Source organism: Alkaliflexus imshenetskii DSM 15055 (assembly GCF_000517065.1).
Classification (GTDB): Bacteria; Bacteroidota; Bacteroidia; order Bacteroidales; family Marinilabiliaceae; genus Alkaliflexus; species Alkaliflexus imshenetskii.
Window position 1 is genome coordinate 169,076 of record NZ_KI912105.1, and the last position, 57,671, is coordinate 226,746.

Annotated in this window: 51 protein-coding genes (1 of these 51 cut by a window edge); 26 read left to right on the plus strand and 25 right to left on the minus strand. The window is 41.5% G+C overall.

Annotated elements, in window-relative coordinates; genetic code table 11:
• On the minus strand, positions 1-979 hold a 979-nt coding region (locus ALKIM_RS17095), incomplete at its 3' end, for a fasciclin domain-containing protein (protein WP_052345172.1).
• A 237-nt stretch (positions 980-1,216) separates the two neighbouring features.
• Between ALKIM_RS17095 and ALKIM_RS0100750 the strand changes: the two genes are divergently transcribed.
• Positions 1,217-3,673: an AMP-binding protein gene (locus ALKIM_RS0100750; protein WP_026473002.1), complete on the plus strand. Its 2,457-nt coding sequence runs from the start codon at positions 1,217-1,219 to the stop codon at positions 3,671-3,673.
• Between the two features lie 39 nt (positions 3,674-3,712).
• On the opposite strand, the gene ALKIM_RS0100755 is transcribed toward ALKIM_RS0100750, so the two are convergent.
• Positions 3,713-4,153 carry a DUF1761 domain-containing protein gene (locus ALKIM_RS0100755; RefSeq protein WP_026473003.1) on the minus strand — a complete coding sequence of 147 codons (441 nt, stop codon included), beginning with the start codon at positions 4,151-4,153 and terminating at the stop codon, positions 3,713-3,715.
• Between the two features lie 217 nt (positions 4,154-4,370).
• Between ALKIM_RS0100755 and ALKIM_RS0100760 the strand changes: the two genes are divergently transcribed.
• The 10 genes from ALKIM_RS0100760 (at position 4,371) to ALKIM_RS17110 (ending at position 13,055) form a co-directional block, all read left to right on the plus strand.
• Positions 4,371-5,057, plus strand: coding sequence for a DUF554 domain-containing protein (locus ALKIM_RS0100760; protein ID WP_026473004.1), 687 nt, complete (start codon positions 4,371-4,373; stop codon positions 5,055-5,057).
• A 15-nt stretch (positions 5,058-5,072) separates the two neighbouring features.
• Positions 5,073-6,500 carry a RapZ C-terminal domain-containing protein gene (locus tag ALKIM_RS0100765; RefSeq protein WP_026473005.1) on the plus strand — a complete coding sequence of 476 codons (1,428 nt, stop codon included), beginning with the start codon at positions 5,073-5,075 and terminating at the stop codon, positions 6,498-6,500.
• A 178-nt stretch (positions 6,501-6,678) separates the two neighbouring features.
• Positions 6,679-9,054: a hydrogen gas-evolving membrane-bound hydrogenase subunit E gene (mbhE, locus tag ALKIM_RS17100; protein WP_052345175.1), complete on the plus strand. Its 2,376-nt coding sequence runs from the start codon at positions 6,679-6,681 to the stop codon at positions 9,052-9,054.
• Positions 9,055-9,091: 37 nt separating this feature from the next.
• Positions 9,092-9,520: an MnhB domain-containing protein gene (locus ALKIM_RS0100775; protein WP_026473006.1), complete on the plus strand. Its 429-nt coding sequence runs from the start codon at positions 9,092-9,094 to the stop codon at positions 9,518-9,520.
• Positions 9,508-9,861 carry a sodium:proton antiporter gene (locus ALKIM_RS0100780; RefSeq protein ID WP_026473007.1) on the plus strand — a complete coding sequence of 118 codons (354 nt, stop codon included), beginning with the start codon at positions 9,508-9,510 and terminating at the stop codon, positions 9,859-9,861. Before ALKIM_RS0100775 ends, ALKIM_RS0100780 begins: the two co-directional genes overlap by 13 nt.
• The gene (locus ALKIM_RS0100785) at positions 9,858-11,348 is read left to right on the plus strand and encodes a proton-conducting transporter transmembrane domain-containing protein (RefSeq protein ID WP_026473008.1); all 1,491 of its coding nucleotides are present in this window, start codon (positions 9,858-9,860) and stop codon (positions 11,346-11,348) included. Before ALKIM_RS0100780 ends, ALKIM_RS0100785 begins: the two co-directional genes overlap by 4 nt.
• A 26-nt stretch (positions 11,349-11,374) precedes the next feature.
• Entirely contained in the window at positions 11,375-11,692 is a 318-nt protein-coding gene (locus tag ALKIM_RS0100790; RefSeq protein WP_026473009.1) for a Na+/H+ antiporter subunit E, read from the plus strand.
• Positions 11,693-11,702: 10 nt separating this feature from the next.
• Positions 11,703-11,990, plus strand: a complete 288-nt coding sequence (locus ALKIM_RS0100795) for a monovalent cation/H+ antiporter complex subunit F (RefSeq protein ID WP_026473010.1) — start codon at positions 11,703-11,705, stop codon at positions 11,988-11,990.
• Positions 11,983-12,303, plus strand: coding sequence for a cation:proton antiporter (locus ALKIM_RS17105; RefSeq protein WP_044117657.1), 321 nt, complete (start codon positions 11,983-11,985; stop codon positions 12,301-12,303). The genes ALKIM_RS0100795 and ALKIM_RS17105 overlap by 8 nt, the downstream gene beginning before the upstream one ends.
• Positions 12,304-12,311: 8 nt before the next feature.
• Entirely contained in the window at positions 12,312-13,055 is a 744-nt protein-coding gene (locus ALKIM_RS17110) for a sugar phosphate nucleotidyltransferase (RefSeq protein ID WP_162148778.1), read from the plus strand.
• A 51-nt stretch (positions 13,056-13,106) separates the two neighbouring features.
• Here the strand turns inward: ALKIM_RS17110 and ALKIM_RS0100810 are convergent, their stop codons facing one another.
• The 4 genes from ALKIM_RS0100810 to ALKIM_RS0100825 form a co-directional block, all read right to left on the minus strand.
• On the minus strand, positions 13,107-13,301 hold the full coding sequence (locus ALKIM_RS0100810) for a hypothetical protein (protein ID WP_026473011.1): 195 nt from the start codon (positions 13,299-13,301) through the stop codon (positions 13,107-13,109).
• 244 nt (positions 13,302-13,545) lie between these two features.
• On the minus strand, positions 13,546-15,198 hold the full coding sequence (locus tag ALKIM_RS0100815; RefSeq protein ID WP_235714350.1) for an acyl-CoA dehydrogenase family protein: 1,653 nt from the start codon (positions 15,196-15,198) through the stop codon (positions 13,546-13,548).
• Positions 15,199-15,321: 123 nt separating this feature from the next.
• Positions 15,322-16,341 (minus strand): electron transfer flavoprotein subunit alpha/FixB family protein, encoded by a 1,020-nt coding sequence (locus ALKIM_RS0100820; protein ID WP_026473013.1) that lies wholly within the window; start codon positions 16,339-16,341, stop codon positions 15,322-15,324.
• A gap of 126 nt (positions 16,342-16,467) precedes the next feature.
• Complete coding sequence (locus ALKIM_RS0100825) at positions 16,468-17,340, minus strand: electron transfer flavoprotein subunit beta/FixA family protein (protein ID WP_026473014.1); 873 nt, start codon at positions 17,338-17,340, stop codon at positions 16,468-16,470.
• An 846-nt stretch (positions 17,341-18,186) separates the two neighbouring features.
• Between ALKIM_RS0100825 and ALKIM_RS0100835 the strand changes: the two genes are divergently transcribed.
• Positions 18,187-18,576, plus strand: coding sequence for a methionine-R-sulfoxide reductase (locus ALKIM_RS0100835; protein WP_052345629.1), 390 nt, complete (start codon positions 18,187-18,189; stop codon positions 18,574-18,576).
• 12 nt (positions 18,577-18,588) lie between these two features.
• Here the strand turns inward: ALKIM_RS0100835 and ALKIM_RS0100840 are convergent, their stop codons facing one another.
• On the minus strand, positions 18,589-18,933 hold the full coding sequence (locus ALKIM_RS0100840; RefSeq protein ID WP_157363680.1) for a T9SS type A sorting domain-containing protein: 345 nt from the start codon (positions 18,931-18,933) through the stop codon (positions 18,589-18,591).
• 131 nt (positions 18,934-19,064) lie between these two features.
• Between ALKIM_RS0100840 and ALKIM_RS0100845 the strand changes: the two genes are divergently transcribed.
• The gene (locus ALKIM_RS0100845; RefSeq protein ID WP_026473017.1) at positions 19,065-19,793 is read left to right on the plus strand and encodes a (Fe-S)-binding protein; all 729 of its coding nucleotides are present in this window, start codon (positions 19,065-19,067) and stop codon (positions 19,791-19,793) included.
• On the opposite strand, the gene ALKIM_RS17120 is transcribed toward ALKIM_RS0100845, so the two are convergent.
• The 3 genes from ALKIM_RS17120 to purB all read right to left on the minus strand — a co-directional run bounded on the left by ALKIM_RS17120 (position 19,784) and on the right by purB (position 23,746).
• Positions 19,784-20,458 (minus strand): hypothetical protein, encoded by a 675-nt coding sequence (locus ALKIM_RS17120; RefSeq protein ID WP_052345182.1) that lies wholly within the window; start codon positions 20,456-20,458, stop codon positions 19,784-19,786. The genes ALKIM_RS0100845 and ALKIM_RS17120 overlap by 10 nt on opposite strands.
• An 84-nt stretch (positions 20,459-20,542) precedes the next feature.
• Positions 20,543-22,369 carry an ABC transporter ATP-binding protein gene (locus ALKIM_RS0100855; RefSeq protein ID WP_026473018.1) on the minus strand — a complete coding sequence of 609 codons (1,827 nt, stop codon included), beginning with the start codon at positions 22,367-22,369 and terminating at the stop codon, positions 20,543-20,545.
• 21 nt (positions 22,370-22,390) lie between these two features.
• A complete protein-coding gene (gene purB, locus ALKIM_RS0100860) occupies positions 22,391-23,746 on the minus strand; it encodes an adenylosuccinate lyase (RefSeq protein ID WP_026473019.1) in 1,356 nt (451 codons plus the stop codon).
• 154 nt (positions 23,747-23,900) lie between these two features.
• Between purB and ALKIM_RS0100865 the strand changes: the two genes are divergently transcribed.
• The 5 genes from ALKIM_RS0100865 (at position 23,901) to ALKIM_RS0100890 (ending at position 29,111) form a co-directional block, all read left to right on the plus strand.
• Complete coding sequence (locus ALKIM_RS0100865) at positions 23,901-25,301, plus strand: NfeD family protein (RefSeq protein WP_026473020.1); 1,401 nt, start codon at positions 23,901-23,903, stop codon at positions 25,299-25,301.
• Between the two features lie 221 nt (positions 25,302-25,522).
• Complete coding sequence (locus tag ALKIM_RS0100875; protein WP_026473021.1) at positions 25,523-25,750, plus strand: hypothetical protein; 228 nt, start codon at positions 25,523-25,525, stop codon at positions 25,748-25,750.
• Positions 25,751-25,941: 191 nt separating this feature from the next.
• Positions 25,942-26,430, plus strand: coding sequence for a hypothetical protein (locus tag ALKIM_RS19715; protein WP_157363682.1), 489 nt, complete (start codon positions 25,942-25,944; stop codon positions 26,428-26,430).
• 68 nt (positions 26,431-26,498) lie between these two features.
• Positions 26,499-28,742 carry a TonB-dependent receptor gene (locus tag ALKIM_RS0100885; protein WP_044117659.1) on the plus strand — a complete coding sequence of 748 codons (2,244 nt, stop codon included), beginning with the start codon at positions 26,499-26,501 and terminating at the stop codon, positions 28,740-28,742.
• A gap of 60 nt (positions 28,743-28,802) precedes the next feature.
• Positions 28,803-29,111 (plus strand): heavy-metal-associated domain-containing protein, encoded by a 309-nt coding sequence (locus ALKIM_RS0100890; protein ID WP_026473024.1) that lies wholly within the window; start codon positions 28,803-28,805, stop codon positions 29,109-29,111.
• A 78-nt stretch (positions 29,112-29,189) separates the two neighbouring features.
• On the opposite strand, the gene ALKIM_RS0100895 is transcribed toward ALKIM_RS0100890, so the two are convergent.
• Positions 29,190-29,801 carry a fumarylacetoacetate hydrolase family protein gene (locus tag ALKIM_RS0100895; protein WP_026473025.1) on the minus strand — a complete coding sequence of 204 codons (612 nt, stop codon included), beginning with the start codon at positions 29,799-29,801 and terminating at the stop codon, positions 29,190-29,192.
• Positions 29,802-29,837: 36 nt separating this feature from the next.
• Positions 29,838-30,608: a 3'-5' exonuclease gene (locus ALKIM_RS0100900; protein ID WP_026473026.1), complete on the minus strand. Its 771-nt coding sequence runs from the start codon at positions 30,606-30,608 to the stop codon at positions 29,838-29,840.
• 399 nt (positions 30,609-31,007) lie between these two features.
• Here ALKIM_RS0100900 and ALKIM_RS17125 point away from each other — a divergent pair, with 399 nt between their 5' ends.
• Both ALKIM_RS17125 and ALKIM_RS0100910 read left to right on the plus strand, forming a co-directional pair.
• Positions 31,008-31,682, plus strand: coding sequence for a phosphatase PAP2 family protein (locus ALKIM_RS17125; protein WP_044117660.1), 675 nt, complete (start codon positions 31,008-31,010; stop codon positions 31,680-31,682).
• Between the two features lie 146 nt (positions 31,683-31,828).
• Complete coding sequence (locus tag ALKIM_RS0100910) at positions 31,829-32,098, plus strand: hypothetical protein (RefSeq protein ID WP_026473027.1); 270 nt, start codon at positions 31,829-31,831, stop codon at positions 32,096-32,098.
• 102 nt (positions 32,099-32,200) lie between these two features.
• Here ALKIM_RS0100910 and ALKIM_RS0100915 read toward each other — a convergent pair whose 3' ends face one another.
• The 7 genes from ALKIM_RS0100915 to ALKIM_RS17130 form a co-directional block, all read right to left on the minus strand.
• Complete coding sequence (locus ALKIM_RS0100915; protein WP_026473028.1) at positions 32,201-32,920, minus strand: head GIN domain-containing protein; 720 nt, start codon at positions 32,918-32,920, stop codon at positions 32,201-32,203.
• Between the two features lie 89 nt (positions 32,921-33,009).
• Entirely contained in the window at positions 33,010-35,175 is a 2,166-nt protein-coding gene (locus ALKIM_RS0100920) for a S46 family peptidase (RefSeq protein WP_044117661.1), read from the minus strand.
• A 50-nt stretch (positions 35,176-35,225) separates the two neighbouring features.
• Positions 35,226-35,801 carry a Maf family nucleotide pyrophosphatase gene (locus tag ALKIM_RS0100925; RefSeq protein ID WP_026473030.1) on the minus strand — a complete coding sequence of 192 codons (576 nt, stop codon included), beginning with the start codon at positions 35,799-35,801 and terminating at the stop codon, positions 35,226-35,228.
• Positions 35,802-35,807: 6 nt separating this feature from the next.
• Positions 35,808-36,752, minus strand: coding sequence for a geranylgeranylglycerol-phosphate geranylgeranyltransferase (locus tag ALKIM_RS0100930; RefSeq protein ID WP_026473031.1), 945 nt, complete (start codon positions 36,750-36,752; stop codon positions 35,808-35,810).
• A gap of 42 nt (positions 36,753-36,794) precedes the next feature.
• Positions 36,795-37,310 (minus strand): KdsC family phosphatase, encoded by a 516-nt coding sequence (locus ALKIM_RS0100935; protein ID WP_026473032.1) that lies wholly within the window; start codon positions 37,308-37,310, stop codon positions 36,795-36,797.
• A 54-nt stretch (positions 37,311-37,364) separates the two neighbouring features.
• A complete protein-coding gene (locus ALKIM_RS0100940; RefSeq protein ID WP_052345185.1) occupies positions 37,365-38,135 on the minus strand; it encodes a Rossmann-like and DUF2520 domain-containing protein in 771 nt (256 codons plus the stop codon).
• An 11-nt stretch (positions 38,136-38,146) separates the two neighbouring features.
• Complete coding sequence (locus ALKIM_RS17130; protein WP_052345188.1) at positions 38,147-39,382, minus strand: hypothetical protein; 1,236 nt, start codon at positions 39,380-39,382, stop codon at positions 38,147-38,149.
• 302 nt (positions 39,383-39,684) lie between these two features.
• Between ALKIM_RS17130 and ALKIM_RS0100950 the strand changes: the two genes are divergently transcribed.
• Together ALKIM_RS0100950 and tdh are read left to right on the plus strand one after the other, a co-directional pair.
• Complete coding sequence (locus tag ALKIM_RS0100950) at positions 39,685-39,888, plus strand: DUF6132 family protein (RefSeq protein ID WP_026473034.1); 204 nt, start codon at positions 39,685-39,687, stop codon at positions 39,886-39,888.
• 105 nt (positions 39,889-39,993) lie between these two features.
• Positions 39,994-41,025, plus strand: coding sequence for an L-threonine 3-dehydrogenase (gene tdh / locus ALKIM_RS0100955; protein WP_235714351.1), 1,032 nt, complete (start codon positions 39,994-39,996; stop codon positions 41,023-41,025).
• Between the two features lie 61 nt (positions 41,026-41,086).
• On the opposite strand, the gene purL is transcribed toward tdh, so the two are convergent.
• Both purL and ALKIM_RS0100965 read right to left on the minus strand, forming a co-directional pair.
• A complete protein-coding gene (gene purL, locus ALKIM_RS0100960) occupies positions 41,087-44,779 on the minus strand; it encodes a phosphoribosylformylglycinamidine synthase (RefSeq protein ID WP_026473036.1) in 3,693 nt (1,230 codons plus the stop codon).
• Between the two features lie 153 nt (positions 44,780-44,932).
• Positions 44,933-46,504, minus strand: coding sequence for a beta-N-acetylhexosaminidase (locus tag ALKIM_RS0100965; protein WP_235714352.1), 1,572 nt, complete (start codon positions 46,502-46,504; stop codon positions 44,933-44,935).
• 302 nt (positions 46,505-46,806) lie between these two features.
• On the opposite strand from ALKIM_RS0100965, the gene ALKIM_RS0100970 reads away from it, so the two are divergent.
• Together ALKIM_RS0100970 and ALKIM_RS0100975 are read left to right on the plus strand one after the other, a co-directional pair.
• Positions 46,807-48,711 (plus strand): AMP-dependent synthetase/ligase, encoded by a 1,905-nt coding sequence (locus tag ALKIM_RS0100970; protein WP_026473038.1) that lies wholly within the window; start codon positions 46,807-46,809, stop codon positions 48,709-48,711.
• A gap of 199 nt (positions 48,712-48,910) precedes the next feature.
• Entirely contained in the window at positions 48,911-49,777 is an 867-nt protein-coding gene (locus tag ALKIM_RS0100975) for a hypothetical protein (protein WP_026473039.1), read from the plus strand.
• Between the two features lie 95 nt (positions 49,778-49,872).
• Here ALKIM_RS0100975 and uvrB read toward each other — a convergent pair whose 3' ends face one another.
• Positions 49,873-51,891 carry an excinuclease ABC subunit UvrB gene (uvrB, locus tag ALKIM_RS0100980; protein ID WP_026473040.1) on the minus strand — a complete coding sequence of 673 codons (2,019 nt, stop codon included), beginning with the start codon at positions 51,889-51,891 and terminating at the stop codon, positions 49,873-49,875.
• Between the two features lie 17 nt (positions 51,892-51,908).
• The gene (dapF, locus tag ALKIM_RS0100985) at positions 51,909-52,700 is read right to left on the minus strand and encodes a diaminopimelate epimerase (RefSeq protein WP_026473041.1); all 792 of its coding nucleotides are present in this window, start codon (positions 52,698-52,700) and stop codon (positions 51,909-51,911) included.
• Between the two features lie 480 nt (positions 52,701-53,180).
• On the opposite strand from dapF, the gene ALKIM_RS0100995 reads away from it, so the two are divergent.
• Both ALKIM_RS0100995 and ALKIM_RS0101000 read left to right on the plus strand, forming a co-directional pair.
• Positions 53,181-54,638: a Do family serine endopeptidase gene (locus ALKIM_RS0100995; protein WP_026473042.1), complete on the plus strand. Its 1,458-nt coding sequence runs from the start codon at positions 53,181-53,183 to the stop codon at positions 54,636-54,638.
• Positions 54,639-54,714: 76 nt separating this feature from the next.
• Positions 54,715-55,575, plus strand: coding sequence for a sigma-70 family RNA polymerase sigma factor (locus ALKIM_RS0101000; protein ID WP_026473043.1), 861 nt, complete (start codon positions 54,715-54,717; stop codon positions 55,573-55,575).
• 36 nt (positions 55,576-55,611) lie between these two features.
• Here ALKIM_RS0101000 and ALKIM_RS17135 read toward each other — a convergent pair whose 3' ends face one another.
• On the minus strand, positions 55,612-56,703 hold the full coding sequence (locus tag ALKIM_RS17135) for a glycosyltransferase family 4 protein (protein ID WP_044117662.1): 1,092 nt from the start codon (positions 56,701-56,703) through the stop codon (positions 55,612-55,614).
• 166 nt (positions 56,704-56,869) lie between these two features.
• Positions 56,870-57,671, minus strand: partial view of a DNA topoisomerase (ATP-hydrolyzing) subunit B gene (gene gyrB / locus ALKIM_RS0101010; RefSeq protein WP_026473044.1) — the final stretch only. Its footprint extends 1,169 nt past the window's final position; the window shows 802 of its 1,971 coding nt (coding positions 1,170-1,971); its start codon lies off the right edge, out of view — the gene reads right to left on this strand; the stop codon is at positions 56,870-56,872.

Consider the following 57,671-nt stretch of genomic DNA (forward strand, 5'->3'; position numbering starts at 1 on the left):
CACTTCCTACAATGATGTCGACCACTGTGGCAGGAAGCGTTTCACCACTTGATGGCACCAATACGGCATCAATCACATGCACCACGCCATTTTCTGCTTCGAGGTCGGCTACTGTTACTTTGGCATCGTTGATGAATACGCCATCGTCGTTGATGGTAACTTTCACTTTGAAATCGGTAAGCAGCGTAGCAATCTGCTGACCATTGCTCAAATCGGTGGATTTGGCCTTGGCGCCAACCACATGGTAGAGCAGAATGTTGGTCAGGTCGCCGGTTGGGTCGGCAAGCAACGTGGCTAGCAGACCTTCGGGAAGTGCATCAAATGCAGCATTCGTGGGCGCAAACACGGTGAATGGACCTTCGCCCTGAAGGGCACTCACCAATCCGGCTTCGGTTACTGCCGTAGCAAGTGTGGTGTGGTCGGCACTCCCTACAATGATGTCAACCACTGTGGCTGGAAGCGTTTCACCACTTGATGGCACCAATACGGCATCAATCACATGTACCACGCCATTTTCTGCTTCTAGGTCGGCGACTGTTACGTGGGCATCGTTGATGAATACGCCATCGTCGTTGATGGTAACTTTTACTTTGAAATCGGTAAGCAGCGTAGCAATCTGCTGTCCGTTACTCAAATCGGTGGATTTGGCCTTCGCGCCAACCACGTGGTAGAGCAGAATGTTGGTCAGGTCGCCGGTTGGGTCGGCAAGCAGCGTGGCTAGCAGACCTTCGGGAAGTGCATCAAATGCAGCATTCGTGGGCGCAAACACGGTGAAAGGACCTTCGCCCTGAAGGGCACTCACCAATCCGGCTTCGGTTACTGCCGTAGCAAGTGTGGTGTGGTCGGCACTTCCTACAATGATGTCGACCACTGTAGCTGGATGTTCAGCATAAGATAAATGTGCTGAGAAAACAAGTAGAGAAACTGTATAGACCAGTTTCAGCCATTTTTGTTTGTAAAACAAGTCAAAATGTTTCATAGCTTATTAGTTTAATGGTGATTAACATGTCTATAACATTTCAACTGTTTTTTTGTTTAATCTTTTTTCATTTTTCTTAAACAAAAACGCTGTAACCCTTAAATTTACTGAAAAAAAAATTGTAACTTTTTTCAAAAAAATGAGTATCGAACATATCAAATTCTAACTTGTTCAATAGATTATAATCCTCTGGTTGATAAAAAATGCTATTTTTGTCAACCATCTTAAATTATCTCTATGTTAAAGAATCATGGCGCAAAAACAGCCATAACTTTTGGTAACGACCAGATTAGTTATGGCAATATGTTTGGGAAAATCGAAAAATTCTCAGCCTCATTTGAACTTGGTGACGGCGAACATGCTGTAATCTATTCGGAAAACCGGCCAGGCTGGTTCTACGCTTTTTATTCCATCTGGTATAAAAAGGGGGTAGCAATACCCATTGATTTTATGGCCACCATTTCAGAAGTGGCATACATTCTGAAAGATTCCACGCCATCAGTAGTGATTGTTTCTGCTGACAAGAAAGCAGATATGGAGGCCGCAATATCAGAAGCAGGCATCCTCACACAGATAGTTGTTATTGATGAATTAGATAGTTTTGAGCCAGAACTTACATCTTCAAATGGGTTTCCAAATCCTGAACCAAACAATACTGCTGTTATCATATATACGTCAGGAACCACTGGTTCACCTAAAGGTGTAATGCTAACTTATGAGAATCTTCTGGCAAACATCCGCGGTGTGGCAGAATATATGCCGATATATCATCCCAATTCACGCGTAATGGTATTACTGCCATTGCATCACATCTTCCCGCTATTGGGCACGATGATTGCACCGATGTATGTAGGCGGAATGTCTGCAATCAGTCCATCCATGACTTCCGAGGACATTATGAAAACGCTTCAGAACAATAAAATAACGATTCTGATAGGTGTTCCACGTCTGTATGCAGCCATCCGAAAAGGTATTGTAGATAAAATAAATAAGAGTGGCGTTGCCAGGATGCTTTTTGCTCTGGCCAAAAAAGTTGACTCACAAAAATTTTCCAGAAAGATATTTGGCACTGTTCATAAAAAATTTGGTGGTGCCATGGAATACTTAGTATCAGGTGGAGCAGCTCTTGATCCTGAGGTAGGAAATGATTTTAAAACGCTCGGATTTGAAGTACTCGAAGGGTATGGCATGACTGAGCTGGCGCCAATGATTACGTTTACACGCCCCGGCCGCGTGAGAATCGGCTCACCCGGCGAAGCGCTGCCAGGCACACAAATACGCATCGTAGAAGATGAAATCACAGTTACAGGCGCCAACGTGATGAAAGGTTACTATAAACGTCCTGAAGAAACAGCTGAAGTAATTAAAGATGGATGGCTATACACTGGTGATTTGGGATTTCTGGACGAAGAAGGCTATCTCTACATAACCGGCCGGAAAAAAGAGATTATTGTACTCTCAAACGGAAAAAATGTGAATCCGGTTGAATTGGAAGAGAAAATTCTGGCATCTGACCTGGTGAAAGATTGTGGTGTATTTTTCCATGAGGAGCAGATTCAGGCAGTCATCGTTACCGAAGATTCACAAGACGACAACAATGTTATCTATGAAAAAATTCGTGCCGAAGTAATCGAACCCCTTAACATGTCGGTATCCTCATACAAAAGAGTAATGAGCTTCTACCTTACCAGAGAAGAGTTGCCACGAACAAGACTGGGGAAACTTCAGCGATTTAAGCTAAAAGAATACGCACATGCCGAACAAACTGAATCTGTTACCGAAGAAATACCGCAATCAGAGGAGTACAATATGCTCGCCGGTTTCATCAATCTCGAGAAAGGTAAAAAAGTGAAACCGCATCACCATCTTGAATTGGATTTGGGGATGGACTCTCTGGACCGTGTCGGATTACAGGTATATATCCATCAGAATTTCGGCATCGACATTGAAGCTGCTGAATTAAGTAATTTCGGTTCTGTGGCAAAACTTGCGGAATACGTAGCTGAGAAGAAAACCAAAATGGAGGATGGAATCATTAACTGGACCGAAATCCTACGTGAAAAAGTTCATTTTAAACTGCCTGTATCCTGGTATCCTACATCCATCATGATGCGTCTCTCAAAATTTTTCTTCAAAATATATTTTAGATACAGAAGTAAAGGTGAAGATAATATTCCTGAAGGCCCCTGCATTATTGCACCGAACCACCAGAGTTATTTTGATGGGCTATTTGTATCATCCCTGTTAAGAACACGTCAAATTAGAAAAACCTATTTCTATGCCAAAGCTCAGCATGTGAAACTGCCCTTCTTAAAGTTTCTGGCACAACGTAACAATGTGATTGTTGTGGATTTAAACAGAAACCTAAAAGAATCAATTCAGAAGCTCGCCGAAGTATTGAAGAATCAGAAGAACATTATCATTTTTCCTGAAGGAACACGCAGCTTAACAGGCGATTTGGGGCAGTTTAAAAAAACCTTTGCCATTTTAAGCAGAGAACTCAACATCCCCGTTGTGCCTGTTTCTATCAAAGGTGCCATTAATGCACTGCCCAAAGGCAGCATTTTTCCGCGACCATGGAAGAAAATTGAAGTGGAATTCCTTCAGCCTGTGTATCCTGAAGGAAATAGTTATGAACATATTGCCGATACAGTAAGAAATAGAATTATCAACAACATAGAAGGGGGCTATTAAGCCCCCTCTTTTTTTTTATCAAATTGCGATAAAGAAGCTCTATAACCTTGAGAATAATATAAATACTATTGAGGCTATAACAAAATATCCCACATCAATTGCAGCCAATGTTTTAAAACGCCTCCAATCAGCAATCTGAAACTTCATCATTGACTTTGTCCATGCTGAAAAGGCAACTACAATAGCTACCGGCACCCAAATACTGAAGGGAGCTACTAAGAAATAGAGCAAACCAAAAATTGCGGTGGAGATAAACTGAAAAACCATTTCATAAGGAAAACGCGGCTTGCAGGTGCATTTTTCATCGATGCTTAAGTTCGCACCGCACAGGCAAATGTAATTCAACGCTTTTAACCAGTATTTCCCAAATAATACGGTATACCACAACGCACCTATTGCGTAAACTACGATAACTGCTATTGCATACCAAAGCCATGACACATGGGAAAACAACCGACATAATTCTGCATACGATTCCATATCTGTAGATTTAATTAACAATAGAGAAACTTAAAACTAATTTTTTAATTAAGCAATAAGCCTGATAGTCCATCAGATAAACCACGCCACTCATCTGATGCTACGCCCTGCCTATCTGTTTTCTCCACATCGCTTTTTTAACAAAAAAACATTATTACGCTTTCCCATTATAAAAAGTAACTCTATTTTTGTGGCAAATCCGCAAAAACTCAAAAGAATGACAGGCACTCTGGTCAATGTTGCTGCCATAATAGTTGGCGGCTCCATCGGGATTATTTTCAGAAAAAAACTACCGCAAAAAACCATCGATGTTGTTTTTCAGGGCATCGGATTGGTTACATTTGCCATAGGTATTTCAATGTTTCTGAAAAGCCAATGGCTGATTGTCGTTGTTTTATCTATTCTGGTCGGAGGCATAACTGGCGGATTACTACAGCTAAACACACGCATACAACAATCATCTAATCGTTTTCGCGAGAAATTTAAAGGCACCGGAGAGAATTTCGCCGAAGGTGTAACAACCTCATTTCTCCTGTTTTGCATGGGGGCAATGACCATCTTAGGCGCCATCGACGAAGGACTTGGTAACGGTTCTGAACTGCTTTTCACCAAATCACTAATGGATGGTTTTGCCTCAGTAGCGCTCGCTGCCGCCCTTGGCATAGGCGTAATCTTCTCCATTGTTCCCCTGTTCATATACCAAGGAAGCTTAACGCTTTTGGCCATTTATCTTGGTAGTTTTTTTGATACGGCCATAATTAATGAGTTGTCGGCCACTGGCGGTGTTTTGCTTTGCGGATTAGGTCTCAACATATTAAATGTTACAAAAATTAAGGTCATGGACCTACTTCCTGCAATCATCTATGCCCTGATTTTTGCTTACATTTACAGCAAATTCATCTAATTAAAACGGAAAACATTGGAGCAGTCAATACAAGATAGATTATCTATACTTTTTGAGAATTGGTCGGGAGAACCGGTGGTTACCATATCCGAATTACCCCCATCAGGCTCTTACCGTGTCTATTGCAGGATAACCGGTGAAACCACCAATGTGCTCGGCGCATACAATCTCGATATAAAAGAGAACAGGGCATTTATCGAATTCAGTCGTTTTTTCAAGTCCCGTGGCCTTAAAGTTCCTGAAATCTTTTCGGTTGATGACCACATGCAATGTTATCTTTTAGAGGATTTTGGAAATACCACACTTTTCGATTGGCTTTCAACCACGCGTCATAACGTTGAAATACCCAATGAAATAGCAGAATTTTACAAACGAACCATTGAAAGTTTGATTGATTTTCAGCTGGAAGGCCGGGAGCTGGATTTCTCTGTTTGCTATCCGCGCGACAGCTTCGACAAACAATCGATGATGTGGGATTTGCACTACTTTAAATACTATTTTCTGAAATTAGCCCGCATAAGTTTTGATGAGCAACTGCTTGAAGATGACTTCAACCGCTTTGCCGACTTTCTGTTACAGGCTGATGTTGAATATTTTCTATACCGCGACTTCCAAAGTCGCAACGTGATGATTGCAGATGGCGAACCTGCTTTTATCGACTATCAGGGCGGTAGAAGAGGTGCTTTGCAGTATGATTTGGCGTCGCTGCTCTTTGATGCAAAAGCCGATTTGCCAAATGCGTTTCGCGAACAGATGCTCAACCACTACATACTTAATCTCTCATCAAAAATAAAGGTAGATGAGGCTCAGTTCCGCAAACTGTATAATGGCTATGTACTCATCAGAATCATGCAGGCGATGGGAGCATACGGCTTCAGAGGTTTTTACGAGAAAAAAGAACACTTTTTAAAAAGCATCCCTTTTGCACTGAACAATCTTCGCTATCTGCTTGACAATAACAACATTGACACGAATTTTCCAACATTGGCAAGTGCATTAAGAGAAGTTACCAAGTCAAAGATGCTGCAGCAGATATCTGTAGAGCCGCAACTATCTGTTTCTATAAACAGTTTTTCATATAAACGTGGTATCCCCATCGACTATTCGGGTAATGGTGGCGGATATGTATTTGATTGCCGGGCCATACACAATCCCGGACGATACCAGGAGTATAAAACTAAAACAGGAAAAGACCCTGAAGTGATAGCCTTTTTTGAAAAAGAGGAAGATATGAGTATTTTTCTGCAAAACATCTATGCATTGGTAGACCAGTCTGTTGAGAAATATATTGCACGTGGGTTTAAACATTTGATGGTAAGTTTTGGTTGTACGGGAGGCCAGCACCGTTCGGTGTATTGTGCCGAAAAGCTATCTGCCCATCTAAAAAACAAGTATCAGGTAAACATCAAACTGAAACATGTTGAGCAGGAGATGAAAGGGTAAAAAACACCTGTAAACAACTAACTGAAACAAAACAATGGTCAAAAAGAAATGTGAGTTGGACAAACCCAAAAAACTGAAACCCGAACATAAATTTGAGTGTCGCAGATGTGGCAACACATCCAAAAAGAAAGAGAAACTCTGTAAACCAGATAAACTTGATTTAAAATAGACGTGTAGCATGGGGAATATTCTATCGGTATTGATTGCACTGGTTTTCGTAATGGGCATCGGTGTACCATTACTTTATCCGGTTTTTAAAAAGAAACTGGGTTGGCTGCTTTCCTCAATTCCCCTGCTAATTTTCATTGTTCTGATAGCCGAACTCATACGCCTGCCGGGACGTGAAGCAGCTATTCTGGAATCGTCATGGAGCATGTTTGAGGGGCTCGATTTTTCATTTCGATTGGATGGATTAAGTTTAATTTTTGGATTGCTGATTAGTGGAATTGGTTTTCTGGTGCTTCTTTACGCATCCTATTACATGTCAAAATATGACCGTCAGGGTCACTTTTTCACGTACCTGATGCTCTTCATGGGTGCAATGACGGGCCTGGTGTTTTCAGATAACCTCATCGCACTCTTCATTTTTTGGGAGTTGACCAGTGTGGCGTCGTTTTTTCTCATTGGCTTTGATCACCATCAGGAAAAATCGCGTCAAGCCTCATTGCAAGCACTGCTTATTACAGCATTTGGTGGGCTTAGCCTGTTGTTTGCAGTAATTCTTACAGGTCATATAGCAGGAACGTATCGCATAAGTGAGCTACTCGAACAAAGCATCCATCTGGGGAATCATCCGCATTACTATCTGATTTTAAACATGGTGCTGATTGCTGCTTTCACCAAGTCGGCTCAATTTCCGGTACACTTTTGGCTACCGGGCGCCATGCAGGCTCCAACCCCCGTAAGCGCCTACCTGCACAGCGCCACAATGGTAAACGCCGGTGTATTTTTGTTGCTTAGGCTATACCCGCTTTTGGGAGGTACAATTCTTTGGAAATACGCACTCATCCTCACAGGTGGTATAACCATGTTTCTCGGGGCTTTTTTCTCGATGGGTCAGCGGGACTTTAAGCGAATTCTGGCCTTCACCACCATTAGTGCGCTAGGCACAATGGTCTTACTTATTGGCATTGATACCGGAAGCTCATTAAAAGCAGCACTGGTTTTCTTTATTGTTCACGGGCTTTACAAGGGCGGATTGTTCATGATTGCAGGCATCGTGGATAAAAGCACCGGCACACGAGACATCTACCAACTCTCGGGACTTTATAAATCCATGCCTTACACCACAGCAGCAGCTTTTCTGGCAATCATCTCGATGGCAGGGCTTCCGCCGATGCTCGGCTTTATTGGCAAGGAGCTGATTTATGAAGCCAAGCTTCAACTGCCTGAAATATCATGGATTGTACTGCCTCTTGGTGTGGGCGCAAATATAATGATGGTGGCTGTTTCCATAACGGTTTTTGTAGAACTTTTTCTGCCATCAAAAAAGCATATGGCACAAACGTTGATAAAATATAAGGAGAAAGAGCTCCCGTATTCATTTTTGCTTGGACCTATCGTCTTGGCAATACTGGGACTGGCGCTCGGATTGGCTCCGCATATTTTGGAAAATGCCATTGCCAATGGTCTTTTTTTCATGAGAAGTCACACCACCGATGCCAAACTATCGCTTTGGCACGGCTTTAACGATGTACTTTTGTTAAGCATTTTCACCATTTTGTGCGGGGTATTGGTCTTTGTCATACGTAAACCTGTTACAAAGTTCATATCACGCATCATCAGCCTTCTCGATAGATACCATCTGCCCACCCTTTTTGCCAACATGATAAACTACTATCTATATCTGGCGGCAAAAAACACACGACGCATACAACATGGATACCACAGGTTTTACCTCATCACATTTTTCTTAGTCGCGATTGGCCTAATTGCTTTGCAACTCGTTAGAATCAATACAGTAGAGTTGCTTCCAAGCAGTTTTTCACCCATAAAAACACATGTTGTTTTGCTCCTATTTGTTTCATCGCTTTCGGTGATTTTTGCAGTAGTAGCAAAGACAAGACTTTCAGCCATCCTGGCTATGGGTCTTTTGGGTTACGGAATCGGTATGTTATATCTGTTTTATGGCGCGGTTGACCTAGCCATCACACAGTTTCTGGTGGAAACCATTATAATGGTAATTTTTGTGATGGTAATATACTATCTGCCAAAGTTTGCAGTGATGTCATCAAAATTGTCACGTATTCGCGATGCCATCATTTCGCTTGTTGTTGGCGCATTTGTTACGCTTGTCATCATTGAGTCAGAACTGATAAAACCAGAATCGCCAATCTCCTCTTTCTACGTTGAAAATGCATACATAGAAGCCAAAGGCAGGAATATTATCAACACCATACTCATCGATTTCAGGGCGTTGGATACTTTAGGCGAAATGGTCGTAATTACAATGGCTGCAGCAGGTGTTTTTTCGCTGTTTCGATTCCAGATTAAACGACTCAAGCAAAAGGAAGGTGCCGATAAAAGCGATGGTTCATCAGATATAATATCATAAAACCAATCCAATTGATAATTCACATTAATCATTACAAATGCAAAACATCATACTAGAAAAAATAGCCAGTCTGTTTCTGAAAGCAATGATCATCGTATCGTTCTGGCTGTTGCTTCGTGGGCATGATGAACCCGGAGGTGGTTTCATTGCAGGTATTATCGCTTCCACAGGCTTTATTTTATATGCCATTGTTTATGGTTCGGTAGCCGTTGAAAAAATCCTGAGATGGAACACCCGCAACTGGATGGGCATTGGATTGGGAATAATCTTCATTGCTATAATAATTCCCATTTTCATGGGATACCCGCCATTAACAGGCGTATGGATGCCCACACCATCATTTCTGGATGGTTTTATTCACATTGGCACGCCCATATTGTTCGATATCGGCGTGTACATTGCTGTCATTGGAATTATTTTATCTATACTCATAACAATTATGGAGGTTTTAAAATGGAACTCGTAATTGCAATTTTCATAGGGTTACTGTTCGCATGTGGCGTATATCTCATTCTGCGAAGGAGTATTGTGAAGGTCATTCTGGGCATTTTCGTGCTCAGCAATGCCACCAACCTTATAATTTTTTTAGCTGGCGGCATCAGATCGGAACAAATACCTTTCATCGCTGAAGGAGAACAAACACTAGACCCTGCATTAATAAACGATCCCGTAGCGCAGGTACTCGTTTTAAAAGCCATCGTAATAGGACTCGGTATTGCGGCTTATATCCTGGCATTAAAATACAGATATTTCCAGGTTACCGGTACCCACGATCTTGATCTACTCAAAAACACCGACCAAAGATGAGTTTATTCGCACTGTTACTTTTACCTTTTGCGTATATAATTCTTGCTTTACTCATTAAAAAAGCATCGATTAAGAAGCGACTGGCCATTTTGTTTGCCACTGCAAACTTTTTGTGGGCACTGGCACTAATACCGCTAGTACAATTTAAGGAGATGATTGTGGTTCAAACAGGCGGATGGCAAGCGCCTTATGGAATAACGCTGGTAGCAGATAAACTGAGTGTTTTTATGCTGGTTATGGTAGCCATCATTTTTTTGGTTACCACCATATATGCAACGCAGGCAGTAGATAAAGAGCGACGAAAAAGCGGACACTACTTTTTTTCTTTTGGTATTCTGATGGGTGTGAATGGCAGTTTGATTGCCGGAGATGTATTCAACCTATACGTTTGGTATGAGGTTATGCTGATGTCCTCATTTATTCTCATAAGCCTTGGTGGTGAGAAAGCCCAAATGGAAGGCTCAATTAAATACCTGATTCTCAACCTTATTTCCGCCTTGTTCTTTGTTTCCGGCGTGGGGCTGCTTTATGGTAATCTGGGTTCGCTTAATATGGCGGATTTATCAAGAATTATTGCCAACCAACCTGAATTACTTCCCCAACTCAACCCGGCACTTATTCTTATGTTTGTAAGTTTTGCCATCAAAGGCGCTCTGGTTCCGTTCTTTTTCTGGCTTCCGGCTTCGTACCACACACCTCCACCGGCCGTTACGGCTCTGTTTGCAGGACTTTTAACCAAGGTTGGAATATACTCGCTTATACGTTTTTATACGCTATTTTTATATCATGATGCCCCTTTCTGGAACCAACTTATACTTATCATGGGCTCACTGTCGATGATTATAGGTGTATTTGCCGCCTCTTCGCAATACGATTTCAGAAAGATACTCTCATTCCATATCATTAGCCAGGTGGGATATGCCGTTATTGCACTGGGATTTTATTCGGTTGCAGGGATTGCTGCGGCCATATTCTTTCTGGGCCACAACATGCTATCCAAAACAAACGCCTTTTTGGTGGCCGGTTGGATTAAACATCATAAAGGCACACTCAATCTAAAAACACTCGGTGAAGTTTATAAAGAGAGTACCATCTGGGGAGTATTGTTCTTTATCTCAGCATTTAGTCTGGCCGGACTCCCTCCTTTAAGCGGTTTTGTAGGAAAATATCTTATTATTAAGGCTGGCATCGAAGCCAATCAGCTAACCGTTACGTTAATAGCACTTTTTGTAGGGCTGTTCACGCTTTTCAGCATGGTTAAAATCTGGCTGGAGGTATTCTGGAAAAACAAACCTCGCGATAAAGTGGTTAAAGCGCCCCTGCCTCCGCCCAAAGACCACTGGATGCTGACAACCTCCGTGGTTATGGCAATCTTAATTGTAGCGATGGGCGTTTGGGCGCAGCCTATTATCAACTTTTGCGAAGCAGCCGCATTTGACCTTATGAATCCTGATAAATACATTGAATTTGTTCTGGGAAAGTCCTGATGTGACATTTAAAAGCACAACACACCATGAAATTGTATTATCTCACATACCTCTTTTTCTATTTCGGCCTTAAGATTATGCAATCAGGCTGGATGGTTGCATGGCAGGTTATAAAAGGATCAGACGGAAACAATGGTACAGTGATTGAATACCACACCCGCATCAAACGTTCCTGGCTTCTGGTTTTGTTCTTTAACTTGATAAGTATGACACCTGGTGCCCTCTCTCTGGATTTAATAAACGACGATTCCGTTATCGAGGTTCACCTGCTGGATGCGAAGGAAAAAGAGAACTTTCTTAAAATTGTTGCCAAAATAGAGTCCCTAATCCTAAAAGCTGCTTAATACAAAGAATATGGAACCATCTAAATTTTTAACAAACGCCTCGAACATAGCCATCTTCATCATGACGGTGAGCCTGCTGTTTCCAATGTTCAGACTATTCAGGGGGCCTTCCCTATCTGATCGTGTGGTGGCTCTGGACCAGATGGAACTCATCATCATGGGGATGATACTTTGTTATGTAATTCGAACACGCAACACAATTTATCTGGATGTTGCCATGATGGGCTCCTTTCTTTTGGCGCTGGGTGCAATGATAATTACCCGTTATCTCTTTAAACGAAAAATTAAAAATGATTGAATATATAACAGGAATAATTGTTTTACTAAGTGCTTTGGTCGTTTTAATTTCTTCCATTGGCATCCTTAGTTTCAAAAATCTTTATGCCCGCATGCATGTGGTCACAAAAGTTTCCTCATTTGCCATATTGCTATTGCTAATAGCCATCAATCTGCTGTTTTTAAAAATTTCAGTAGTCATTCAAACACTTATCATCTTTCACGTATTGATATTTCTCTCACCGGTTGCTGCTCATGTAATAGCCAAAATATCAAAACTGCTGAAGCAATACGAGGAGGAGCATAAAACACCGCACGAGGAGGAGCAACGATGATCAATGCAATGATTTTTGCCGCCGGTCTGGGTACACGCCTACATCCCTACACAGCCAATTGCCCAAAAGCATTGGTAAAAATCGGACAATTCACGCTACTTGAAATTGCCCTGAAAAAAATGCAACGACTTCAGGTTAAGAGAGTGGTTGTAAATGTGCATCATCATGCCGGGCAGATTATTGACTTCCTAAAAAAGCACCAAAGCAGAAGCTTTGAAATAGTTGTTTCAGATGAGACCGACCAACTTCTTGATACCGGGGGTGGGCTTCGGAAGGCTGCTTCTCTTTTCACTGAAAAACTGCCAATTCTCATATATAACGCCGATGTGTTAACTTCTGCAAACCTCAATCAATTGTTGCAAATGCATGAAAATGAAAAAAACATGGCAACACTAATGGTGCAGAATCGGAATGCTTCAAGATTTTTGCTTTTCGACGACAATAATGAACTTTGTGGATGGCAGAATCCCAAAACCGGCGAAGAGAAATGGGTGACTCATGAGCAGGACAATATTATTAAGCTTGGCTTCAACGGCATACAGATAGTAGATTATACGATTCTGGATCTCATACAGCAAACCGGAGCTTTTCCAATTATACCAGAATATCTTAGAATTGCGGCAAAGCACCGCATAGCGGCATGGCAAAACTGGCAAGGCAGTTGGTTCGATATCGGTACGCCCGATAAGCTGAAAACGGCCGAAAACTACTTCCTTAGCTGTTCTCCAGATGAAAGAGACAACTTCTTTTAAGCAAAAAGAGGGAGCTCCATCGGAACCCCCTCTTTTTTTTGCTCTCCAAAATTATTCGGCAGCCTCTTCGATGTTTTCAGCAACTTCTTCAGCAATCTCTTCTGCTTCATCTGCAACTTCAACAAGGGCTTCTTCAGCTTCATATTCAACTACTACTTCTTCCTGTTGAGCTTTGGGTGCACTGTTTCCGGCACAACCGGCAAACATCATGGCGATAACGCCAAAAACTAATACTACTTTTTTCATTTTCTGTTTGTTTTGTTTAGTTATTATTGATTAATCATTGGGGTGTTGAGACGCCAATAATGCCGCAAAAGTAATAATTGATTTTACTTGTTCAACGCCTAAAGCCTTATCAACTAAAAAAAAAATTAGACGCATTACTCCAAACTACAACATCACAAACAAAATACACACTAATACGCTTGACTACAGGACTATACAAGTAAGGCAACAAAAAAAAATCTTTGTAAAAAAAAACAAAAAAATATTATTGAGCAGGTTTAAACAGCCCAAGATCATCTATACTAAAATTAGAGATGTACTCAGCGCGTGCACGGTTTTCGGCACGTCCCATCTTTATGTACACATCGGTTGACAGACGAAACGAATCATTACGTTCAGTATCAAGCAATAGCAGATATCCCATTATGATGTGACCAGCCATTTCAACCATGCGTCGGGCATGAAAATCGATGTATTCATTGTCTTTAACCTCCACAACCTGACGAACAGCCTTTTCATACTCCTCAGTCATACCAATAAGTGTACGTCGATACCCGTGTAATTCAGGTTTTAAAGTCATGGCCTCAAACTCGCGGATGCGCTCCAGATAGGCTCCGGTGGTTACTCCTCGAATCGCTGCCACCACCTGCAATTGCGTGGTACCTTCGTAAATAGTTGTGATACGGGCATCTCGGTATATTCTTTCGATAGGATAATCTTTCATAAAACCACTACCGCCATGAATTTGCAATGAATCATAAGCCAATTGATTGCAGTACTCACTCGTCATACCTTTCAAAAGCGGGGTAAAAAAGTCAGCCAGACGCTGGTAATATTTCATATCGCTGCGCTCTTCCTTGGTAAGCTGACGTGTTTCGCTAATATGCATATAGCTTTTATAGATATCGACGTAGCGTGCTGTTTCGTATAGTAGCGTGCGACTTGCATCCAAACGCGCCTTCATTGAAGCAACCATTTCATATACAGCAGGAAACTCGATAATAGCCTTTCCAAACTGCTTACGTTCATCGGCATAAGCAATGGCCTCTCTGTAGGCAGCTTCAGAAACACCAACCGACTGAGCACCAATGCCAAGACGGGCGCCATTCATAAGCGCCATAACGTACTTAATAAGTCCCATCTTCCGATCGCCAACCAACTCTGCTGGTGCATCTTTAAAAACCAGTTCACAAGTGGGCGATCCCTTTATACCCATCTTATTTTCAATTCGACGAATGGTAACAGCCTTGTTATTGCGGTCATAAATAAACATGGAGAGTCCACGGCCGTCGCTTGTTCCAGCTTCACTTCTGGCCAGCACCAGCGACACATGTCCGTCTCCATTGGTAATGAAGCGCTTCACGCCGTTTAGGTACCACTTACCGTCTTTCTCGTTAAGCGTTGCTTTAAGCTGCACAGCCTGAAGATCTGAGCCGGCATCCGGTTCAGTTAGATCCATCGCTGCCGTTTCGCCATTTGATATACGTGGCAAAAAGCGCGACTTCTGATCTTCTGATGCAAATTCATTAATAGTTTCAGCACAATCCTGCAAACCCCAGATGTTTACAAATCCGGCATCGGCACGCGACACGATGTCAGCGGCCATAATATAAGGTACGATAGGAAAATTAAGGCCTTCGTATTTTCGAGGCAGGGTGATTCCCATCAATCCGGCTTTCACCAAAGCGTCGAGGTTTTCCTGTGTGCCACGGGCATATATTACCTCATTATTCACAATTTTTGGACCTTCGGCATCCACGCTTTCAGCGTTGGGAGCCACAATATCCCCGCATATTTCGCCTACAATTTCAAGTACTTTCTCGTAACTGTCCATCGCATCTTCAAAATCCATCGGGGCATAATCAAACTTATCCTTGTCGGCAAAGCCTTGCTCCTTGAGCGTTACAATTTTCTGCATCAAGGGGTGTTGCAGATGAAAAAGTAAATCTGGGTTATCTGTGAAAAAATTAGCCATTTTTTTTATTGTTGGGGATTGATTGAACCAATCCGTTATACAACATCTGTTTTACCGAACAACTTTCTATTTGCTGTTCTTTTTATAATATTTGATCATCTTAGGAATGATCTCCATCACATCACCGGTAATTACATAATCGGCAATTTTATTGATGGGAGCGCCCGGGTCATTGTTAATGGCTATTACCATCGAAGACTCTTCCATCCCGGCAGTATGCTGAATTTGCCCTGAGATTCCGCAAGCTATGTAAAGTTTTGGGCGCACAGTAATACCGGTTTGTCCAACCTGTCGGTCGTGGTCGGCATATCCGGCATCTACAGCTGCACGTGAAGCACCAACCTCTGCGCCAATCACTTCAGCCAAATCATACAGCACCTGGAAGTTCTCTTTTGAACCCATGCCATATCCGCCCGATACTATTATAGATGAATTTTTAATGTTTACGCGGCTTTTTTCCATGTGGCGTTCAATCACCTTCACCACCAGATGTTCATCCTTAAGATATGCGTTTACATCGATTAAACGGACAACACCTTTATAGTTTGGGTCGTATATCTCTTTCTTCATCACGCCCTCACGAACAGTGGCCATCTGCGGACGACAGTCGGGGTTTATAATGGTTGCAACAATATTTCCACCAAAAGCGGGACGAATTTGATAGAGAAGATTTTTGTAAACCTTACCTGCCTTTTTATCCTCGTGATCGCCAATTTCGAGCGCAGTACAGTCGGCAGTTAGTCCGCTCACCAATGCTGACGACACGCGGGGACCTAAATCACGCCCCATTGTGGTAGCACCCAAAAGCCCTATCTGAGGTTTTAACTCCCCGAAAACGCCATTCACTATGGCAGCATGTGGCAGTGTTGTATATGGGTCGAGTCGGGGGTCATCACCAATATGCACCACATCGGCACCAAATGGGAAGATTTGTGTCTCAACACCTTTAAGTTTGTGGCCCAACACAATAGCTTCCAGCTTACAGTTGAGCGTATTGGCGAGGGTGCGGCCTTTAGTGAGCAATTCAAGACTCACATCAGCCACTTTGCCTTCATCCATTTCACATATAACAAATACGTTGTTCATGAGTATTCTATTTCTTTATCCGGTTTTGTCCTGTTTCTGAAGCCTCACTATCTAAATAATGTGAAGATTATATTTGGTTTTACCGGTTACGTTAATTGAAAAAATATTAGGATCAATCTCAGGTTCCTAACCAATTGTATGGTTAACTATCAGTTCCTTAATTAACTCTTCAATATCTTTATCGGATGAAGTCAATACTTTCGATTCTTTGGCTTGAAAAACTACATTCTCAATGGTTTTTACTTTGGTAGGAGAGCCTGATAGTCCTAACCACTTCGAGTCTGTTTCCACATCGTTTACGCTCCATTCCTGAATGTTCAGATATGGCCTGTCTGCCGACATATCGATGTAATCTTCTGCCTGAGTTTGACGTTCAGACATGGTGCGTGCGTGCTTATATTTCATCAGAAGCTTGGCAGCACGTGGGCGACAAGGCGCAGCAGAAGAGTTCACGGTTATAACGCATGGAAGCGGTGATTCTACTGTTTCAACGCCTCTTTCTAACCTGCGTTTAATTTGAATCTTCCCTTTTTCAGCTTTAAGAACCTCTTCTGCATAAGTTACCTGTGGCAAATTTAACTTCTCCGCAACCTGAGGCCCCACCTGAGCCGTATCACCATCAATGGCCTGGCGCCCGGCAATAATTAAATCAAAGGACTTTATTTTTCGAATGGCGCATGCAAGTGCATAGGATGTGGCTAGCGTATCAGAACCTGCAAAGGCTCGATCGGTTAACAGATAGCCATCATCGGCTCCGCGAAAAAGTCCTTCACGGATTATATCAGCTGCCCTTCCGGGCCCCATCGTTAAGAGGGTAATGGTTGTACCTTTATACTTTTCTTTCAGGCGAAGCGCTTGCTCCAGAGCATTTAAATCCTCCGGATTGAAAATAGCAGGCAGAGCTGCCCTATTTACCGTACCATCGGCCTTCATCGCATCTTTGCCAACATTACGGGTATCAGGCACCTGTTTCGCAAGAACAATAATTTTTAATCCCATTTTAAAAATTTTAAGTTCGTTTGTTTGTAGAAGACCCACAAATATAGAAAAACTGCCGACTTACACAACCCGATAAATATACTGTTATACAACAATTTATCCATTACACAACAACCTTAACTTAGAAATACACCATATTTAACAAATGCTAAAAACCAAAATCACAAAGAGTTGCATTTCATATTTATTATAAATATTCTTCAAGTTTTAACGAAAACGAGTCGGATTTCAACGATTAATTTAGAATCAAACTAAACAAAAAATACAATCATTTCCCTGTGTTGACACTTACATACTTTAACTAAGCGCATCACAACAAACTAATAAATTCGTTGTTTTACTCAAAATGATTAATGCATCAATATTGGACTTTTAAATGCTTTCAGAGCCTGTCAACTCATTTATTTAAACCTTAATATTATATGTTCGGCATACTTTGTTGTGAAGGGGCTAAAGATGCAAGCAGTTCATCCTATTGACACTACACATTTTGTTGCTGGATTAGCGGACATGTCGATTGATGAACATAATTCATTAGCTGCAACTAAGCATGAATTAGCATCAAAGACGGATGAGAAGAGACTTGATTCTGCCATAGAAAAACTTAGAAGTGGTAATTGCTTCCAGATAGAGCTATTAGACTAATGAAATACACTTTTGCCGATGAGTCTTGGTAAGACTATTGGTTTTGGGAGGAGACCGATATACAAAAGCTACACAACTATGACTTAAACATCGCTTATGAAGACTACACTATTCATATTGTCAATAATAGTCATCTTGACAATTACTTTAGGGATAACCGGTAATGCCCATAAACAGCATGACCAAAAGAGCAATAAAACTATGAATCAGATAAAATTGAGAGATTTAACCCCGGAAGAGAAAAGAGTTATCATTCATAAAGGCACTGAACGTCCTTTTACGGGTGAGTTCTATCTTCACACTGAAACCGGAGTATATGCATGTAAACAGTGTGGCACACATCTATACAGAAGTAAGGATAAATTTGATGCACATTGTGGATGGCCATCTTTTGATGATGAAATTAAAGGGGCTGTTACCCGCGTTCCGGATGCTGACGGCCGCCGCACTGAAATTATCTGTTCTGCTTGCGGTGGACACTTGGGGCACGTATTTGCCGGTGAAGGCTTTACAACGAAAAACATCAGACACTGCGTAAACAGTATTTCACTTATTTTCATCCCTGCAAATGAACTGAAACAGCAAAAGTAGGATAGTCAACTTCTAACGAAGCATTATTTTGAATGTGGCCGAAGGAGCATTGGCTACAGGTGTCAGTCGAATAAGATAAATACCGCGCTTTAACTGAGCAGTTTTTATGCGAACAATAAAAGAGCCATCTGATACATCAGTTCTGGAAATCTCTTTACCGGTTAAATCAAACACCTGTACAGAAAAGTCTTTATCTACCTGATTTTCGATAACAATCTCAGAATTAAAGCCATCTACATACACTGATGGTGCTGGTTGGTTATCATCAAAACCACCAGCCATGCTGTTGCCGGATACAAATCCGATAAAAAGCATAGCCAAAAACATAGAGACTCTTATTTGAAAAGAATGATTCATTCTGATAACTGTTGTATTCTATGACTTAATACAAAAATATGAATTAAAGGTTACAAAAAGCTACTTAAAAAAATAATATCACACAAAAACAATTCCATTTTTCTATTTTTGGGGTTACAAAATTTACGGCCATGACAGTCGACTTGTTCATCCCTTGTTTTATAAACCATATTTTACCTGATACTGCCTGGAGCGTTGTCAAAATTCTGAAGAAAGCAAATATTGATGTGGCATATAACCCTTCACATGCCTGCTGTGGACAACCCACGTTTAACAGTGGCTTTTGGCCACAAACAAAAGAAATGGCAGAAAAATTTATCCACGACTTTCCCCACAACCGGCCAATAATAGTTCCTTCAGCATCATGTGCCGCTTTTATCCGAAACCATTACCCTAAGCTATTTAAACATGATGAAGCGCAGCTAGCAAACCTGGAGCGCATCAAAAAAAATGTAATCGAATTATCGGACTTCCTGGTAAATCATATTCACTACACAGATACAGACGCCAGTTTTCCGCACAGGGTGACTTATCACGATGGGTGTTCGGCATTAAGAGAGTATGGATTGAAAAGTGAACCTCGTAAGTTGTTAAACAGCATTAAAGACATTGAGCTTGTTGAAATGGAAGAAACCGAAACCTGTTGCGGCTTTGGTGGAACCTTTATGGTAAAATACACCGCACTATCCATAGCCATGGCTGAGCAAAAAGTTGCAAATGCATTAAAAACAGGCGCAGAATACATCGTATCATCAGAAGCATCGTGCCTAATCAACATCAAAAGTTACATCGACAATAACAAACTGCCAATCCAAACGCTTCATTTGGCTGATGTGCTGGCTGCGACTCTTTATAAATAACCTGTTGACTCATCCAACAAACCATCATCGTCAAAATCAATCATAATATCAGCCGGGGATAGATAAATCTTTCGCTTATAATCTTTGTAAGATTCGCTGGCCTCGGATTCATCTAGTACAAATGTGGCCCAAAGAAAGAGATAATGTCTAAAACCAGCATTTATAACCATTTGATCAATCTCATGCTCAAAGCGCATTTTACCGCGTTTTGAAAGATATTGCCATCCTCGCGCCAAAACACCAAAAAAACCTCGTTCTGAGAAATCCTTTATGTGCATCATTTCATGTGCCCACAAACCAACTTGCGCGTTTAAAGGAACATCATGATAATAAACGCCATTAAAATCATCGCGATTATTAACCCGAATGATATACTTGCGGTTTTCTCTGCTTCGAAACAGTAAAGAACCAAGCGTAGGGCGAACATTCATGGTTGTATTAATGCGCGAACTGCGGGCTTTTATCCGTTGATCATGCAAGAAATAGAGATTATCTGCAATTTTTTCAAGCGGTGCAGCATATTTATCCGGTATGTGCCACGATGCAGGAAAAGTTGAGTCGTATTCTGAGCCATCGCCCCCAGGGAGTGCCTTTGCCCAGAGATTGACACCAACAACTGTAAAAAGGAAGTATAGAAATAGTGAATTTATCGCCAAACGCCTCATATCTCATCTTTTGTAATTCATACGACAATTAATTGCCGATGGTTACAAACCTCAAATAATAAGCCATTTTAGCGTTAAAAACAATTAAGATTCCCTTATCTGAAGACTATGCAGTTTTCGATAGATGCCATCATGCTGTATCAATTCGCTGTGCGTACCTGTTTCAACAATCTCCCCTTCGTGGAAAACACATATCAAATCTGCATTGCGAACCGTTGACAATCGGTGGGCAATGACAATGGACGTGCGGTTTGCCATAAGATTTTCGAGCGCTTGTTGCACCAGAAGCTCAGATTCTGTATCCAAAGCAGACGTGGCCTCGTCAAGAATTAAAATGGGTGGATTTTTCAGCACGGCTCTGGCAATGCTCAACCGCTGACGCTGTCCACCTGAAAGTTTTCCGCCGCGGTCGCCAATCACCGTGTCATACCCATGTGATGTCTCCATGATAAACTGATGTGCATTGGCAATCTTAGCTGCTGCCTCAACCTGTTCGGGTGTTGCGGAATCTACACCAAAAATAATGTTGTTGTATATGGTGTCGTTAAATAAGATGGCTTCCTGATTAACATTGCCCATCAAACCACGTAAATCATGAATCTTGAATTGTCGGATGTCGATTCCGTCAATCAGAATCTCACCCCCCTGAATGTCATAGAAACGCGGCAGCAGATCCACGAATGTGGACTTGCCGCTCCCTGACTGTCCAACAAGCGCAATGGTTTTGCCTTTGGGTATGTGTATGCTTACATTTTTAAGCACGTCGCGCTCACCATAAGCAAAGGTCACATTTTTATATTCAATGCTGTGGTCAAGTGTTTTAATCTCGAGCGGGTTTTCAACCTCTTTGATGGTGATTTCTGCATCCAGAATACGCTCAATGCGTTCATAGGCTGCCAATCCTTTTTGTATGCTAAACAATGCATGCGAAAACGCTTTGGCAGGATTTATTACCTGATAGAAAATTCCGATATAGGCCAGAAAAGCTGCTGGCTGTAACCCACTTTCGGCATTCAAAATCAATGTGCCTCCAAACCATACGACAAGTACAATCACGATGGTTCCCAAAAATTCACTCATGGGATGAGCCAAATCTCTTCGCCGCATCAACTTATTCATGATAAGACGATAGCTGTTAATTTCACCATCAAAACGTGTATTCATGCGGTTTTCGGCATTAAAGGCCTTGATGATGCGCAAACCGGAAAGCGTCTCTTCCAAAACGCCCAGAATGTCTCCCATTTTATTCTGTCCCAACATGGAGCTCTTCTTGAGACTTTTACCAACTTTACCAATGATAAATCCAGCAAATGGTAATATCACGAGAACAAAGATTGTCAGCTGGTAACTAAAAATGAGCATAGTAGTTAAAAACACCAGAATAAGTACCGGATTTTTAAGAAACATATCCAACGACGACATAATTGAGTTCTCAACTTCCTGAACATCTCCGGTTGAACGGGCGATGATATCGCCTTTACGCTCTTCACTAAAGAAGCCCATGGGCAATCTGATGATTTTATCGTAAATAAGTTGACGTAAATCCCGAACAACACCATTACGGATACCTACACTTGTGTACGAAGCCAAATAGGCCGCTGCTACCTTTAAGAATGTACCAAATACAAGAAAAACACCTACAAAAAGCAGCGACCAACCGGGGCCGTATTGCGATTTTAAAAGCGTTATATAATAATAAAGGTTATTCTTAAGCGATGAAAAATCCATAGCCCAAGGCATTAAGGCATACACTTCGCTATCCTGCATCAGAATAATTTCAAGCATGGGCACCATAAGTGCCACGGAGAACACGGCAAATAGTGCCGACAGCAGGTTAAACAGAAAGTTCAGCGCAAGCAAGTGCTTGTACGGTGGTATAAACCTTAAGGCGATTTTCAGAAAATCAGTCATCAATAAAATACAATAAATAAATCAATATAAATTAATTCCGGTATAAGTATGCGGGGTTAACATCCGCAACTCCTCCTTTACCGAATCAGAAACAGCCAGTGTTTCAACAAATTCAGCTATCGAGCGGGCATTAATCACGCTATTTGTGCGTGTAAGTTCCTTCAAGGCTTCGTAGGGATTTGGATACCCTTCACGCCGCAGGATTGTTTGTATGCCCTCAGCAACCACTGCCCAGTTATCTTCCAAATCCTGTTTGATGGCGCTTTCATTAAGCAATAGTTTACTGAGTCCTTTCTGAATGGATTTGATTGAAAGTACGGTATGACCAATCGGAACACCAATGTTTCGAAGGACAGTACTATCAGTAAGGTCACGCTGCAAACGGGAAACAGGCAGCTTCGACGCCAGGTGTTCAAACACCGCATTGGCTATACCCAAATTACCTTCCGCATTCTCAAAATCTATAGGATTAACTTTGTGCGGCATGGCACTTGAACCTACTTCACCTTTCTTAATCTGCTGCTTAAAATACTCCATCATGATGTATGTCCAAAAGTCTCTGCACAAATCAATCATAATGGTATTGATGCGCTTAAAATTATCGAACGTTGCTGCCAGATTATCGTAATTGCTTATTTGTGTAGTAAGTTGCTCACGCTCAAGCTTAAGATGCTCGTTCAGGAATTTATTGCCGAAAGCCGCCCAGTCAACCTCAGGATAGGCAGCATGGTGGGCATTAAAGTTACCTGTAGCACCGCCAAATTTACCCGAAATGGGAATACTCTTCAACAAAGCAAGCTGGGTATTGAGTCGCTCTACGAATACTTTCAACTCTTTTCCCAACCGGGTAGGTGAAGCTGGTTGTCCGTGTGTCTTCGACAGCATAGGTATGTCGCGCCAGTCAGAAGCCATTTGATCCAACTGACCAATTAGCTCTTCGAGCAAAGGATAATAGACATCGTGAACGGCATCCCGAAGAGAGGCTGGTACCGCTGTATTGTTTATATCCTGAGAGGTAAGACCAAAATGGATAAACTCTTTATATGCATCCAATCCAATGGCATCAAACTGCTCTTTTATAAAGTACTCAACCGCTTTAACATCGTGATTAGTAACAGCCTCGATACTTTTTACCCGCTCTGCATCCTCCAGTTTAAACTCTTTGTAAATCTTGCGTAAAGCGTCATATTTACGCTTCTCAAAACCTTGTAACTGATTTAAAGGCAAGTCACATAACGCAATAAAATACTCCACCTCTACCATCACACGGTAACGAATAAGAGCATATTCAGAAAAATAGAGCGCCAGGCCGTCCACTTTGTTACGGTAACGACCATCAATAGGAGAAATGGCGGTAAGTAATTGTATGTCGAGCATGATATTAAAATTGAAATGAACGGCAAAGGTAGTAAAATTGCATCGATTAACTTTTTATTTCAACGCCTAATATTAGCGTTTCAACTACAAGTTTGTGCAGGGAGATGCGTAAAAATCACTATTTTTGATACAACTAAAACTGACACACACTCACATGAAAAGATTCTTAGCAACTGTAATAGTTTTAACAATAATGATGAGCCTGATGGCCCGGAATACAGATGCCAATGAAAGGCCTATTGTGTATCGACTACCAATTTTCAGCAACATCAACAGCACCACCTGGGTACACACGCAAAGAGCTTTTGCTGAAGCAGAAGAATTAAATGCCGAAGTGATTATCATCCACCTGAATACCTATGGCGGAGAGGTTGTGTTTGCCGACTCCATGCGCACAAAAATACTCAACAGCCAGATCCCTGTTCATGTATTTATTGATAACAATGCAGCCAGCGCCGGCGCATTGATTTCAATTGCCTGTAACAAAATATTCATGCGTCCCGGCGCAAACATAGGGGCAGCAACCGTTGTGAACCAATCCGGCGAAGAGATGCCCGACAAATACCAGTCGTATATGCGTTCAACCATTAGGGCAACAGCCGAAGCACACGGAAAAGACACCCTGATTGTTGGCAATGATACCATTGTAAAATGGATTCGTGACCCAAGAATTGCTGAAGCAATGGTTGATGAGCGTGTTGAAATACCTGGGATTATTGAGAAGGACCAGGTTCTTACGTTTACCGCCCTCGAAGCATTGGAAAACGGATTTTGCGATGGCATTGCGAAGAATATGGAAGATGTGCTTGAGCAACTCGGAATTGAAAATGCTAAAATAGTTTCGTTTAAAGCTACTTTCTACGATAACATAAAAGGATTTCTTACAAGTCCCATACTCAGAGGATTTTTAATTCTGGTGATTTTGGGTGGCATCTATTTTGAAATGCAAACTCCCGGCATTGGCTTCCCCATTGCGGCAGCATTGTTGGCTGCCATCTTGTATTTTGCGCCATTATATATTGATGGGCTGGCTGCCAACTGGGAGATAATCCTCTTTACAGTCGGTATTCTGCTCATTGCAGTTGAGATATTTGTGCTGCCGGGCTTTGGGGTTGCAGGTGTCACGGGGATTGTATTTGCCGTCACCGGCCTCGTTTTAAGCATGCTCGACAACGTAGTTTTTGATTTCTCAAATGTGGACACCAGTGCCTTTATGGAAGCTTTTCTAACAGTAATGGGCGGCATATTTGGCGGTTTTATTGTAATGATATATTTAAGTAACAAACTGGTTGGCTCAGAAAATGGACCAGTATCAAAAATTGCGTTAACAACCTCTCAAGACCTTGAATTGGGATATGTAAGTGTGGATTCGAGCATGAAAAATCTGGTGGGTAAGTCGGGGATAACAGCCACCGTATTGCGGCCATCGGGAAAAGTAACCATTAACGATGAAACTTATGATGCGCGTGCAGTGGAAGGATTTGTGGACAAAGATGAGAAAATTTTGGTAACCGGATTCAGTTCAGGTCAGCTAAACGTTAGAAAGCATCAATAATAGAACCTTGTTGGCAACTATTTGTTAGAACTGGACGAAAAAAAATTGCAAGGCCACATACAATCTACTAAGTGATAAGAGATAAGGTGCGATTTGAGAAATTTTGGGCAATAAATAAAAAAAATGCGAAATTTGCTTCTTCCATTATTGGAAAAATCGAAAATTTCGTATTTTTCAGCCGTGATTTCAATCCATTTTTTAACTAAAGGAGGAATAAAAAAATGAAAGGAAAAAAGCTTCCCAAGAAGAATTCCGGCGTCCTTTATCAGGATGAGGATACTCTAAGAAAGTCGGGGGTAAAGCTATCAAAACAGAAGAGATCCAAGAAACCATCCATTTATGATGAAATGGATGACGTGGAGGACGAATATGCATCGGATAATGATTTTGACGATTATTATGAAAACGACATGGTCAACAATGAAGATGAGGACGATGACCTTTACTAGATGAAGACAAACCATTAACTTAAAGTCAGGCAGGTGTAACCAGGTTGCATCTGCCTGTTATATTTTAAAGCACCTAAAATCATTAACCTAACTTTAACAGCCTCGTTATAAAAAGACTTTTAAATATTCATTACCTTTGTAAGATGAAAACCCCCATCAATGGGGGACAGGAAATGAAATAAAACATAATTGTGAAAACAAAGCTTAATGCGATACTATCCGTTGGATTGCTGGTGTTTCTTATACCGGCTACGCTTGGCTTTGCACTCATTCATCACAATTGTCAGGGCTGCGAATGTCACGAGAAGGAGACAGCATTTCTCATAATTCCCAACCCAAACCACCACAACCATTTTACGTGTAGCTGTGCAGCGCATGACAATACTAACAACGCTTGCCACTCTTCGGCAGAGGCAACATGCAGTTGTATGCATACAAATGGAGAACATCACCCCGATTGTGATGTGGATCTGAAAAAATTTGAGGTACCATTTACTTTTTCCCTTTTCTCAAAATGGATTCCAGAGCCAACAATAATCAATATTGCGCTCATACCGGCATCTTTTGTATATAATGAAATTTCAGAATACCCGCTATTCACAAACAGTGGCAACCTCTCTCCGCCAGTAGCTTTATCGGGCGCTGAAAGGCTAATTCTGCACTCCGTATATAGATTATGATAAATTGATTTCCTGCTTCTTTTTTTTGGAGTATTAAATCGCATTTTTTTATCATAATCATACTACAGATGAGACTATTAATAATATTACAGCTATTACTCTTTATAATAACCGGAATATCGGCACAAAACACCGTGGGTGGTTTGGTGTATGAACTAAAAAACGACAATCGGGAGCCTATAGCAGGCGCAAACGTATATTGGTCGGGAACAACCATTGGCATTTCAACCAACGAAGAGGGTCGTTTCCAACTCCCATGGACAGGACAGAACTCAAAACTAGTGGTAAGTTTCGTCGGATTTGAGTCTGACACCATACACATCACTCGTCCGGGGCTAGCATACGAAATAAACCTCTCACAGGACAAATTGCTGAATGAAGTAACCATTGCAGCCCGACAACCTGGCGCACACATATCCAGACTAAACCCTATCACCACAATTGAGATAACCGGAGCAGAATTGTGTAAAGCAGCCTGTTGCAGCCTGGCCGAAAGTTTTGAAACCAACGCATCGGTGGATGTGTCATACACAGATGCGGCAACCGGTGCGAAACAGATTCAACTACTGGGCTTATCCGGAACTTACGTTCAGATGCTTACCGAAAATATGCACACAAGCAGAGGATTGTCTTCTGTGTATGGTCTGGACTTCGTACCCGGGCCATGGATGGAATCCATACAGGTATCAAAGGGAGCGGCATCAGTTACCAATGGTTATGAATCACTAACAGGCCAGATAAACGTACAATATAAAAAACCGGCCACATCGGAAGCGCTGTTTGTGAACGGATTTGCGAGTTCAAGCGGCCGTTGGGAGTCAAATGTGAACACCGGCTTTAACCTTGGCGAAAAATGGCGCACTGCCATCCTTGCCCATTCATCGGCCGATGCAGTTAAAAATGACCATAACAACGATGGTTTTCTGGATGAGCCTGTGACACGGCGCAACACTTTTATGAGTAGATGGGATTTTAGACCCAACAGCCATCTGTTCACACAATTTGGCGTCAAAGTTTTACAGGAAGACCGCACGGGTGGCCAAAAAGTGTTTAATCGCAATGCAGATCCATTCGCTCAAGATGCGTATGGAATCATTGTTGATTCAAAAAATCTGGAGTCCTTTTTTAAAACCGGATACACTTTTGAAAACGATGAAGATAAAAGCGTGGCCATTGTAACCAACTTTACTCGTCACGAACAGGAATCTCTTTACGGAAGAAAGTATTATGATGCTACTCAAAACTACTTTATGGGTAACCTCATCCTCTCCTCCTATATTTCGGATGCGGAAAAGCATAAATACACTACCGGCATAAGTTATATCTATGATGACCTTGCAGAATCGCTTACAGGCGATGTGAGCAACATGTCAATTCCTGACGGCAGTCGAACCGAACACATCGCCGGAGCCTATTTTCAATATACCTATACAATTCCTGAGAAACTTACATTTCTTGCAGGTTTGAGGGGTGATAATCACAATTTGTACGGTTCATTTTTCACACCGAGAGTTCACGTGAGATACAACCCCGATGAACATTTCGTAATCAGACTTTCGGGAGGAAAAGGTTACCGCACCCCAAATGCACTGGCAGAAAACAACCCTCTGCTGGCCACTTCGCGAAGCATAATTATATCGGATAACATTACGTTGGAAGAAGGCTGGAACTATGGGGTAAATCTTACCAATTACATTCATATTGGCCATCGCGAGATGACTTTAAATCTGGAGTACTATCGCACCAGTTTTATCAATCAACTCATAATGGATCTCGATAGAGACACACGTGAGGTTTACTTTTACAATCTGGATGGCAAATCCTACTCAAATGTTTTCCAGGCTGAGGCATCCATGGAAATCTTCAGGGGGATGGATATGGTTGCAGCCTGGAGGATAAATGATGTGAAAGTTACAACCAATGAATCGCTGCAACGAAAAGCACTTCAAAGCAAATACAAGGGAATGTTAAACTTTTCATACGCCACTCCCCTGCCCCGCTGGCAAATTGACTTTACAACCCAGTTTAACGGACCTGGACGAATCCCCACAACAGCAGGAAACCCAACCGTGGAGACAAGAAGACCGGAGCACTTTAGTGCATATCAGATCCACAACGCACAATTAACCCGTTATTATAGAAACTGGAGTTTCTACGCAGGAGTTGAAAACATCGGAAACTATACACAGAATGAGCCTATCATTGATGCCGCTTCTCCTTTTGGCAACAATTTTGACAGTTCGCTGATTTGGGGTCCCCTTATGGGACGCAAATTCTATTTCGGATTCAGATTCAGTATAGACCGTGGATAATTATATTGTAACAGTAAAACTCTATTAAAATCAATTATAAACAAACATAAAACAAGCATTATGAAACTCATCACCTTAATCATTGCTTTTTTAGGCTTTTCAGTTATCTCATTGCATGCCCAAAGCAATGACCGCAAACCGGTAACAACAGAATATTCTGTTAACATTGATTGTCAGAAATGTGTTGATAAAATCACAAAAGAACTTGCTTTCACACGTGGAGTAAGAGATTTACAATTTAGTATAGAAAATCAAACCGTAGCAGTAATCTACCGCCCCGATCGCTTATCGAAAGATGTGATTGAAAAGAAGCTGAAAGACTTGGGTTACGAAGTATCAGAGATAAAGAAAGAGGAAGAGACAAATTAGCAACAAAAAAAAGAGCGTCACAAAACTAACCTTAGATTTTGTGACGCTTTAATTTTATTATACGTGATGGGTACTGTTCTATTTCACCAGAAAATCAAAGAACAGCTCTTCTTCGATATAGCCTTGTAATCTGTCGCCAATTGCAACAGGCCCTACCCCTGCAGGAGTTCCGGTATATATCAAATCACCGATTTTAAGCGTAAAATAACGCGACACATGTGAGATGATTTGATCAACGTTAAAAATCATATCTCTGCTATTGCCCATTTGCCGGGGTTGACCATTTACCAGAAGACTAAAATTGATGTTATTTAAATCAGTATACTTTTCCTTGGCCACAAAACCGGAAATAACTGCTGAGCCATCAAAAGCTTTGCATTTTTCCCACGGCAACCCTTTCCCCCTTAATTCATCCTGTAAATCGCGTGCGGTAAAATCTATGCCCAAACCAATTTCATCATAATATCTATGCGCATACTGCGCCTCAATGTTCTTACCCAAACGGCTTATTTTAATTACCAATTCCACCTCATGATGAAAATCTTTGGCAAAATCGGGCAGATAAAACGGTGAATTGTTGCGTAAAATTGCCGAATCGGGTTTCGAAAATACAACCGGCTCAGGAGGAAGCGGATTTTTTAACTCTTTGGCGTGTTCTTCGTAATTGCGCCCAATGCATAATATCTTCATACACACATTATTTTAAAAGATACAAAAAGCCAATGATTACTTTGCGTTAAATTGACGCAGTTTAATAGCGGTAAGAACTTTCTTGGTGTAAAGGGGAAAATCACCATTCATCATCCATCCGTAGTATCCGGGATCCTTTTCAAACACTTCGGTTACGCTAACACCTTTGTACTTTCCAAAATTAAAAACCTCTTCGTCTTTCTCATTAAAAATTATGCGACCGGCAAAATCCGCGTTACGATTAAACGAGGAGAACTCAGCCAGTGAGGCAATGTCATTCTTAAGTTCAGAATAGCGCTCCAACTGAGCCTTTAGGATTTCGAACGTTGCAAGCGTATCAGCTTCTGCACTGTGCGCATCATTCAAATCTTTATCGCAATAAAACTTATATGCGGCTCCTAAAGTCCTTTTTTCCATTTTATGGAAAATTGTCTGTACGTCCACAAAATGACGTTTACTCATATCAAAGTCAACTTCTGCTCTTAGAAACTCCTCTGCTAAAAGCGGAATATCAAACTTTATGGAATTGAACCCGCCAATGTCACAACCTTCCATAAACTTAGCCAACTCCCTTGCCAACATCTTAAATGTTGGGCAATCCTTCACATCCTCATCATAAATACCGTGTATTTCAGATGATCGTTTGGGTATTGGCATTTCTGGATTTACTCGATGGCTGCGCATTTCCTCTTTCCCGTTGGTATGGATTTTTAGAATGGCTATCTCAACGATGCGGTCTGTTGCAATATTTATCCCGGTGGTTTCCAGGTCAAAAAACACTATCGGATTCTTCAGTTTTAACTCCATAAATAAAAATTATTTACCGGATGAAGACTGTATAATTCGTGTCATCCGGTTGCTATTTGTCAGATACAAATGTAATCATTATGTAGCTCGAATCACAAAATTGACCAACCCATAGTAGGAAAGATATTGTATTTCGAGAGAAACAATACCTGCACCTTATCAACCGAGTAGTTGGTAAAAACACGAAATGGGAAAAGGTGCAGATTAGAGAAAAAGAAAGATAAACTGGCAGTACACCTTATTAGTGATACGCCATTTAACGATACCCCAACGCTCAACCCAACCTACTTAATAACTAAAAAAACAGGATTCTTGCAGTAAAAAAAACCAAACTGCATATATTTGTAGTTCAACCGCATCTATTTTGTACTAAAAAGTAATAATTAAACATCTTTAGTTTTGGACGCAATCATTCAACTAGACAAAGAACTTCTTCTTTATCTCAACAGTTTCCACTCTCCACTTTGGGATAACTTCTTCTGGGTTTTTACCAGTGTTTCTGTATGGATTCCCCTCTATGCATCCATTCTATGGGTTGTGTGGAAAAGGCTGGGATTGAAAGGCGTATGGGCAGTACTGGCCATTGTATTAACTATTGTTCTTTGCGATCAGGTTTCAAGCTCCTTCTTCAAACCCTTTTTTGAACGATTCAGACCGAGCTGGGAACCATCTCTTGAGGGATTGGTAAGGCTGGTAAATGAAAGAAGAGGTGGAAGATTTGGCTTTGTATCATCCCACGCAACCAACTCAATTGGTCTGGCGCTGTTCACATCATTGCTTTTCCGAAAGGCCTATTTTACCATTTTTATTTTTATTTGGGCAATAATAAATTCCTATTCCAGAATATACATGGGTGTTCACTACCCTGGAGATATCATCGGAGGTGTTCTTCTTGGCGCGGCCTTGGGATATGGCGTATATGCAGTCTACGGTTGGTTTTCGCGAAAGGTTATTTTTAAAAAGGGAGAACAAAAGCAAACCTTTGGTTCAGAAGTATGGATATCGGTTTTAATTGGCATCCTTTCAATTACAATCATATTTATCTCATCAAGACTCCTGTTGAAGTTGATGTAAAAAAGGAGACAATCAATAATAATCGCCCTTTGGCTTATTGATTAATTTTTGTTAAAACAAACACGATTGTTGTTAAATTTCTATTAAGATTGAAAGAAGTTTTCTATATTTAAAACTATCAATAACCGCTTTAAAACCTTTCAATCATGACTGCAACAATCACATTTAACCAGCTTAGGAGGATTAAGGATAGTCTTCCGGAAGGCGCAACACGTGTTATCGCCGAAAATTTAAACCTCGACGTGGAAACAGTCCGAAACTATTTCGGAGGGGCCAACTACGATCGGGGTAAAACAGTAGGGATACATATTGAGCAGGGGCCCGATGGCGGCGTTGTCGAACTCGATGATACAACCATTCTGGATATGGCTCAGGATATCTTAGACGGAAAAGTTAGAGTAGAAAACCAAACCTGATAATTTCAACCATACACAACTGATTAAATAAAAGATAAACAAGCGGGGCAAAACCATACTGGTAATTGCCCCGCTTTCTGTATCAAAATACTTCGTTAGCGTTTATCGGCGCTTCACGCTTCCTCCGCTCGACTGACTTACTGATCGCATCAATCCTTCGCCATATACATTCACATGGCCACCGGAACTGGCAGAAGCAACAACTTCAGATGTACAAAAAACATTTATATGACCGCCTGAACTGGCTTCTGCTGATACTTCTTCAGCAACCAAATCGGCAGCATTAATATGTGCACCGCTGCTGGCTTTTGCAGTCAGTTCCCTAACCGCTCCTTTCAAATTAATGTGCCCCCCCGAAGAGGCCTCCATATTAAGGCTGTAGCAATCTGCTTCTAACCTGCATGCGGCTCCGGATGAAGACGTAAGTTGCAACACATCGAGCAGCAGCATGCCTTCTGATTGAACCTGTGCCCCGGAAGAGGCTTGTAACGCTTCCAATCTGGTAAACGTGACGTAAACAGATATTTTACCTCGGTTTGGATTACGGCGAAACAATCCCTTTGCCTGATTGTAACTGATACGGAGATCTCCATTGGTAGATTCTACAACCACGCGGTCGATTATACTCTCATCGGCTTCAACAACAGCTGAATTCTCGGTACCCTGAACAAGGTAGAGAAAAATACCGGAACTTACCCGGATAGAGTTAAATGGCGCAACCGGACGGGTCTCTTTTACCACCCCCTGATTTTCAGCAAATACGCAACTCACCAATAGCAGCGAAATGCAAACCATGCACATTGCGGTTAGGTTTTGTTTCATTCTTTAAAGTTTAAAATTTCACATCTAAAGTTATGACAACAAGTTGATGGCAAAAGTTACAGCAGAATGATTTTTTTTTGCAAAAAAAATCAAGGCACCAGATTCAACTCCTCAAGCAGGTAGGATGCTCCGGCAAACTTATCAATTATGAATAGTGCATAGCGTATGTCAACAGAAATATTGCGGCATTGCTCCGGATTAAACATCAAGTCGCTCATAACGCCTTCCCATGCACGATCAAAATTAACACCTATTAGTTCACCTCTTCCATTGAGCACAGGACTTCCTGAATTACCGCCTGTTGTATGGTTAGTTGCCACAAAGCAGACAGGTACCGTGCCGTTAACTGCATAGTTGCCATAATCTCGCTGATGATACAACTCCTGCAAACGCAGAGGAATGGCGTAGTCCGGATTACCAGTAGCGAATTTCTCAAATATGCCATCGAGGGTGGTTTGATATTGATACTGAACCGCATCACGTGCCAGGTAGCCACCTACCCGACCATAAGCTACCCGCAATGTAAAATTTGCATCAGGATAAAAAACGCGTGTACTGTCAAATGCCATAATACCCTGCATATACAATCGGTTCAGACTGTCAAGCGTCTGATTCAATCGGTTAAATCCGGGCAAAATGTCATTGTAATATACATCACGAAGCTGACGGAAAAAAGCTAGCGCTGGATCATTCTGAACCTGACGCAACTGACGTTTTGACAATGAGGAATTAAACTGTCTCACAATGTTTTCATCAGTAAAAATTGTAGTAGAAAATAAATTGGTCATAAATGCATTCACGTCGCCTTTGTATTTGGCATCAATATCTTTGAAAATATTACCATGAAATTGTTGCGGCACAGACTTCCGGTACTTATGCATTGCAGCAGGCGTAATTTCCCGGTCGATGGACAAGGAAAAATCCTTAAAATGATTATTAATTTCAATTTCCAACTTATCCCTTTCCGCATCTATCTGCTCCTTTGTGAAATTTTCAGTTCCATACATGGAGAACAATTTTTCAAACGAGCCGGCGAAACGGATCGTCTCCAAACCGCGACGACCAATCAACTCCATCATAAAATCCCGCGCAAGCCGGTAATCGATATATGATTCATAGGTATCGCGGTACAAGTCGATAATATTACCATACCTATTGTATCGTTCCGGATGCGCCTCAACCCATTGGGTAAAATCCGCTTCAAACATCTGCTTTACAGCAACTGCATCTAAAATCCCCAATCCTCTGATTTCACCTTTCCATCGCTTCCACGCGTTGGATAACGAAGCATTTTTGGAAGCATACTGTATTCGTACCAACGCATCGTTATCCATATAATGATTCATAATGTTTAGTTTCGCGGTGCGCAAATCAATTAACGCAGGATATACCGTTTCGGTAAGCATCTGCAAATGAAACGATGGCACATACTGACTTGTACTTCCGGGATAGCCAAACACCATTGTAAAATCACCCTCCTTAACTCCGGCTGTTGATATCGGAAAGTGCCACGCAGGTTGATACGGTACGTTGCCGGGCGAATAATCGGCCGGCTGATTATTGCTATCAGCATATACTCGAAATAATGCAAAATCACCTGAATGGCGTGGCCACATCCAATTGTCTGTATCACCCCCATATTTTCCGATGGAGGATGGCGGTGCACCTACCAGACGCACATCACGAAACACCTCATTGACAAACAAAAAATATTGATTCCCATGATAGAATGATTCAACAGATGCTGTGTAATGGGTTCCTTCAGTGGCTTCTGTTACAATCTTATCCATATTGCGCCTGATGAGATTTGCCCTGTGTGAACGCGCCATGTCATCTGACACGCCATGAAGCACACGTGAAGTCACATCTTCCATCCGCTTTAAAAAGCGCACCTGCAAATTGGGATTCACAAGTTCTTCCTCTTTTGAATATGCCCAAAAGCCATCCTTCAAATAATCATTTGTAACACTGCTATGGCTCTGAATAACTGAATATCCGCAATGATGGTTTGTAATTAACAGGCCTTCGGCAGAAATCATGCTTCCGGTACATCCGCCTCCAAACACCATTACAGCATCTTTCATGCTCGATTGATTGAGACTAAAGATATCCTCTGCGGTGAGCTGAAAGCCTTTGGACTGCATCTCATCGATATTATACTTTTCAAGTAGAATGGGAATCCACATTCCCTCGCCGGCCAATGCCCGACCGACTACAAACACCCATAAAATGACAATTGTAAAAAATCTAATCATATTCCAATATTTTATGCTTAATCAAGAATTTTGAGTCTATTTAATGAATTCTAAAACCGATGTAACGCTTCGTAAACCTTGTCCACTGGCAATCCCATGACGTTGAAATATGAACCTTCAATGCGATCGATACCAATTAGGCCAATCCACTCCTGAATGCCATAAGCGCCGGCTTTGTCAAATGGCTTATAATTATCCACATAATACTCTATAAGTTCTAATGAGAGAGGTTTAAAAAACACATGGGTAGATGCATCAAAGGCTACCTCCTTCTCTTTGCTCTTAAGCACAACCCCGGTTATTACAGTGTGCTTCTGACCCGCAAGTTGGCTGAGCATGAGGATGGCGGCATTGCGGCTTTCTGGTTTGTTGAGCACAATGTTATTTAAAGATACGATGGTATCGGCAGTTATGACGATAACGCCCGGTTGCGACCAAAAAGCATAATAAGCAGCTTGCTTCCGACGAGCCAAATAGAGTGGCACCTCAGAAGCAGGCATTGAATCGGGAAAATCTTCGGAAATATCGTTATTTAACTCAACAGAAAAGTCGATGTTGGCCATACGCAACAACTCCTGACGACGAGGAGACTGCGAAGCTAGTACAATAGAATATGGTTTCTTCATGAAAAACTAAACAAAAAAACTGCGGGCCACAAGCGTAAACACTATGCCAAAAAGCATAATTAATTTGCTAATTTGTGATGCCCAGTGAAACTGATGTGGCTCTTTTGCACGAAACACCTGCCATATCAACAACAAATAGGGAATGGTTAAAAGAAATATGAAATAGATCAAAGCAATGAGGCTAATCCGGATTTGAGGAACAATAAAAAACACCACCCACAAAGCTACTACTGATAAGATGGATAGCAGTATGACAATACTCCTTGTATAGTCGATGCCCATTTCGATGGGTAAGGTGCGGCAACCGGCCTCCTTGTCGCCCCGCACATCTTCCATATCCTTGATAATTTCACGCCCCAGATTACTGATAAAGGCAAAAAAGGCAAAACCAGTAGTCCAAAACCAAGCCATTGAGCAAGCTTCTGTGTCCAAAATAGCTTCTCCGTGCACTCTGGCCAAAGAAGCAAATTCCAGTGATACCACAAAATATGGAACAAGAGCCGTTAACAACGATATGGCCAGATTACCAATTAACACTTGTTTCTTTAGTGTTGTGGAGTAGTACCAAAGCAATACCGGAATGAGTATAAACATCAGTGCATAAGTCTCTTTTCTGGAAATATAGGAAAGAAACAACCCTGTGAGCACGCCGGCAAATGTAAACAACACATGTAAAAGCATTACTACCCTACGCGGAAGCACCTGGCCAACAACAACTTTGTCCGGTCGGTTGATGCGATCAATCTTTAGATCAAAATAATCATTGATAACATACCCCGATGCAGCCAAAAAGAGTGTGGTGATGACCAGCAACAGAAAACGCGCATCCGACATAGCCGGCTCCATCCCGTAATAACCAAGCATTGGCAGCAGCAATCCATACCGGAGCAAATACTGCATCAATACAATAATCAAAAGATTTTTGTAGCGAATTAATCGAAGAAATGCCATATTGTTTCAGTTATTTGACCAGATATAAACTCGCGACTTATACTACCAGGTATAATCACTCCCCCACTTGCCATGTGCGCGCAACACCTGCTCCACTACATCGCGAACGCACCCTTCGCCACCTTTTTTATCACTTATATATTTGCACAACGATTTAACTTCCTGAACTGCATCGGCCGGACAAACGGCGATGCCAACACGTTCCATCACATGATAATCGGGCAGGTCATCACCCATGTACATTACATTGTCAGCATCCAGGTTATATTTATTCAGCCAATGGTCTAAATCAGTCATTTTATGCGAAGACCCCATGTATATGTCAGTAATACCAAGGTTCTGATATCTTGTAAAGACAGATTTTGTGTTGCCACCGGTAATAATGGCGATGTTATATCCAAGTTTTATGGCTTTTTGAAGGGCAAATCCATCCTTGATATTAGCAGTGCGCATTGGCTCACCCGATGGGTGCATTGGAATACAATCGCTACTAAGAACACCATCCACATCAAAGGCAAAAGCCTTCACTTTCATCAAATCCTCTTTAAAATTTGTCATATCAAATCAGCTTTTCTGCGAATTTACGCAAAATAGTTATAACAACGCGAGGCTTTAATCAGCATCATACATTTTCATGATGCTTTCGGACATGAGTGCATACACTTCGTGATGAAATGATTTTGTTGGTAACGAATCCATGTGTGCTTTCATTATTTGATGGTCGAACCTTCGGGCAGGACCTGTTTGAGCATGGTGAGGTTTCATGGAAAGAGCCTTTTGCGTGGTCTCAAGAATTAATGGCTTAAGAAGAGAAAAGTCAAGCTCTTTATGCGCAAGCAACTCGTCGGCAAGAGCATACAGATGATTGACAAAATTGCAAGCATAGACCGCACTAATATGAAGCGCTTTACGCATTTCACCGGTGGCTTTTTGCGACCTGTTACTTATTGCATCTGCTACCTCCATAAGTACTCGTCGGGCATGAGATATGTTTCCCTCAACCAACACAGGCACCTCCTTAAAATCAAGCTCCTTATCCTTTGTGAAAGTCTGAAAGGGATAAAATACACCGTGTAAATCAAACTTATTAAGTACCGACATATCCACACTTCCGGCAGTATGAGCCACCACTCCTTTCACCAAAGGCATCTGACGAGCCACATCATCAATAAATCTATCTGAAACGGAGATGAAATAAAAATCTGCAGTTACGTTTACATTGCCGATGTCATCGATGGCAGCAGCATCAACCATTTGAGCCAAAATATCAGCATTGGTGATGTCGCGGCTATAAACCTGCAAAATCTCATATCCGGCATTGTGTAGGGCTATTGTTAAATGGGTGGCCACATTGCCTGAACCAATAATCACTATTTTCATCATGGTGTAAGAATTTATCTGGATCGCCGGGGCGGGGCGGGATTTCTTAAATCAACATCGTCATACCAGACCCATTTTCCACGTTCAAAACGCAAGCCATTGTAGCTAAAATCGGGGCCGTAGTACCGGAAATCATTCTCAAACATATTGTCGATGGGCGCAAGATTATCCATAACGATCATACGTATGCCGGCATCATATCGTAACATCATACTTGCACGGTTACTATACTCAAAAATAAGTCTTCGTCGCGACCTGCGCTCATCGGTAAAAATTGCAGAAGCAAAACGAGGGGTGCCATTCGCAGCAATGGTTAGTGCCTCCACTACTCTGATTTTTGAAAATGCTGTGTTTCCATTGTAGCCCAAAAGTGTATAAAAAGTGTCGCCACGATAGCGGTTTTCGAGCAAATCGTAGTACACACAACCATACCATCTGGAGGCAGTCAGGTTAGCTTGCTCGGGCGAGCGAATCGACTTATAAGAGTCGTTTAGTTGAAAGACCCTCACATTGCCATTTAAATGCACAGTAACACCTCCAAAAAATGCATTGTCGCCATTGATATATTCAATGTTCCAGGTGCAAATCTTCACAACACCATCCGGAGATATAAGTGTAGACATCCGTTCGTAGCCCTTAAAAGGATTACGGAACAGTTCCTTTTGGTTTAGCAATGCCGACAACCTCTCCCAAATATCGTGGCTCAACTCTTCCTTACGTTGGTCATTAGCAGATTGAGTGAGTTGATCAAACAAAAGTTTTACTTCAACATCTGGAAAGGATAGCAACTCCTGTGTTCCGTTACTTATAACAAGTGAAGTATATACTTTATTATCTATTGCAAACTGCGTAGATGACAATTCAGGACGAAAAGACTGTTGTACAGACACATCGAGCAAATGGCTAAAAAGTCGGGCAGGCATTTCATTCTCAGGACTCAATAATATCCATATTAACCGCCCCTGTTGCATTCGATAAGGCAATACCCCTGCTAAAAAAACCATATTTGAATCGGATGACACAACACAGTTCCATGATTCGGGCAAATAGGATTCCATATTGTGCTTGGGAAAATTACCGGCCAAAGTCTCCAACTGCGACATAGTATCTACAAACCGGAAACTCTTTTCATTGTCGTCACCAGAAACAAACTCAGCCCATACAGATTTGAATGACACAGTATCGTCAGAAGCGTTAACTTCATAAAAAGAAAAAAATAAAGTGATTATCAACAGACAGTTTAACTTCATACAGTTTCCATTATTAATTTAAAATCGCCCATCTAAAAATATAACAAAAACGGAGCCATACCAAACAACATCATGAAAACGGAGAATATATTTCAAACTAAGTGAAGTAAATACTAAATAGAGAATGAAGCACAAAATCCGAAAGTTGAATCATCCTTTTATAAGGTATTGCTTCGGAATTTTTCCATAACAGACAAAAAACGATTTAATCTGGGAAAATATTGCAATGCAATATTGAAAGTGAATTTTATTATATATCTATATTTTTATATATTTGCATTTGTACATAAAACTTTTAAACGATGGAAAACGAAAAAGAAGTTACAAAAATATCATGGAAAAAAAGATTAATAAGAATGGGAATAGGATTGGTTGCTGGTGCGTTGCTCGGTTACGCCTACTACTATTTTATTGGATGTAACAGCGGTTCATGTTCGATAACTGCGAGTCCAGTAAATTCTGTGCTCTACGGTATGCTAATTGGAGGGGTGATATCCTATAAATAATCTGTGCTGCATGACGATTATCACACGTCAAATTGAAAATCCTTTTGCACTTTTACGTTATCAACAAATTTTGTAATTTACATTATATAAAAGCGCAATAGGACTATGGCAACAATGCGGGCTCTTGTTAAAGCAAAACCGGAAAAAGGCATTTGGATGCAGGAAAAACCGGTTCCGGTTCCGGGACACAATGATGTTTTGATAAAGATTACCAAAACATCCATTTGTGGTACTGATCTACACATCTATAAGTGGGATGAATGGGCGCAAAGAACCATAAAAACGCCAATGATTATTGGTCATGAATATGTTGGTTACGTAGCAGCTGTTGGCTCTGAAGTTTTGAATGTTAAAGAAGGCGATCGTGTGACCGGTGAAGGCCATATCGCTTGCGGACATTGCCGCAACTGCCGTCGTGGAAGGCAACATATCTGCGAGAAAACAGTGGGAATTGGCGTAAACATTGATGGTGCTTTTGCCGATTATGTAGTAGTGCCATCGAACAACGTCATGAAAATAAGCTCCAAAATTCCTGACGAAATCGTATCCATCATGGATCCCTTCGGCAATGCAACACATACTGCATTGAGCTTTCCGCTGATAGGTGAAGATGTGCTGGTAACAGGTGCCGGCCTTATTGGAAGCATGTGCGTTGCAGTTGCGCGATTTGCCGGAGCCAGATATGTGGTGGCCACTGAAACCAATGATTTCCGCGCTGAGTTGGCTAGAAAAATGGGCGCAACAAAAGTTGTTAATCCGCTAAAGGATAGCCTCACGGATACAGTAAAAGAGCTTGGTATGATTGGGTTTGACATTGGTCTTGAGTGCTCCGGATCAACAGCTGCGTTCAACCAGATGCTCGACCACATGTATAACTCAGGAAAAATCTCACTTCTTGGCATATTGCCTTCAAACACAACGGTTGACTGGAACAAAGTGATTTTCAAAGGGCTGACACTTAAAGGCATTTATGGTCGTGAGATGTTCGAGACCTGGTATCAGATGGAACAGATGTTGATGTCGGGACTTGACATATCACCCATTATCACTCATCGGTTTAGTGTGGATGACTACCAGAAAGGATTTGAGATAATGGAACAAGGAAACTGCGGTAAAATTATCCTAAGTTGGGATTAGACTACCTTTAAAACAGAAAAAAACTCCGTAGCGTCTTCGCTACGGAGTTTTTTGTATCTATTTACTTACGCGCCTCAATCCACTTACGTGCGTTTACGAACGCTTCTACCCATGGCGATACCTCATCGTTTTTACGATCGGCCGGATAGTTTGCCCACTGCCAAGGGAAAATGGCTCTTTCCAGGTGAGGCATCATGGCAAGATGGCGACCATCGTGGGAGCATATAGCTGCTGTATTGAAGTCACTGCCATTGGGATTAGCCGGGTAGCCATCGTAGCCGTAAACACCGGCAATATGATATTGATCGGCGGCATAAGGCATCTTGAACTTTCCTTCACCATGTGCAACCCAAATACCCAATCTACTACCGGCTAGTGATTTCAGCATCACAGAATGGTTTTCTCGCACCTCCATATTCACAAATCCGGATTCAAACTTATGTGATTCATTGTGCAACATTCGGATTTTCTCTTTATGCTCCGGATAAATAAGACCAAGTTCTACCATTACCTGGCAACCGTTACATACACCCAAACTTAAAGTGTTATCACGCTTATAGAAGTTATCAAGAGCCATGCGGGCTTTGTCATTAAATAAAAATGCCCCTGCCCATCCCTTTGCAGAACCTAACACGTCGGAATTACTAAAACCGCCAACAAACACGATAAAATCTATCTCTTCCAGCGTTTCTCTTCCGGTAATTAAGTCAGTCATATGCACATCCTTCACATCAAAACCGGCAAGATACATTGAGTAAGCCATCTCCCGGTCACCATTAACGCCTTTCTCGCGTATGATGGCAGCTTTGGCGGCTCTGGTTCCAGAAGCTGGCAATTTGTCAATGCCTAACGAAGCCAGTGTTCCTTTGAACCCGGCCGGGTATTTATAGGTGAGACCCTGATTCTTATAGTTACTATACCTGTTGGCAGCCAACTTTTCGCCACTCTGATGGCGATCAAGCAAGTAAGATGTCTTGAACCAAAGATCACGCATTTTGTCAATATCAAGTTCCAGTTTATCGCCTTTGCCTGTGAACGTAAGTATTCGTTCCTTTACTGGCGACCCTAAAATTGAATAGCCCAGATCATAGTTATCCAACACCGAAAGAACCTCATCGATTGCAGAAACCTGAATCACTACGCCAGGGTTCTCGCTAAATAGAATTTTAATGATGTCGTCTTCCTCAAATGCAGCGAGATCGGCTTTTATTCCGAATTCTTTATTTGCGAAACACATTTCCAGGAGCGCAGTTACGAGTCCGCCAGCAGAAATATCGTGGCCAGCCAAAATCAAACCTTTCTTAATCAACTCCTGAATAGCAGCAAATCCATCACTAAAATAGTCGGCATCGGCAACAGTTGGAGCTTCCTCACCTAACTGATTAATAATTTGGGCAAAACTGCTTCCGCCCAGTTTAAAGGTATCAAAAGATAAATCGATGTGTAACAACTTAGTGTTTGAATCCTTCACCAGAACAGGCTCAACTATTTTGCGGATGTCAGAAACCTCAGCCACTGCACTTACAATAACGGTTCCCGGTGAAAGCACCTGCTCTCCATCCTTGTACTTCTGAGTCATGGACAAAGAATCCTTACCTGTTGGTACATTGATGCCTAAATCAACTACAAAGTCGCTCAGCGCCTCCACGGCATTGTACAATCGAGCATCTTCACCTTTGTTTTTACATGGCCACATCCAGTTTGCACTTAAACTCACACCTGAGAGTCCATGTGTTAATGGTGCCCAAATAATATTAGTAAGCGATTCGGCCACTGCCACAACGGAACCTGCGGCTGCGTCAACCAAAGCAATTCCTGGTGCATGGCCTATAGAGGTCGCAACCCCTTCTTTACCTCGATAGTCGATTGAAGTAACACCCAAATTATTCAATGGCAATTGAATCTCTCCTGCGCATTGCTGTTTGGCCACACGCCCTGTAACTGAGCGGTCAACCTTATTGGTTAACCAATCTTTACATGCAACTGACTCAATTTGCAGCACGCTTTCAACATACTCCTTCACCTTTGAGGCATCGTATGTGAGCGCAGCAAAAGGTTCATCAACCACAACATCATTCATAATGGTTTTGGGAGGATTACCAAACATTTCGGCCAACTGCCAATCTATTGGGGCATTTCCTGCACCATCTACAAATTTAAGATGCTGATCGCCGGTCGTTTCGCCAACCACATACATGGGAGAGCGTTCCCGATCAGCTACACGCTTTAAATCATCAAGATCTTTCTCATGCAGAACAAGTCCCATCCGCTCCTGCGACTCATTACCAACAATTTCACGTGCCGAAAGTGTTGGATCACCAATTGGCAATTTATCCAGATGGATGGTTCCACCGGTAGTTTCAACCAGTTCGGACAAACAATTTAAGTGCCCGCCTGCTCCATGATCGTGAATCGAAACAATGGGGTTATCGTCACGCTCCACCATGGCACGGATGGCATTCATTGCACGCTTCTGCATCTCCGGGTTTGAACGCTGAACAGCATTAAGTTCAATGGCATTGTCGTACTCCCCGGTAGCTACCGAAGAAACAGCGCCACCACCCATTCCAATTCGGTAGTTGTCACCTCCAAGTACAACCACCTTATCACCTTTAACAGGCTCTCCTTTATGGCTGTCTCTTTTAAGGCCAAAGCCAATTCCTCCGGCCAACATTATAACCTTGTCAAAAGCAAACTTTTTATGATTTTCAAAGTGCTCGAAAGTTAGTACTGATCCACAAATCAGTGGTTGTCCAAATTTGTTACCAAAATCGCTGGCGCCGTTCGATGCTTTAATCAATATCTGCTCTGGCGTTTGGTAAAGCCATTTACGCTCTGGCACATTTTTCTCCCATGAACGCCCCCCGTCGGGACGCGGATAGCTTGTCATGTAAACAGCAGTTCCGGCAAGAGGCAGCGAACCTTTACCACCGGCTAGCCTATCACGTATTTCACCTCCCGTTCCGGTTGCCGCTCCGTTAAAAGGCTCCACGGTGGTTGGGAAGTTATGCGTCTCTGCCTTAAGCGAAATAACTGTATCAATCTCCTTTTCCTGAAAGAAATCGGGTTTGTCTTGAGTCTTTGGTGCAAACTGAACAGCATGAGGCCCTTGAACAAATGCAACATTGTCTTTATAGGCAGACACCAGAAAATTGGGATTCTCCTTCGAAGTGCGTTTAATCAATTGGAAGAGTGTACTTTCTTTTTCTTCGCCATCAATAATAAAAGTACCATTAAATATTTTATGACGACAATGTTCGGAATTTACCTGCGAAAACCCAAACACCTCACTGTCGGTAAGCTTTCGCCCGAGCCTTTTACTTAAATCATTAAGGTAACCAATTTCATCACCACTAAGAGCCAACCCCTCCTTCAGGTTGTATGCAGCTACGTCATCTATATAGACGATGGCGTCAGGTTGTTTATCAATTGTGAAAACACTTTGATTCAATCCTTTATATAACTTCTGAAGCATCGGGTCAAATTGTGCATTGGCATCCGCTACTTTAAAAAACTCTTCAATTCTGATGATGCCTTCAATTCCCATGTTCTGAGTAATCTCAACAGCGTTGGTACTCCATGGTGTAATCATTTCCCGGCGTGGCCCCACAAAATAACCTTCCAATGAATCGGCACCAATTAAACGGGCACCACTAAAAAGCCATTCAAGTTTTTGAATGTCAGTATCGGGCAGTTGTTTTTTAACATGAACTGCAACAATTTGATTGGAGTCGCCTCCGAATAGAAGAACCATGAACTTGAGTTTTGAAGTTATTTTAAAACATACGCGCTGCAAATTTAATTATTTGACGTGTGTGTGCCAATTAAAAAGGTTGAAAAACAAAACAAACCCTGCCGGCCAACGCAATCGTTGACAAACAGGGCTTGTTGAACGTTTTTTGATTGGCTATTTGCGAGGAACCAATGGCGATTTGTAAAAATTCACGTCTTTTGCACTCAATCGCTTTTCAAAGGCTGCCAAACGAAACTTATATTCGTCCCACGAACGGTTGTCTGCTGATGACCATGCAATTTCAGCAATTCCTAAAATTCTGGGAAATATCATGTATTCAATATCCTTCATGGTTTCAATGGTTTCAGTCCATAACGGAGCCTCGACACCATAAACCAACGCCTCGGGAAAACCCTCCACAAGAGCTGTAGGCTCCCACTCATAAGCCCTATCTACTTCAATAAAGCCTGACCAACTAAGTCCAATTACTGTGGTAGAATCATATTTCATATCCAGATAAGCCCTATCAGCAGGAGATACTATTATACTTCCACCCTGTTGGGCGGCCTTAAGCGCATTTTCTTCGTGTTTCCAAAACTGAGAAATGGCTCCAGGTCTGAGTTCTGCTGTAGCAATCTCATCCCAACCCACAATACGCTTGTTATATTTCAAAACAATATCCTGAACACGGTTAATGAAATAAATATAATCCTCCTTCGCTGTTACCCACGACTCATCACCGCCAATATGCAGATAATCGCCTGTGGTAAGTTGGGCAATTTCACGTATCACATCCTCAACAAATGTATAGGTAAGCTCATTTCTTGTATCCAACGTGCTAAATCCAACGTCGATACCGGTATATAATTCAGGTGCAATCCCATCTGGGTTTAGTTCCGGATAGGAGGCCAAAGCTGCATTTGTATGGCCTGGCATATCAATTTCGGGAACAACAACAATGAAACGGTCATCGGCATAACGCACAATTTCAGAAAATTCGTCCTGCGTATAAAAACCTCCTCTACCGCCTCCAACTTGAGTTTGGCCGCCAATTTCAGTTAGTTTTGGCCACGATTTAATCTCTATTCGCCAGCCCTGATCATCGGTGAGATGCATATGAAACCGGTTCATTTTAATCGATGCCAAATAATCGATATATCGCTTAACATCCTCCACGCCAAAAAAATGACGAGACACATCCAGCATAGCGCCTCTATACTGAAAACGGGGATAATCGCGTATCACACCTGCCGGAATAACCCATTTGTCATTTTGAACAGTCTGTTTCTCAATAGAAGCGGGTAACAATTGACGAATGGTCTGTATGCCTCGAAAAATGCCTTCGTGAGTTGCCGACGTCAATACGACCTTGTTGGGCATAATTCGAAGTTCATATTCTTCATTTCGAAAATCAGAATCATCGGACAGAACGAATATTACTCCAAAGACATCTTCTGCAGATTCAACCTCCTTCACAGAAAGCAAAAAACCGGTGGAAGGACTTATGTAATCATTTAAAAATTCTGCTACTCTGTGAAGTTCCAAATCAGCGTTAACCAGATATATGTTAGTTTTCTCACTAAATTCAAAAAAACCTTTTGAAGAACTAACACTTACCGGTACAGGTATCAAGGCTGCTTCCGTCAAAAATGTTCTATTGCTATAATCGCATGCTGATACAATGGCTAACATCAATATTGCATAAACTTGCACTTTCACTTTAAAAATTGACATATTCATTCTCATTTCTAAGTTAGTTTTGACTATTTATAAGTTTGCAGTGTTACAAGGCTAAATTAAGTCATACTTAATAAGAAACAAAACTCGCGATAAAATAATGTAATAGAAATGATACTAATCATCGATAATAAATATTAATTAGTAGGGCATTTATTACTTTTGCAGATATTGCGGCTTTTTTTGAGAGTCATTAAATTTACAACCAAATTCAAACTAACCAAAACAATACTGAAAATTAAAAAGATACATCAATTCTTCTGTTACAAACGCGTATCAACACACATAAACCCAATACTAAAGTCATCCAAATGATAAGCATTTTAGATTATTTTGAAGATAAGGTAAATAAATACACCAATAACCCTTTAATTTGGGAGAAGAGAGACGGAATATATCATTCTACAACCTATGGCGAAGCGCACCAGCTTGTTAAAATCTATGGCGCAGCATTGATTAGTTTAGATATTCAAAAAGGAGACAGAATTTCATTGTTGTCAGAAGGGCGACGTGACTGGTTGATTTCCGAATTATCGATACTTTATGCCGGTGCTATAAATGTCCCACTATCTACAAAACTGGAGGAAGCCAATGATTTAGTTTTTAGAATCAATCATTCTGATTCACGTTTTGTAATTGTCTCTGGTTATCAACTTCATAAAATCAGAAATATCAAACACCAGCTTTCAAAGCTGGAAAAAATAATCGTTCTGGATGAAATTAGCGATCTTCAGGAGAAGGAAATACGATGGTCTGAGCTTGAAACTATAGGGAAACAATTTATATCCACACACGAAAAGCGCGTTTCAGACATCAGGAACAGCGTAACTGCCGCAGACGTAGCAAACATCTCCTATACATCCGGAACTACTGCTGACCCCAAAGGCATCATGCTGTCACACCGTAACTATACGGCTAACGTTGAACAGGCATTTAGTTTCATCGATATACCTTCACATTACAGAACTCTGGTTGTTTTGCCATGGGATCACGCATTTGCACATACAGCTGCGCTTTATGCTTTTATGTTTAGAGGTGCTTCAGTTGCAGCAGTGCAAACTGGCTCCAATCCTACCGAAACACTGAAGAATTTTGCCAATAATATAATGGAAGTACAACCACATGTGATGATGAGTGTTCCGGCTTTGGCAAAAAACTTCAAAAAGAACATTGAAAAAGGTATTCGTGACAAAGGACGTTTTGTCAATGTATTGTTTAAAACGGCGCTTACCTACTCTTATTGGTACAATGGCACTGGAAACAACAAAGGCTATGGAATTAAAAAAGTAACCAAACCAATTGGAAAACTGTTTGATAAAATATTGTTTAGTCAAATTAGAACAAAATTTGGTGGCAACATGCAGTTTTTTATTGGAGGAGGCGCATTGCTCGACATAGAATTGCAAAAATTCTTTTATGCGATAGGCATACCAATGTATCAGGGATACGGGTTAAGTGAAGCAGCCCCTATAATAAGCGCCAATACTCCCAATTATCATAAAATGGGTTCATCCGGCAAAGTGGTGCACGATCTGGAGTTGAAGATCTGCGATGAGAGCGGAGAACAAGTGTCACAAGGCAAATCAGGCGAAATTGTTGTTAAGGGTGAAAATGTAATGCTCGGTTATTGGAAAAATGAATCTGCCACAAAAGAAACAGTTAAGAATGGTTGGCTTTACACAGGAGATTTAGGGTATGTAGATAAAGAGAATTATCTCTACGTTTTAGGCAGGTTTAAGAGTCTGCTTATCTCACATGATGGGGAGAAATATAGCCCCGAAGGAATTGAAGAGGCAATAATTGATTTGTGTCCGCTGATAGACCAGTTCATGTTGCACAACAACCAAAACCCTTATACAGTGGGCATTGCTGTGCCAAATCAAGACGCCATTAGATTGCTTCTTAAGAATCATTCTTTCACTACTGACGAAGAAAAAACGACCTATGTCCTCAACGCAATTCAAAATCAACTGGCGCAATTCAAAAAAGGCGGTAAACACCAGGATATGTTCCCGCAAAGATGGTTACCCACAGCCGTAACCATTGCTATTGAACCATTTACAGAGGCAAACAGGATGTTAAACAGCACAATGAAAATCGTCCGGCGAGTTATTGAATTAGAATACACAGAGGATATAAACAGATTATTTACAGCAGAAGGAAAAGATATTTGCAATACAAGAAACTTATCAAATATCAGAAAATACATAAAGTAACATAAAAAAAACTTACCGGAAAGAGGGAATTAAATGTAAAAAATGGTGCCATTTAACCTCTTTTTCGAGTTTTCTGTAAAAAAAACGAAACAAATTCACGGGGATTTCGTCTTTTCAGTGAATTGGCTTTTTGTATTTAATAAACTTTTCACCAAATTTACAGCCAATTAAACATCTAACAATATTAGAAAACTCATAGATGTCTACAAAACAGAAGTTTTATTTGCTATTGACACTATTCATACTGTTTGCTTCTTCGAGCGATGCACAAAGAAGGGGTTACAGGCGTACACCGTTTAATGTGATAGACGGTTTGTCAGTAACACCAAAAGGGGGATTGAACGTGTTTTTTGGAGACTTGGTAGATCAATCCAGGGCAAGCTACTCTTTTGGGGTGTTGGCAGACAGGGAAATGTCAAAATACCTCAGCGCAAGAGCCCAAGTGATGGGAGGAAAAATGCAAGGAGAGCAGCTAAGTCAGTCCTTGAACGTGCCTTATGCTACATTTGACAACTTCTATCTGGAATTTACGCTTGGAGGGACATATAGGCCATTGAATCATGTTTTAGGGTATTTTAAAGAAAGAGCAGTCCAACCATATGCACTTCTTCAAGCCGGGTTAATCTATTATGATGCTACTGAATATTGGGGTCCGGCAAGTTTTTCAACGGTGGGGGCTCAGCCAGGAGAGATTTGGCGTCAGGTAACAGAAATAGCACCAATTGTTGGAGCAGGCGGGGGATTCTCATATTGGATAAGTCCAAATCTGAGTGCTAATTTTGAATTTTATGGAACTTTAGCCTTCTCAGACAGATTAGATGCTCATGATGTATGGTACGATAGGTGGCCAGATGGCAACGAACGAACTACCGACCCTTATGACTTCTATTACACCGTAACTGCTGGAGTCAGTTACCTGATTCAAGATAGTCCATTTAGAAATGACCCGAGGTTTAACAGAAGGAGCTACAACAAAACCAGGAAGTTTTTCCAGCCTAAATCACGTTCACGTAGTCGTTCAACCAGACCTAGCAGTCACCAACGTAACAGGTTTTTATTCTTCTAGACTTGATTGAAAGTATTACAATAGATACAAAGAAAGAGCTGTCCTTAAAGGATGGCTCATTTTTGTTGTCTTGCATGTTCTATTTCTAGTTGTGCTCAATGCTCCTTACGTTCCTTGACCAGCTGCTGAAGCCGATACATTTCATCACGGTATTGAGCTGCAGAAATAAAATCCAATTCCTTAGCGGCATCTTCCATGGCTTTCTTTACTTTAACGATAGATTTTTCCAAAGCGGACACGCTCATATATGCAACCACAGGATCTGCTGCCACATCAGCAGTCTCAGGTTCAATATAGGCTTTGGATTCAAATTGAGCAGCACTTCCGGGAATTGTAGAGCCTTTCTTACGAATAACCTGCCTTGGAGTAATGCCATGTGTCGCATTGTAAGCCAACTGTTTCTCACGTCTTCGGAGGGTAGCATCAATTGTCTCTTGCATCGAACGGGTAATAGTATCGGCATACATGATAACCCTACCGTTTATGTTTCGCGCAGCACGACCTGCCGTCTGGGTTAGTGAACGGGCTGAACGCAGAAAACCTTCTTTGTCGGCATCCAAAATGGCAACCAGTGAAACCTCCGGCAAATCCAACCCCTCACGCAGTAAATTCACACCCACAAGTACATCAAAAACACCGTTTCGCAATCCTTCCATAATTTTCACCCGCTCAAGTGTATCAACGTCAGAGTGAATATACTCGCATTTAACACCCATTCTCAACAGGTACGCTGATAGCTCCTCAGCCATACGCTTTGTCAATGTCGTAACTAACACCCGCTCGGACTTCTTTGTCCGAAGCTGTATCTCGTCCATCAAATCATCAATCTGATTCAAACTTGGACGAACTTCAATTTCAGGATCGGGTAGCCCGGTTGGTCGAATTACTTGTTCAACAATTACGCCTCCGCTTTTCGCTATCTCATAGTCGGCGGGAGTGGCACTAACATAGATGGCACTTTGGGCAAGTTGTTCAAACTCTTCGAATCGCAATGGTCTGTTATCCATGGCTGCCGGCAGACGGAACCCGTATTCAACGAGGTTTTGTTTTCGGCTAAAATCACCTCCATACATGGCTCGAATTTGAGGTATTGTTACGTGACTCTCATCCACCACAACTAAAAAATCCTTCGGAAAATAATCCAGCAAACAGAAAGGACGAGTTCCGGGCGGTCGTCCATCAAAATAGCGGCTATAGTTTTCAATACCTGGACAATGCCCCAATTCACGTATCATCTCCAGATCATAATTCACGCGTTCCTCAAGTCGTTTGGCTTCAAGCTTTTTACCACCCTCACGCAAAAATGCCAAATGTGCAGTTAAATCATCCTGAATAACACGAATTGCTTGATGTATGCGCTCTTTTGTAGTAACAAAAATATTTGCCGGATAAATTAAAAATTGATCATGGTACTCGATTCTGATATTGTTTAGCGGATCAAATGTTTCAATAGACTCTATTTCATCGCCCCAAAAAATCACACGACAGGCATGGTCGGCGTAGGCCAAATGTACATCTACAGTATCTCCTTTCACCCTAAAATTGCCACGGTTAAACTCCACCTCATTTCTGGAATAAAGGCTATCTACCAAATGGCGAAGAAACTTGTTGCGGCCAAAATTCTTTCCCTTATTAAGGGTAATTACATTAGAATGAAAATCTTCAGGGTTTCCTATACCATATAAACATGAAACAGATGAGACAACAATCACATCCCTTCTTCCGGAGAGTAGTGCTGATGTCGCGCTTAAACGTAGCTTCTCGATTTCATCATTAATGGATAAATCTTTCTCGATGTAAGTATCAGTTACAGGAATATAGGCCTCAGGCTGGTAATAGTCATAGTATGATACAAAATACTCAACGGCATTTTGCGGAAAAAAATTACGGAACTCACCATATAACTGCGCAGCCAATGTTTTATTGTGACTTAAAACCAAAACTGGCCGTTGCAACTGCTCAATTACATTTGCCACGGTAAAAGTTTTACCAGAACCTGTAACGCCCAACAATGTCTGAAAGTTTTCACCTAAATGAAATCCTTCAATTAATTGGCGAATTGCCTCCGGCTGATCACCTGTTGGTTTATACTCTGATTCGAGATTAAACTCCATAACGCTGTTTAAAAAGACTAAAACTTTCGAATGGTTCCTTCATATACAAACTTGGCAGGACCTTCGAGCCAAATATTCTTATAAACACCAACATCCACGGCATCGAATCTGATTTTCAGATCGCCACCTCGCACTTTTACACGATACCTTTCTGTCTTTCTATTCAAATAATGATCGGTTAGCACTGAAGCGACACAACCTGTTCCGCACGACCATGTCTCATCCTCCACGCCCCTTTCATAGGTACGCACATTGACTAGCCCATCGCCAATAACTTTAACGAAATTGACATTGGTACCACCATCACCAAAAAGAGAACTGTTTCGTATATCGCAACCCAATCGCACCACATCCAGACTATCAATATCATTATGAAAACTAACAAAATGGGGTGAACCTGTATTCAGAAAATAACCATCTGTCATTTGTTGTATACCATTTACATCAACCATTTTCAGACTTACCTCTCCCTCGGTCCAAACAGCCTCATGAACCCCATCAATCGCTTCAAATTCAAAAAGCTTATCTTTACGAATAATCCCAAGTTTTTCAGCAAATGCAACAATACAGCGGCCACCATTTCCACACATGGTACTTTCTCTTCCGTCACTGTTGAAATATCGCATAAAGAAAGCATAGCTATCAGAAGTCTCAAGCATCATAAAACCATCAGCTCCGATGCCAAATCGACGGTGACACAAATATTTGACAAAGGATGAATCACCAGCATCAAAACTATTATCCCTGTTATCAAGTATAACAAAATCGTTACCCGTGCCATGGAATTTATAAAAACGTATTGTACTCATTCATCAATAAATTAGCAATGTTATTCTCATTAAGTGCAATTCCTTTGGAATCTACACAAAGATACGCAACGTCATTTTTATATTGCATCTTAACTGCCAGAATTCAATAGAATTTGCGATTAACTGCAAATCATCAGAACTTGACAAAGATAAAATATCGACGTAAATTTTAATGGGAATTAAATGAAGAGACAAATTACAATATGATCCCCCTGGCATTATTTTGGTTTTGGTTAAGGGTTAGGGTTTCCGAAGTAATGTTTAGGGGGATCGCTTTTTTAATAAAACACAAACTCCTCATCATCCCAAATGCCCTGACACCTCAAACGAAACAAAACAAAAGGACAGGCCTGCTTGTTGTTTAATTAAAGGTCACAAAAGAAAAATATCGTAACAAAACCGTGGTTAAAATATGTTAACCACACCACCAAGGCACATGTTTTGATATTTATTCAGAGTTAACCTTTAATTGTAATCGATATGAATGCAAAAAATTTCGTTTCAACATTCGCGATAGCAGTTTTTAGTGCAATTATCGTTGTTTTTACATACTCAAAATTTAATAAGAACGAAGTACGTACAATAGAAGTACCGGTTCAGATAGATCATGCTGCGCGCCTAGCCACCATGCCATCCTCAAATCCGGTTGGCGTACCTGACTTGACCTTTGCTGCTGAAAAATCAGTTAATGCAGTAGTTCACGTACGAACAAAAGGGCGAGCCACCAATAATCAATCCCAATCAGGACATCCTTTGTTTGATTTCTTTTTTGGACCCAGAAGCTTTTCGCCCGACTCACAACCGGTAATGGGTTCCGGATCTGGTGTAATTTTAACAAGTGATGGTTTTATAGTAACCAACAACCATGTAATTGATCGTGCAGATGAAATTGAAGTTACATTGAATGACAAACGCACCTTTAATGCTGTAAAAGTTGGTGCTGACACAAGTACCGACATTGCCTTGCTTAAAATTGATGCCTCTGACTTGCCATATCTTGAATATGGAAATTCTGATAAGATACGAATTGGCGAGTGGGTATTGGCAGTTGGTAATCCATTCAATCTTACTTCAACTGTAACCGCGGGTATTGTGAGTGCAAAATCACGAAGCATACAAATACTTGGACAGATGAGTATCGAAGCTTTTATCCAAACAGATGCAGCAGTAAACCCGGGAAATAGTGGCGGCGCCCTGGTGAATACACATGGTGAACTGGTGGGCATAAACACTGCCATTGCATCACGAACAGGCTCATTCACAGGCTACTCATTTGCTGTACCTGTAAGCATTGTGGAGAAGGTTGTTGCCGACCTTATGGAGTTTGGAGAAGTACAGCGCGGACTATTAGGTGTCAATATCCGTGAGATGAATAACGAACTCGCCCAAAAACTCAAACTAGACAGAGTAAGAGGCATATATGTAGCGGATGTTGTTGAGAATGGTGGTGCGCATGCTGCCGGTATTAAAAGCGGTGATGTGATAGTAAGCATCAACAGCCAGGCTGTGAATACAGTACCACAGTTACAGGAACGGGTTAGCAGATTTAGGCCGGGTGACAATTTGCAGGTAGAGGTAATTCGTGATGGAAAAAGAAAACCTTTTACAGTAACTTTACGTAATATTCACGGTAATACCGATCTGGTACAAACATCAAACATACTGGCCGCGCTTGGAGCCACATTCGAGCCACTGTCCGATAGTGACAAACAAAGATTGCGGCTGAGGAACGGTCTGAAAGTAACCTCGGTATCATCGGGAAAATTCCGAGATGCAGGCATTCGGGAAGGTTATATAATCACACAGGCAAACCGTGTTCCGATTAATAGAGAAGAAGATCTACGAAGAGTTGTTGAAGTGCTTAACGAAGGTTTGTTTTTAACCGGTGTTTACACTAACGGGAGAGTGGCATATTATGCCATCAACCTACAGGAATAATAATCAAGTAAAGGCATTCCGAATATTGCTTTACTGAGTAAATAATTGTAATTTTGCGCCGTATTTTGGAGGGAACATGAGACAATTAAAAATAACAAAATCTATTACCAACCGCGAAAGCGCTTCGCTGGATAAGTACTTACAAGAGATTGGACGTGAGGAACTTATTTCAGTTGAAGAAGAAGTTGAATTGGCGCAACGGATCAAGAAAGGCGATCAAGCCGCTCTTGAGAAGTTGACCAGAGCCAACCTTCGCTTTGTGGTGTCTGTTGCCAAACAGTATCAAAACCAGGGCTTAAGCCTTCCTGACCTTATCAATGAGGGAAACCTGGGATTGATTAAAGCGGCCGAAAAATTTGACGAAACCAGAGGATTTAAATTCATCTCATACGCAGTATGGTGGATTCGTCAGTCAATCCTGCAGGCATTAGCCGAGCAATCCAGAATCGTGCGCCTTCCGTTGAACCAGGTTGGTTCATTAAATAAAATCAACAAGGCCTATTCTAAGTTTGAGCAGGAACATGAACGAAAACCATCACCTGAAGAGTTGGCCGATGAGTTGGAATTGCCAGCTGACAAGGTTGCAGATACTCTGCGTGTGGCCGGTCGTCACATTTCAGTTGATGCCCCTTTTGTAGAAGGTGAAGACAATAGTTTGCTGGACGTACTCGTAAACAGTGATTCGCCAAATGCCGACAGAACCCTTATCAACGAATCGTTAGCCAAAGAAATTGAACGAGCGCTAGCCACCCTCACTGAGCGTGAAAGCGATATTATTAAATTGTTCTTTGGCATTGGTTGTCAGGAAATGACTCTTGAGGAAATTGGTGAGCGTTTTGGACTTACTCGTGAACGTGTTCGTCAGATTAAAGAAAAAGCCATCAGACGCTTAAGGCACACATCAAGAAGCAAATTGCTGAAATCTTATTTAGGTTAATATACCAAAAGCCGGTCAATCGACCGGCTTTTGTATTTAAAACAGTTCATCAAAAACCTTAAGCTCATTTTCCCAAGTTAGTTTAGATGTAGCCATGGGCAACGTTCTGCTCCACTCATCTCTCAATTGCTTATTCTCACAAGCTTCCCTAATTGCATCGGCAATATCAATCGGACTTAGTGTATCAACCAATAAACCCGTATTGTAACTAGTCACAATGTTGGAAATATCAGGAAATGAAGTGGCAATTACGGGTAAACCCAAAAAAGGATAATCGAAAATACGGTTTGGTAATGAATGATAATAGTTCAACCCCATATTTTCGAGTAAACAGAGGCCGACATGGGCCTTTAAAGCATAGCTTGGCAATTCTTCAAAAGGCACTTTACCCACAAATGTAACCCTCTCATTCAATCCTAGTTTTGCGGTCAGCTCTTTAAGATTCTGCTCCACATCGCCAGAACCCACAATCAGCATTCGATATCGGGGCAAATATCTCATCGCTTCAATTGAAGCTTCGAGACCTCTACCAACATTTAACGCTCCCTGATAATAAACAATTGGATTGTCGCCGACGGGCCTAATGTCAAACGGCTGACCTTTTGAAGAGGGAATGTTACGAACCAAGTGAAAATTGCATCCATACTTGGAACGATAAATTTCAACGATGCCTGGCGAAACGGTTATACCCTTTGATATGCGTGGAACCAATAACTTTTCGATAAAAGTCCACAAACGTTTAACCACTGGCCGGTTAACCACTTCAGGTTGCTCGGGAAAGTATTCGTGACTGTCGAAAATAACGGGCAGACCTTTGATTCGGCCAGCAATAGAGCATGCCATCAATGTGTCCAAATCAACCGAGATTATTTTATCATATCTGTGAAAGAGTAAGAAGAAAGTCAGCCTTAGATTATACTCTGCATAAAAGAGAGGCCCTCTGTTAAATAACAATCTAAAGCGAATGTGATGTCCGAGCCTATCCCGGGGTATATCTCCCCCTGGGAAACGACGGCCTACCAAGGTCACATCAAAACCGCGTTCGCATAAGTGACTTGCAAGTTTTGCAACCCGTTGGTCCGTTACAAGGTTGTTGATTACGGTAATTACAACTTTAGATTTCTTCATTTTAAAAATGCAATTCTTCCTCTAAAAATAAAACCTTTCTGACTAAATCTATCAGAAAGGTTTCAATAAAATAACATCTATAATAGATATTCATTCACTTGTTTGAAGCCAAAATGCGCTCCAAAGATTACAATCTACAACCTCGGAAAAGGAATGAATAAAAAAACTATACATCAATTTTGGCATACGTGGCATTCTGCTCAATAAATTCTCTACGTGGTGGCACATCATCGCCCATGAGCATGCTGAAAATTCGGTCAGCTTCTGCAGCACTTTCGATGGTAACCTGGCGCAGAGTGCGAGTTTCGGGGTTCATGGTTGTTCCCCACAACTGCTCGGCATTCATTTCACCAAGACCTTTATACCTTTGAATATGTATTAGATCTTCCCTGCCATTGCCATACTTTTCGATGAACATACGACGCTGCTTGTCATCCCAGCAATACTCCTCAATTTTGCCTTTCTTTAGTAAATAAAGAGGTGGTGTGGCAATATAAAGGTGACCGTTGGTGATCAAATCCTTCATATACCTGAAGAAGAAAGTCATTATCAAGGTTGTAATGTGACTTCCGTCAACATCGGCATCCGTCATAATAATTACTTTATGATATCGCAATTTCTCAAGATTAAGGGCTTTGGAATCCTCTTCCGTACCAATTGTTACTCCCAGCGCAGTAAATATATTCTTAATCTCCTCATTTTCAAACACCTTATGCTGCAATGCTTTTTCCACATTCAGGATTTTACCTCTCAAAGGTAGAATAGCCTGGAATTGTCTGTTTCGGCCTTGTTTAGCCGTACCTCCTGCAGAGTCACCCTCAACCAGAAATACCTCACAGCCGGCCGGATCCTTATCGGAGCAGTCGGCAAGTTTACCTGGTAGGCCCCCACCTGACAATACACTTTTACGTTGAACCAATTCACGTGCTTTGCGCGCAGCATGCCGGGCTGTGGCAGCAAGAATCACT

Bases quoted from the DNA above. Each gene is read 5' to 3' on its own strand.
- ALKIM_RS0100750 (WP_026473002.1), top strand. From the start codon at position 1,217: ATGTTAAAGAATCATGGCGCAAAAACAGCCATAACTTTTGGTAACGAC.
- ALKIM_RS0100755 (WP_026473003.1), bottom strand. From the start codon at position 4,153: ATGGAATCGTATGCAGAATTATGTCGGTTGTTTTCCCATGTGTCATGG.
- ALKIM_RS0100760 (WP_026473004.1), top strand. From the start codon at position 4,371: ATGACAGGCACTCTGGTCAATGTTGCTGCCATAATAGTTGGCGGCTCC.
- mbhE (WP_052345175.1), top strand. From the start codon at position 6,679: ATGGGGAATATTCTATCGGTATTGATTGCACTGGTTTTCGTAATGGGC.
- ALKIM_RS0100775 (WP_026473006.1), top strand. From the start codon at position 9,092: ATGCAAAACATCATACTAGAAAAAATAGCCAGTCTGTTTCTGAAAGCA.
- ALKIM_RS0100780 (WP_026473007.1), top strand. From the start codon at position 9,508: ATGGAACTCGTAATTGCAATTTTCATAGGGTTACTGTTCGCATGTGGC.
- ALKIM_RS0100785 (WP_026473008.1), top strand. From the start codon at position 9,858: ATGAGTTTATTCGCACTGTTACTTTTACCTTTTGCGTATATAATTCTT.
- ALKIM_RS0100790 (WP_026473009.1), top strand. From the start codon at position 11,375: ATGAAATTGTATTATCTCACATACCTCTTTTTCTATTTCGGCCTTAAG.
- ALKIM_RS0100795 (WP_026473010.1), top strand. From the start codon at position 11,703: ATGGAACCATCTAAATTTTTAACAAACGCCTCGAACATAGCCATCTTC.
- ALKIM_RS17105 (WP_044117657.1), top strand. From the start codon at position 11,983: ATGATTGAATATATAACAGGAATAATTGTTTTACTAAGTGCTTTGGTC.
- ALKIM_RS17110 (WP_162148778.1), top strand. From the start codon at position 12,312: ATGATTTTTGCCGCCGGTCTGGGTACACGCCTACATCCCTACACAGCC.
- ALKIM_RS0100810 (WP_026473011.1), bottom strand. From the start codon at position 13,301: ATGAAAAAAGTAGTATTAGTTTTTGGCGTTATCGCCATGATGTTTGCC.
- ALKIM_RS0100815 (WP_235714350.1), bottom strand. From the start codon at position 15,198: ATGCAGAAAATTGTAACGCTCAAGGAGCAAGGCTTTGCCGACAAGGAT.
- ALKIM_RS0100820 (WP_026473013.1), bottom strand. From the start codon at position 16,341: ATGAACAACGTATTTGTTATATGTGAAATGGATGAAGGCAAAGTGGCT.
- ALKIM_RS0100825 (WP_026473014.1), bottom strand. From the start codon at position 17,340: ATGGGATTAAAAATTATTGTTCTTGCGAAACAGGTGCCTGATACCCGT.
- ALKIM_RS0100835 (WP_052345629.1), top strand. From the start codon at position 18,187: ATGAATCAGATAAAATTGAGAGATTTAACCCCGGAAGAGAAAAGAGTT.
- ALKIM_RS0100840 (WP_157363680.1), bottom strand. From the start codon at position 18,933: ATGAATCATTCTTTTCAAATAAGAGTCTCTATGTTTTTGGCTATGCTT.
- ALKIM_RS0100845 (WP_026473017.1), top strand. From the start codon at position 19,065: ATGACAGTCGACTTGTTCATCCCTTGTTTTATAAACCATATTTTACCT.
- ALKIM_RS17120 (WP_052345182.1), bottom strand. From the start codon at position 20,458: ATGAGGCGTTTGGCGATAAATTCACTATTTCTATACTTCCTTTTTACA.
- ALKIM_RS0100855 (WP_026473018.1), bottom strand. From the start codon at position 22,369: ATGACTGATTTTCTGAAAATCGCCTTAAGGTTTATACCACCGTACAAG.
- purB (WP_026473019.1), bottom strand. From the start codon at position 23,746: ATGCTCGACATACAATTACTTACCGCCATTTCTCCTATTGATGGTCGT.
- ALKIM_RS0100865 (WP_026473020.1), top strand. From the start codon at position 23,901: ATGAAAAGATTCTTAGCAACTGTAATAGTTTTAACAATAATGATGAGC.
- ALKIM_RS0100875 (WP_026473021.1), top strand. From the start codon at position 25,523: ATGAAAGGAAAAAAGCTTCCCAAGAAGAATTCCGGCGTCCTTTATCAG.
- ALKIM_RS0100885 (WP_044117659.1), top strand. From the start codon at position 26,499: ATGAGACTATTAATAATATTACAGCTATTACTCTTTATAATAACCGGA.
- ALKIM_RS0100890 (WP_026473024.1), top strand. From the start codon at position 28,803: ATGAAACTCATCACCTTAATCATTGCTTTTTTAGGCTTTTCAGTTATC.
- ALKIM_RS0100895 (WP_026473025.1), bottom strand. From the start codon at position 29,801: ATGAAGATATTATGCATTGGGCGCAATTACGAAGAACACGCCAAAGAG.
- ALKIM_RS0100900 (WP_026473026.1), bottom strand. From the start codon at position 30,608: ATGGAGTTAAAACTGAAGAATCCGATAGTGTTTTTTGACCTGGAAACC.
- ALKIM_RS0100910 (WP_026473027.1), top strand. From the start codon at position 31,829: ATGACTGCAACAATCACATTTAACCAGCTTAGGAGGATTAAGGATAGT.
- ALKIM_RS0100915 (WP_026473028.1), bottom strand. From the start codon at position 32,920: ATGAAACAAAACCTAACCGCAATGTGCATGGTTTGCATTTCGCTGCTA.
- ALKIM_RS0100920 (WP_044117661.1), bottom strand. From the start codon at position 35,175: ATGATTAGATTTTTTACAATTGTCATTTTATGGGTGTTTGTAGTCGGT.
- ALKIM_RS0100925 (WP_026473030.1), bottom strand. From the start codon at position 35,801: ATGAAGAAACCATATTCTATTGTACTAGCTTCGCAGTCTCCTCGTCGT.
- ALKIM_RS0100930 (WP_026473031.1), bottom strand. From the start codon at position 36,752: ATGGCATTTCTTCGATTAATTCGCTACAAAAATCTTTTGATTATTGTA.
- ALKIM_RS0100935 (WP_026473032.1), bottom strand. From the start codon at position 37,310: ATGACAAATTTTAAAGAGGATTTGATGAAAGTGAAGGCTTTTGCCTTT.
- ALKIM_RS0100940 (WP_052345185.1), bottom strand. From the start codon at position 38,135: ATGATGAAAATAGTGATTATTGGTTCAGGCAATGTGGCCACCCATTTA.
- ALKIM_RS17130 (WP_052345188.1), bottom strand. From the start codon at position 39,382: ATGAAGTTAAACTGTCTGTTGATAATCACTTTATTTTTTTCTTTTTAT.
- ALKIM_RS0100950 (WP_026473034.1), top strand. From the start codon at position 39,685: ATGGAAAACGAAAAAGAAGTTACAAAAATATCATGGAAAAAAAGATTA.
- tdh (WP_235714351.1), top strand. From the start codon at position 39,994: ATGGCAACAATGCGGGCTCTTGTTAAAGCAAAACCGGAAAAAGGCATT.
- purL (WP_026473036.1), bottom strand. From the start codon at position 44,779: ATGGTTCTTCTATTCGGAGGCGACTCCAATCAAATTGTTGCAGTTCAT.
- ALKIM_RS0100965 (WP_235714352.1), bottom strand. From the start codon at position 46,504: ATGAGAATGAATATGTCAATTTTTAAAGTGAAAGTGCAAGTTTATGCA.
- ALKIM_RS0100970 (WP_026473038.1), top strand. From the start codon at position 46,807: ATGATAAGCATTTTAGATTATTTTGAAGATAAGGTAAATAAATACACC.
- ALKIM_RS0100975 (WP_026473039.1), top strand. From the start codon at position 48,911: ATGTCTACAAAACAGAAGTTTTATTTGCTATTGACACTATTCATACTG.
- uvrB (WP_026473040.1), bottom strand. From the start codon at position 51,891: ATGGAGTTTAATCTCGAATCAGAGTATAAACCAACAGGTGATCAGCCG.
- dapF (WP_026473041.1), bottom strand. From the start codon at position 52,700: ATGAGTACAATACGTTTTTATAAATTCCATGGCACGGGTAACGATTTT.
- ALKIM_RS0100995 (WP_026473042.1), top strand. From the start codon at position 53,181: ATGAATGCAAAAAATTTCGTTTCAACATTCGCGATAGCAGTTTTTAGT.
- ALKIM_RS0101000 (WP_026473043.1), top strand. From the start codon at position 54,715: ATGAGACAATTAAAAATAACAAAATCTATTACCAACCGCGAAAGCGCT.
- ALKIM_RS17135 (WP_044117662.1), bottom strand. From the start codon at position 56,703: ATGAAGAAATCTAAAGTTGTAATTACCGTAATCAACAACCTTGTAACG.